38 protein-coding genes are annotated in these 51,306 nt (G+C 50.4%); 22 read left to right on the top strand and 16 right to left on the bottom strand.

Going from position 1 to position 51,306, the window contains the following annotated elements:
* Window positions 1-414 precede the first annotated feature (414 nt).
* Window positions 415-1,404, top strand: coding sequence for a sulfate ABC transporter substrate-binding protein (locus tag AJE_RS01085; protein ID WP_008949280.1), 990 nt, complete (start codon window positions 415-417; stop codon window positions 1,402-1,404).
* Between the two features lie 414 nt (window positions 1,405-1,818).
* Here the strand turns inward: AJE_RS01085 and ansA are convergent, their stop codons facing one another.
* Together ansA and sppA are read right to left on the bottom strand one after the other, a co-directional pair.
* Window positions 1,819-2,832 (bottom strand): asparaginase, encoded by a 1,014-nt coding sequence (gene ansA / locus AJE_RS01080; protein ID WP_008949279.1) that lies wholly within the window; start codon window positions 2,830-2,832, stop codon window positions 1,819-1,821.
* A gap of 60 nt (window positions 2,833-2,892) precedes the next feature.
* Window positions 2,893-4,773: a signal peptide peptidase SppA gene (gene sppA / locus AJE_RS01075; protein ID WP_008949278.1), complete on the bottom strand. Its 1,881-nt coding sequence runs from the start codon at window positions 4,771-4,773 to the stop codon at window positions 2,893-2,895.
* Window positions 4,774-4,911: 138 nt separating this feature from the next.
* Here sppA and AJE_RS01070 point away from each other — a divergent pair, with 138 nt between their 5' ends.
* The 4 genes from AJE_RS01070 to AJE_RS01055 all read left to right on the top strand — a co-directional run bounded on the left by AJE_RS01070 (window position 4,912) and on the right by AJE_RS01055 (window position 10,675).
* Entirely contained in the window at window positions 4,912-6,957 is a 2,046-nt protein-coding gene (locus AJE_RS01070; RefSeq protein ID WP_272941524.1) for an NADPH-dependent 2,4-dienoyl-CoA reductase, read from the top strand.
* Window positions 6,958-7,312: 355 nt separating this feature from the next.
* Window positions 7,313-8,560 carry a glucose-1-phosphate adenylyltransferase gene (gene glgC / locus AJE_RS01065; RefSeq protein ID WP_008949276.1) on the top strand — a complete coding sequence of 416 codons (1,248 nt, stop codon included), beginning with the start codon at window positions 7,313-7,315 and terminating at the stop codon, window positions 8,558-8,560.
* Between the two features lie 29 nt (window positions 8,561-8,589).
* Complete coding sequence (locus AJE_RS01060; protein ID WP_008949275.1) at window positions 8,590-10,020, top strand: glycogen synthase; 1,431 nt, start codon at window positions 8,590-8,592, stop codon at window positions 10,018-10,020.
* A gap of 97 nt (window positions 10,021-10,117) precedes the next feature.
* Window positions 10,118-10,675, top strand: a complete 558-nt coding sequence (locus AJE_RS01055) for an NAD(P)H nitroreductase (RefSeq protein WP_008949274.1) — start codon at window positions 10,118-10,120, stop codon at window positions 10,673-10,675.
* Window positions 10,676-10,834: 159 nt separating this feature from the next.
* Here AJE_RS01055 and asnS read toward each other — a convergent pair whose 3' ends face one another.
* The 4 genes from asnS to bioA all read right to left on the bottom strand — a co-directional run bounded on the left by asnS (window position 10,835) and on the right by bioA (window position 15,081).
* The gene (asnS, locus tag AJE_RS01050) at window positions 10,835-12,235 is read right to left on the bottom strand and encodes an asparagine--tRNA ligase (RefSeq protein WP_008949273.1); all 1,401 of its coding nucleotides are present in this window, start codon (window positions 12,233-12,235) and stop codon (window positions 10,835-10,837) included.
* 149 nt (window positions 12,236-12,384) lie between these two features.
* The gene (locus AJE_RS01045) at window positions 12,385-12,885 is read right to left on the bottom strand and encodes a hypothetical protein (protein ID WP_008608453.1); all 501 of its coding nucleotides are present in this window, start codon (window positions 12,883-12,885) and stop codon (window positions 12,385-12,387) included.
* Window positions 12,885-13,748, bottom strand: a complete 864-nt coding sequence (locus AJE_RS01040; RefSeq protein WP_008949272.1) for an MBL fold metallo-hydrolase — start codon at window positions 13,746-13,748, stop codon at window positions 12,885-12,887. Before AJE_RS01040 ends, AJE_RS01045 begins: the two co-directional genes overlap by 1 nt.
* Window positions 13,749-13,806: 58 nt before the next feature.
* Window positions 13,807-15,081: an adenosylmethionine--8-amino-7-oxononanoate transaminase gene (gene bioA, locus AJE_RS01035; RefSeq protein ID WP_008949271.1), complete on the bottom strand. Its 1,275-nt coding sequence runs from the start codon at window positions 15,079-15,081 to the stop codon at window positions 13,807-13,809.
* Window positions 15,082-15,198: 117 nt separating this feature from the next.
* Here bioA and bioB point away from each other — a divergent pair, with 117 nt between their 5' ends.
* From bioB to htpX, 5 genes are all read left to right on the top strand, one after another.
* Entirely contained in the window at window positions 15,199-16,254 is a 1,056-nt protein-coding gene (gene bioB, locus AJE_RS01030; protein ID WP_008949270.1) for a biotin synthase BioB, read from the top strand.
* Window positions 16,255-16,259: 5 nt separating this feature from the next.
* Complete coding sequence (locus AJE_RS01025; RefSeq protein ID WP_008949269.1) at window positions 16,260-17,465, top strand: aminotransferase class I/II-fold pyridoxal phosphate-dependent enzyme; 1,206 nt, start codon at window positions 16,260-16,262, stop codon at window positions 17,463-17,465.
* Complete coding sequence (locus AJE_RS01020) at window positions 17,465-18,265, top strand: methyltransferase domain-containing protein (RefSeq protein ID WP_008949268.1); 801 nt, start codon at window positions 17,465-17,467, stop codon at window positions 18,263-18,265. Before AJE_RS01025 ends, AJE_RS01020 begins: the two co-directional genes overlap by 1 nt.
* Window positions 18,265-18,960, top strand: coding sequence for a dethiobiotin synthase (gene bioD, locus AJE_RS01015; RefSeq protein ID WP_138984180.1), 696 nt, complete (start codon window positions 18,265-18,267; stop codon window positions 18,958-18,960). Before AJE_RS01020 ends, bioD begins: the two co-directional genes overlap by 1 nt.
* 137 nt (window positions 18,961-19,097) lie before the next feature.
* A complete protein-coding gene (htpX, locus tag AJE_RS01010; protein WP_008608463.1) occupies window positions 19,098-19,958 on the top strand; it encodes a protease HtpX in 861 nt (286 codons plus the stop codon).
* 84 nt (window positions 19,959-20,042) lie between these two features.
* On the opposite strand, the gene AJE_RS01005 is transcribed toward htpX, so the two are convergent.
* Window positions 20,043-20,381, bottom strand: coding sequence for a zinc ribbon domain-containing protein YjdM (locus AJE_RS01005; RefSeq protein ID WP_008608465.1), 339 nt, complete (start codon window positions 20,379-20,381; stop codon window positions 20,043-20,045).
* A 204-nt stretch (window positions 20,382-20,585) separates the two neighbouring features.
* Here AJE_RS01005 and AJE_RS01000 point away from each other — a divergent pair, with 204 nt between their 5' ends.
* The 3 genes from AJE_RS01000 to AJE_RS00990 all read left to right on the top strand — a co-directional run bounded on the left by AJE_RS01000 (window position 20,586) and on the right by AJE_RS00990 (window position 25,461).
* Entirely contained in the window at window positions 20,586-21,716 is a 1,131-nt protein-coding gene (locus AJE_RS01000) for a pyridoxal-phosphate-dependent aminotransferase family protein (protein ID WP_039927851.1), read from the top strand.
* A 155-nt stretch (window positions 21,717-21,871) separates the two neighbouring features.
* A complete protein-coding gene (locus tag AJE_RS00995; protein ID WP_008949265.1) occupies window positions 21,872-25,156 on the top strand; it encodes a S41 family peptidase in 3,285 nt (1,094 codons plus the stop codon).
* A 62-nt stretch (window positions 25,157-25,218) separates the two neighbouring features.
* Window positions 25,219-25,461: a TIGR02647 family protein gene (locus AJE_RS00990; RefSeq protein ID WP_008608470.1), complete on the top strand. Its 243-nt coding sequence runs from the start codon at window positions 25,219-25,221 to the stop codon at window positions 25,459-25,461.
* An 18-nt stretch (window positions 25,462-25,479) separates the two neighbouring features.
* Here AJE_RS00990 and AJE_RS00985 read toward each other — a convergent pair whose 3' ends face one another.
* From AJE_RS00985 to AJE_RS00970, 4 genes are read right to left on the bottom strand one after another with little or no spacing between them, the layout of a single operon-like run.
* The gene (locus AJE_RS00985; protein WP_008949264.1) at window positions 25,480-27,444 is read right to left on the bottom strand and encodes a transglutaminase TgpA family protein; all 1,965 of its coding nucleotides are present in this window, start codon (window positions 27,442-27,444) and stop codon (window positions 25,480-25,482) included.
* Window positions 27,438-28,373 carry a DUF58 domain-containing protein gene (locus tag AJE_RS00980; protein ID WP_008949263.1) on the bottom strand — a complete coding sequence of 312 codons (936 nt, stop codon included), beginning with the start codon at window positions 28,371-28,373 and terminating at the stop codon, window positions 27,438-27,440. Before AJE_RS00980 ends, AJE_RS00985 begins: the two co-directional genes overlap by 7 nt.
* A gap of 16 nt (window positions 28,374-28,389) precedes the next feature.
* A complete protein-coding gene (locus AJE_RS00975; protein WP_008949262.1) occupies window positions 28,390-29,298 on the bottom strand; it encodes an AAA family ATPase in 909 nt (302 codons plus the stop codon).
* A 49-nt stretch (window positions 29,299-29,347) separates the two neighbouring features.
* On the bottom strand, window positions 29,348-29,983 hold the full coding sequence (locus AJE_RS00970) for a response regulator transcription factor (protein ID WP_008608475.1): 636 nt from the start codon (window positions 29,981-29,983) through the stop codon (window positions 29,348-29,350).
* 68 nt (window positions 29,984-30,051) lie between these two features.
* On the opposite strand from AJE_RS00970, the gene AJE_RS00965 reads away from it, so the two are divergent.
* Window positions 30,052-30,543, top strand: coding sequence for a low molecular weight protein-tyrosine-phosphatase (locus tag AJE_RS00965; protein ID WP_008608476.1), 492 nt, complete (start codon window positions 30,052-30,054; stop codon window positions 30,541-30,543).
* Window positions 30,544-30,642: 99 nt separating this feature from the next.
* Window positions 30,643-31,992: a class II 3-deoxy-7-phosphoheptulonate synthase gene (locus tag AJE_RS00960; protein WP_008949260.1), complete on the top strand. Its 1,350-nt coding sequence runs from the start codon at window positions 30,643-30,645 to the stop codon at window positions 31,990-31,992.
* A gap of 64 nt (window positions 31,993-32,056) precedes the next feature.
* Here the strand turns inward: AJE_RS00960 and ppsR are convergent, their stop codons facing one another.
* Complete coding sequence (ppsR, locus tag AJE_RS00955) at window positions 32,057-32,866, bottom strand: posphoenolpyruvate synthetase regulatory kinase/phosphorylase PpsR (protein WP_008949259.1); 810 nt, start codon at window positions 32,864-32,866, stop codon at window positions 32,057-32,059.
* Between the two features lie 133 nt (window positions 32,867-32,999).
* Between ppsR and ppsA the strand changes: the two genes are divergently transcribed.
* The 3 genes from ppsA (at window position 33,000) to AJE_RS00940 (ending at window position 37,927) form a co-directional block, all read left to right on the top strand.
* Window positions 33,000-35,381, top strand: a complete 2,382-nt coding sequence (gene ppsA / locus AJE_RS00950; protein ID WP_008949258.1) for a phosphoenolpyruvate synthase — start codon at window positions 33,000-33,002, stop codon at window positions 35,379-35,381.
* Window positions 35,382-35,558: 177 nt separating this feature from the next.
* The gene (locus AJE_RS00945; RefSeq protein WP_008949257.1) at window positions 35,559-37,070 is read left to right on the top strand and encodes an alanine/glycine:cation symporter family protein; all 1,512 of its coding nucleotides are present in this window, start codon (window positions 35,559-35,561) and stop codon (window positions 37,068-37,070) included.
* A 161-nt stretch (window positions 37,071-37,231) separates the two neighbouring features.
* Window positions 37,232-37,927 carry a glutathione S-transferase family protein gene (locus AJE_RS00940; RefSeq protein ID WP_008949256.1) on the top strand — a complete coding sequence of 232 codons (696 nt, stop codon included), beginning with the start codon at window positions 37,232-37,234 and terminating at the stop codon, window positions 37,925-37,927.
* On the opposite strand, the gene AJE_RS00935 is transcribed toward AJE_RS00940, so the two are convergent.
* Window positions 37,924-39,768, bottom strand: coding sequence for an ABC transporter ATP-binding protein (locus AJE_RS00935; protein WP_008949255.1), 1,845 nt, complete (start codon window positions 39,766-39,768; stop codon window positions 37,924-37,926). The genes AJE_RS00940 and AJE_RS00935 overlap by 4 nt on opposite strands.
* 260 nt (window positions 39,769-40,028) lie before the next feature.
* On the opposite strand from AJE_RS00935, the gene ribA reads away from it, so the two are divergent.
* Both ribA and ydiJ read left to right on the top strand, forming a co-directional pair.
* Window positions 40,029-40,610 (top strand): GTP cyclohydrolase II, encoded by a 582-nt coding sequence (gene ribA, locus AJE_RS00930; RefSeq protein WP_008608483.1) that lies wholly within the window; start codon window positions 40,029-40,031, stop codon window positions 40,608-40,610.
* 91 nt (window positions 40,611-40,701) lie between these two features.
* Complete coding sequence (gene ydiJ / locus AJE_RS00925; RefSeq protein ID WP_008949254.1) at window positions 40,702-43,743, top strand: D-2-hydroxyglutarate dehydrogenase YdiJ; 3,042 nt, start codon at window positions 40,702-40,704, stop codon at window positions 43,741-43,743.
* 206 nt (window positions 43,744-43,949) lie between these two features.
* Here the strand turns inward: ydiJ and AJE_RS00920 are convergent, their stop codons facing one another.
* The 3 genes from AJE_RS00920 to AJE_RS00910 all read right to left on the bottom strand — a co-directional run bounded on the left by AJE_RS00920 (window position 43,950) and on the right by AJE_RS00910 (window position 50,741).
* Window positions 43,950-48,680 (bottom strand): InlB B-repeat-containing protein, encoded by a 4,731-nt coding sequence (locus tag AJE_RS00920; protein ID WP_138984179.1) that lies wholly within the window; start codon window positions 48,678-48,680, stop codon window positions 43,950-43,952.
* Between the two features lie 421 nt (window positions 48,681-49,101).
* Window positions 49,102-50,217, bottom strand: a complete 1,116-nt coding sequence (locus AJE_RS00915; RefSeq protein ID WP_008949252.1) for a helix-turn-helix transcriptional regulator — start codon at window positions 50,215-50,217, stop codon at window positions 49,102-49,104.
* Window positions 50,218-50,351: 134 nt separating this feature from the next.
* Window positions 50,352-50,741 carry a TonB-dependent receptor gene (locus AJE_RS00910; protein ID WP_008949251.1) on the bottom strand — a complete coding sequence of 130 codons (390 nt, stop codon included), beginning with the start codon at window positions 50,739-50,741 and terminating at the stop codon, window positions 50,352-50,354.
* Between AJE_RS00910 and tnpA the strand changes: the two genes are divergently transcribed.
* Window positions 50,740-51,024, top strand: coding sequence for an IS66 family insertion sequence element accessory protein TnpA (tnpA, locus tag AJE_RS00905; protein ID WP_008949250.1), 285 nt, complete (start codon window positions 50,740-50,742; stop codon window positions 51,022-51,024). The genes AJE_RS00910 and tnpA overlap by 2 nt on opposite strands.
* 2 nt (window positions 51,025-51,026) lie before the next feature.
* Window positions 51,027-51,306 (top strand): IS66 family insertion sequence element accessory protein TnpB (gene tnpB / locus AJE_RS00900; protein WP_008949249.1); only part of this gene is annotated, 280 nt, incomplete at its 3' end.

Genomic DNA, 51,306 nt, shown 5'->3' with positions numbered 1-51,306 from the left:
GCACGCCGTACCGGAGTCGGTCCTGCGCTATCAAATAAAGCACCTATCTTAACGCTACACCAAGCCACGACTCCGGTATGCTCGCCGTACCGGAGTCGCTCCTGCGCTATCAAACCAAACACCGATCTTAACGCTACACCAAGCCACGACTCCGCTATGCCCGCCGTACCGGAGCCGCTCCTGCGCTATCAAACCAAACACCGATCTTAACGCTACACCAGTCCACGACTCCGGTATGCGCGTCGTACCGGAGTCGGTCCTGCGTAGTGGGCGCATCAAAGATCGCTCCGACAAGCGATTTTCTCGATACCATCACATATAACCATAAAGAATATAAGAGAGGAATTTGCAATTAGATTTGGCATATAAGGCATGCTAATTTTGCGAAAACTTTAAATAAAAAAGGTGCTTAATATGCGCAAAATACTTATAGCGTTAACGGTTTCAATATTTGCCAATACCGCAATCGCCAAACCGCTCTCCTTACTAAACGTATCCTACGATCCTACCCGCGAGTTTTATCAGGATTTTAATCAGGCCTTTGCCGACCATTGGCAAAGCCAGAATGCGGATCAGCCGCTGCGGCTTAATCAATCTCATGGTGGCTCAGGCAGGCAAGCTATTGCAGTGATCAACGGCATTGAGTCTGATGTGGTGACGTTAGCCCTGGCGCAAGACATTGATGCTATTGCTGAGGCAGGAAAAATCGCAAAGGATTGGCAAACCCGGTTACCACATAATTCGGCACCCTATACCTCCACCATTGTTTTTCTGGTTCGCAAAGGTAATCCGAAAAACATTAAAGATTGGGCGGATCTGACCAAAGAGCATGTCAGCGTTATTACTCCCAATCCCAAAACCTCTGGTGGGGCGCGTTGGAACTATTTGGCAGCCTGGGGTTACGCCTTAGCGAAGAGTGGGAATGACGAAGCTTATGCCAAACAGTTTGTCACAGCACTGTTTCGCAATGTTGCGGTGCTCGATATTGGTGCCAGGGGGGCTGCAACCACTTTCCTGGACCGACAAATAGGCGATGTGTTGATAGCCTGGGAAAATGAAGCCTTACTTGCAATCAAAAAGCTGGGCGCAGATCAGGTTGAAATTGTGGTGCCAAGCATTTCAATCTTAGCCGAGCCTTCTGTCGCCGTAGTCGATCAGGTGGTCGATAAAAAGGGCACCCGCGCTGCAGCAGAGGCCTATCTTGAGTTTCTTTATTCGCCAACCGGGCAGGAAATTGCCGCTAAGCATTTTTACCGGCCTCGCGACACGAATATTGCCGAAGAGTACTCAGCTCAATTCCCGGCATTAAATTTATTTACTATTGAAGACTTTGCCGGCTGGGAAGCAGCACATCAGAAACATTTTGCGCAAGGCGCTATCTTCGATCAAATCTACAGAAGGTAAAAGGCACAGAAAACATCCGCCCTACGTCCCGGTAATCGAAACCTATACCCGTAACCAAAAGCGACACCATACCACGACTCCGGTACCTAACAAAGCAATTAAATTCGCTCCCTGTGTTCGCCGCTTGTTCCGCACGCCGTTTACAGGCGTTACCAACCAACTACGCTCATGCTGCTGCACCGGACAGCTTGCACTGCACTTCGCTAGGCTCCGGCTACCGGTTATTGAGGCGTTCTGCTAACACCTAAAGCGGACTTTAATTTCTGTATAGTGAAATGACCGCTTTTGGCACAAATCAGCATTTCTTCGCACCAAGATTGATTACATATCACGCCGAAGGTTTCTAACCCACTATCGCAGGGTCGACTCCGGTACGCAAGCATACCGGAGTCGTGGAGTGGGGTTGTTTTATGCTTAGAGGGTGAGTTCACCGCGCAGATCTTGCTGCATCTGAGTGCGGATCTGCTCCGGGCTGAGTGGTTTGCTTAGCAGGTAATGCAGCTTGGTCAGGCTTGCTTCCAGCGTCATATCAAAGCCACTGATCACGCCGGCGCGGCGTAAGGCATTACCGGTGGCATAACCATCCATATTGACCTTGCCTTTAAAGCATTGGGTGCAGTTTACTAATACCTGGCCGCTGTTACTGGCATTCTCCAGCACTTTAAGTAGTTCCGGGCGCTGTGGTGCATTACCCACACCAAAAGACTTAATAATTAGCGCCCGTACCGGTGCGGCCAGCATATTGCTGATCACGTCGGTGGTAATGCCGGGATAGAGTGTCACCACACTGATCGGCTGCGGGGTGATCTCAGCAACTTGTAACGGCAGGGCCTCGGCGCTATTGCTCAGCTTGCCGGCTAATAGCTTGATATGGATCCCGGCTTCCAGCAGCGGCGGTAAATTGGGCGAGGCAAAGGCATTAAAGCCGTCGGCATCGGCCTTGGTCGCGCGGTTGCCGCGGAACAGCTGGTTATTAAAGAACAGCGACACTTCCGGGATCGGATAATTGGCCGCCAGATACAGCGCGTTTAACAGGTTAACCTGGCCGTCGGAGCGCAGCTGCGCCAGTGGGATCTGTGAGCCGGTGATAATCACCGGTTTTTGCAGATTCTCCAGCATAAAAGACAGCGCAGAGGCGGTGTAAGCCATGGTATCGGTGCCATGTAGCACCACAAAGCCGTCATAATGCTGATAGTTTGCCTGAATATCTTTGGCAATACTTAACCAGTGCGCCGGCGTCATGTCGGAGGAGTCAATTACCGGATGATACTCATGAATGTCGAACTCGGGCATTTCCGGCCGGTAAAACTCCGGCATCCGTTTTACCGTGTCGGTTAAAAAGCCCGGTACCGGAATAAAGCCACGGCTGGATTGCTGCATACCGATGGTACCGCCGGTATAGGCGACATAAATACGTTTTCTTTGCATGGGAACCTTAAAAAAATGCCCGGTCAGAGCCGGGCATTGTAATCCTTATTGCGTTTGCTGTCAGTGGATCTGGCAGCTCAGGCAGTAGGAGTAGATACCATTAGGGTCATTAAACTGGTTCATTAACAGGAAGTCCTGTTGTACCTGCTGGCTTAACTGACGCAGGGCACGGTTTTGCATCGACTGGCCGAAGCTCGGTACCCAGCCTTTGGCCTGGGCCGCACCAAACATATCAACAAAGAATTGCTCTGTTGGGCTTAACTCTTGCTGGATCACTTTGACATCGTAGTTATCCAGGCCAGCCATTTCCGCAGCACGGGCAATGGCATCGTCGAAGGTACCCAGTTTATCCACCAGGCCAAACTCCTGCGCCATCCGGCCGGTCCAGACGCGGCCTTGGGCAACCTTATCTACCGCTTCCACGCTCATATTGCGGTTTTTACCCACCATGGTCAGGAATTCGGAATAACCGCGCTCGATCAGCAGCTGCATTAAATCTTTCATTGGGTCATTTAACCCTTTAAACAGCGGAACACCGGCAGATAAGCCTGCCAGCTCAGTGGTACCTACGCCATCTACGTTTAAGCCCAGAGTTTGCATCGCATTTTCCAGGGTGTGCATTAAACCGAAGATACCAATAGAGCCGGTGATCGTAGTCGGGGCGGCCCAGATTTCATTGGCAGGCGCGGCAATCCAGTAACCACCTGAGGCAGCAACGGCGCCCATAGAAGCGATAACCGGTTTGCCAGCTTCACGCAGCAGGGTAATTTCCTGACCAATCACTTCTGACGCGAAGGCGCTACCGCCGCCACTGTCAATGCGCAGTACTACGGCTTTAACCTTGTCATCGTGGCGGGCACGACGCAGCAGTGCTGCAGTAGAATCACCGCCAATGGTACCGGCTTTTGCCGTGCCATCGATAATCATACCGCGGGCCACGACAACGGCTACTTTTTCGGTCATTGGGTTATCAAACTGCTTGGCAGGTAACACCAGCTTGCTGTAATCATCGAAGGTGACATGGTTGTAGGTATTTTTGTCGTTCTTACCGACAACGGCAATTAAGCTGCGACGGAACTCTTCGCGGGTTTGGATACTATCAACCAGCTTGTTTTCCAGCGCGTACTTGCTTAAATCGCCCTCGGCGGCAGCCACCTTGGCATACAGACCGGCAAAGGTTTCGTCAAAGTTATCCAGTGCAAAGCCACGACGGCCGGCAACCTGTTCTTTATATTCCTGCCACAGCGCATTTAACCAGGCGATATTGGCTTCTTTGGCTTCAGCAGACATATCATCGCGGGTGTAGGGCTCTACCGCAGATTTATAGGTACCCACGCGGAACACATGGGTGCTGACCTTCAGTTTTTCCAGTGCGCTCTTGTAGAACATCGGATAGCTGCCGTAACCTTCCAGGATCACAGCACCCATTGGCTCCAGGCTGATTTGATCAGCATAGCTGGCCAGAAAATACTGGTTTTGGGCAAAGAAGGCGCCGTAGGCGAATACTTTTTTACCGCCTTGCTTGAAATTCTCAATCGCGCTGCCAACGGCCAGCATCTTGTCCAGTGAAGCACGACCTAAGCCGGATAAATCCAGCACCATGGCCTGAATGCGGTTATCTTTAGCGGCATGATTAATTACCGCAACCAGATCGCTAACCAGGATCTCCGGCGTTTCTTCCTGGCCACCCAGGCTCTGATTCATAATGGCGGCGATAGGATCAACAAAGCGTTTTTCTTCAACCAGATCGCCTCTCAGATTCAGGTAAAGGGCAGAGGTTTTCGCCACTTTGACTTTGTCGCCGCCACCGAAGATGGCGCTGCCAATTAAAATCACAAATAAAATAAAGATGATATTAAGCACGGTGGAGCGAAAGCCCTTATAGACGGCCCAGATCGCGCCAAAGAAGCGCCGGATGATGCCTTTCTTTTTTTCTGCCATGAGATATTCCTGTGTCTCGAACTAATACTATTACGCATTGAGTATGCTAACGGCTTTTGCTGCAAAGTCGAAACCGAATTTGTAAGAAAATGTATATCGCTTGCGAAACGGCGCCAAACTCGCTAGAGTCTGGCATTTATGACAGGTACGACCAGAGAGGTTTATGTGGCTTATCAACAATTATTACAACCGCTCGATCTCGGTTTCACAACATTACGCAACAGAGTGATTATGGGGTCGATGCATACCGGCCTGGAAGAAGAGAAAAATGGTTTTAGTAAACTGGCGGCCTTTTATGCTGAGCGCGCGAAAGGTGGTGTCGGGTTAATTATTACCGGCGGTATCAGCCCGAATTTTCGCGGCAATCTGGTACCTTTTGGTTGTCAGCTAAGTTTCTGGTGGCAGGTTGGCAAGCATAAGCAGGTCACCGAGGCTGTACATCAGCATGGCGCCAAAATCTGCCTGCAACTGTTACATGCCGGTCGCTATGGTTATCATCCGTTTAACGTCGCCCCCAGTAAAATTAAATCACCCATTACTCCGTTCAAGCCGTCAGAGCTGTCTGGCCGTCAGGTGCGTGCCACCATTAAAGACTTTGCCAATGCCGCCAAACTGGCGAAAAAAGCCGGTTACGATGGTGTGGAAATTATGGGCTCGGAAGGCTACCTGATTAATCAGTTTATTTGTCAGCGCACTAACCAGCGTAACGATGAATGGGGCGGTAGCTTTGATAACCGCAGCCGTTTTGCGCTGGAAACGGTACGGGCGGTACGTGAAGCCTGTGGTAAGGACTTTATTATTATTTACCGGCTGTCTATGCTCGATTTGGTAGAAGATGGTAATACCTTTGATGAAGTGGTCGCTTTAGGTAAGGGCGTTGCCAAGGCAGGGGCAACGATGATTAATACCGGCATTGGCTGGCATGAGGCACGGATCCCGACCATTACCACCCGGGTACCGCGGGCTGCCTTTAGCTGGATCACGGAGCGGGTGCGCAAAGAGCTGTCCGTGCCGGTGATTGCCACTAACCGCATTAACGATCCACAGGTAGCGGAAGATATTCTGGCTAACGGCCAGGCCGATCTGGTGTGTATGGCGCGACCTTTCCTGGCTGACGCCGACTTTGTGAATAAAGCGGCTGCTGATCAGGCCGATCTGATTAATACCTGTATTGCCTGTAATCAGGCCTGCCTGGATCATATCTTCCAGCAAAAGCGCGCCAGCTGTTTAGTTAACCCGCGTGCTTGTTACGAGACTGAGCTAAATTTCACCCCGGCTACAACCCGCAAAAAGCTGGCGGTAGTCGGTGCCGGCCCGGCTGGCCTGGCCTTTAGTGTTTATGCTGCGCAGCGTGGCCACGAGGTGCACTTATTTGATAAATCGCACCAAATCGGCGGCCAGTTTAACTACGCCAAACAAATTCCGGGCAAAGAAGAGTTCCACGAAACCCTGCGTTATTACGGCCGGATGCTGGAGCTACATGCGATTAAGCTGCATTTAAATGCCGAGCAAAGCGTGGAGTCGTTAAGCGCTGGTGGCTTTGATGAGATTATTCTGGCCACCGGGATAGTGCCGCGTGATATTGGTTTGCCGGGGCAGGACCATCCGAAAGTACTGAGTTATCTGGATGTGCTGCGCGACCATAAAGCCGTGGGTAAGCATGTGGCTATTATTGGCGCCGGTGGCATTGGCTTTGATGTATCGGAATATCTGACCGAAGAGCATTCACTGACGCTGCAACCGGATGCCTGGTTAAAAGACTGGGGCGTTGATAAGGCGTATCAGGCGCGTGGTGCCTTGCTAAAAGCCGAGCCGGCTGAGCCAGCCAAGCGCAAGATCTATTTGTTGCAGCGCAAGAATACCAAGGTTGGCTCTGGCCTGGGTAAAACCTCGGGCTGGGCACACCGGGCCTCGTTGCAGAAAAAAGGCGTGGAAATGCTGGCCGGCGTAAATTATCTGAAAGTAGATGATGCCGGGCTTTGGATCAGCATTAATAACGAAGAGCGCTGCCTGGCGGTGGATAATGTGGTGATCTGTGCCGGTCAGGAGCCGCTGCGGGCGCTGCAACAAGGTTTAATTGAGCGGGGGCAGAAAGTGCATTTAATAGGCGGTGCGGATGTTGCTGCCGAGCTTGATGCCAAGCGCGCCATTCGTCAGGGCGCGGAGCTGGCGGCACAAATCTAGTCGTTTTTGCCTGGCTCAGGCTAGGTTCCCAACCTTTGACTGGCCGGTTGCACCAAAAAAGTGCGACCGGTCATCTCTTTGTCATCTTTTTGTCCTTTACTTGCCCTATTTTTACGCAGTATTAGCTGCTATCTTTATTAGTAGTTTCATTAACACTAATAAAATGCAAAGCCGCCAAGCAGTAGTCAGATATTGGTATTGCTATTGCATAGCAGGTGAAGGCCAAGCAGTGCAGTGAAAAGCCTGCAGCAATCGCCTGAACCCCGCACAACCAAGACCAACCCCGGGGATAACACAGTATCAATTTCATTATATGGAACCACTGTGCCAGGCACAGTGCTAAAGGGGAGAAACTATGTCAGGTGTATTAACGATGATTCTGGCGGGTGGTGAAGGTACCCGTTTGGCGCCTTTAACCGGCGTGCGGGCGAAACCAGCGGTGCCGTTCGGTGGTAACTACCGGATCATTGACTTTGTCTTAAACAACTTTGTGAACTCAGACTTGCTGCAAATTTTTGTGATTACGCAGTTTAAATCGCACTCTCTAATGAAACACCTAAGCCGCGCCTGGCGGGTCGGCGGCATTACCAACCGTTTTATTGATCCTATCCCAGCCCAGATGCAAACCGGTAAGCACTGGTATTTGGGCACGGCTGATGCCATCTATCAAAACCTGCATTTAATTGAAGGCTTGGATCCGGAGCATATCTGTGTTTTTGGTGGCGACCATATTTATAAGATGGATGTGCGGCAAATGCTGGACTTTCATCGCAAAAAGCAGGCTAAGTTGACGGTGGCTGCCATTCCGGTACCGGTGTCGCAGGCGCATGAGTTTGGCATTATTGAAGTCGATGCCGACGGCCGGATGATCGGTTTTCAGGAAAAACCGAAACAGGATCCGAAAACCATCCCCGGCCGGCCCGATATGGTGTTGGCCTCGATGGGTAACTATATTTTTGAAGCCAAATGTCTGGTTAAGGTGTTAAACGACGATGCCGATAATCCGGACTCCAAACATGATTTTGGCCATAATATTATTCCGGGCCTGGTGCCGGGCGGTGAAGTCTTTGTCTATGATTTCTCGACTAATAAAATCCGTGGTGAATCGGAGAGCAGTTCCGGTTACTGGCGCGATGTTGGTACGCTGGACTCTTATTACGAAGCCAATATGGATCTGATTTCTATTGATCCGCCGTTTGATGTATACAACCGTTACTGGCCACTGCGTAGCTATACGCCACCGATGCCGCCGGCGAAATTTGTGCATGATCAGGCGAACCGTACCGGGCAGGCGATTAGCTCAATGGTCGCAGCGGGTTGTATTGTTAGCGGCTCTATCGTTTATCAGTCGATACTGGGTTACAACGTGCATGTACATAGCCATAGCTATATCGAAAAATGCGTACTGATGGGCAATAACGATATCGGCCGTGGCTGCCGTATTCGCCGTGCCATCATCGACAAAGATGTTAAGATAGCACCCGGCACCGTGATTGGTGAGGATATTGAAGCGGATCGCAAGCGGTTTCATATCTCGCCAGGTGGTGTGGTGGTGATCCCGAAAGGGGCCAAAGTGGGTTTTGATGATGACAGTGGCAGCTAAGGCTGCCCGCTAAAAAAAGGATCTGCCTGGTGCGAGTTCTGTTGTTATGTAGTGAATATGAAGGGCTGATCAAAACCGGTGGGCTGGCAGATGCCTGTCGCGGCATAGCGCAGGGGCTGGTTGATGCTGGCCATCAGGTCACCGTTTTATTGCCGCAATATACCAATCTGTACAGCCGGCCAACCGGGGAATGGCACTCGGTTTATTTTCATTTAGGCGGTCGGCCACTGGGCTGCGCGGTACGGCAGTTGGCGCAAGCCAGTCAGGGTGGGGTGGATATCCGCCTGCTGGAGCATCATGATTTCTTTCATCGTGAGCGGCCCTATGATGATGGTGATCAGGGGTATGCCGACAATCCGCTGCGCTTTGCGTTTTTCTGCAAAGCCGCGCTGGAATGGTGCCGCCAGTATTTACCGGATGTCGATCTGATCCATGGCCATGACTGGCAAACCGCAGTGACAGCGGCCTATTTAAAACAGCATTATGCGCAGGACCCGGTACTTGGCAGGGTCCCCTTTGTGTTTACTATCCATAATGGCGCCTACCAGTTAACGGCCGGTGCAGAGTGGTTTGGTAAGCTGGAACTGGCGCAGCAGCAGGATCACTTTCTGAATATGCTGGAGCAGGGCATTCGCTATGCGGCCAAAGTGAATACGGTCAGCCAGGGCTATCGTGACGAGTTGTTATCGGAGCCAGCGGCCAATGGTTTGGCCCGCTTATATCAACAACGGCAAGCTGATTTTGTCGGTATTCTGAATGGTTGCGATTATCAGCAGTGGGATCCGGCCACCGATTTAACCTTGATTAAAAATTTCGATAGCACCGATCTGAGCGGCAAAGCAGCCTGTAAACAACAGCTAAAAGCCCGGTTTCATTTGCCGGCGGCGGACGTGCCGTTAATGGTAGCGGTAAGCCGGATCACCGGTCAGAAAGGCTATGATTATCTGATCCCGGCACTGCGCCAGTTTTTGCTACAAAGCCCGGTACAGGTGTTTATTGTTGGCAGTGGCGAGCAACATTATTGCCGGCAACTCTATCAGTTACAGGAGGATTTTCCGGCGCAGTTCCGTTTTTTTGAGGGCTTTGATGAGACCCTGGCACACCAGACTGAAGCGGCCGGTGACTTCTTTTTAATGCCGTCGTTATTCGAACCCTGTGGCTTAAATCAGCTGTATAGTCTGAAATATGGCGCTGTGCCTTTGGTGCGGTTAACCGGGGGGTTGCGAGATACCGTTGTCCCATGGCCAGACCAGGCCGCAACGGGCATTGGTTTTAGTGATGTCAGTATCGCCGCTTTACTGTCGGCGTTACAGCAAGCCGAGCAACTTTATCTGCAACAGCCAGCCTATCAGGCGGTGCAATTACGCGGTATGCAGCAGAACTTTAGCTGGCAAAGCTCGGTGCAAAGTTATATTCAGCTTTACCAACAGGCGTTGACTGAGCAGTTTTCGCGGAGTTAATCGCCACTTGCGCAGCTTGCTGCAAAATTGCCGTGAGTCAGACGGTTTTTTTTGATAGCCTGCGCAGCAACAGCTCTCGCTATTTACAGGTAAGTTTATGGATGCATTAACTCTTCTGACCAGCCGTTATTCTTCGCCGCGCCTAACAGAGCCGGCTCCCTCAGCTGAGGCTATGGCACTGATTAAACGTGCCGCGGTGCAGGTGCCGGATCATGGCGCCTTACGTCCGTGGCGTTTTGTGGTAGTGCAGGGTAAAGCAGCGCTAACCCGGCTGGGTGATGTCTTTGCCGAAGCCGCCATTGAAGAAGATCCAACCTTGTCACTGGAGCTGCAGGAGCGCGCCCGGCAATTGCCATTGCGGGCACCGATGGTTATCGTCTGTATCGCCAAAGTTACCGAGCATGCCAAGGTGCCGGCAGCCGAGCAGGTGCAATCAACCGCCTGTGCGGTGATGGCAATGCAGCAAATGGCCTTTGCCTTAGGTTATGGTGGCATTTGGCGCACCGGCGCTTACACTCAGTATGATTATGTTAAGCAGGCGTTTGAGCTGGCAGCGGATGATGAAATTGTTGGCTTTTTATATCTGGGCACGCCAAATGGCGGTGCGCCTAATCGTACGCCGCTGGATGCAGACGCTTTCTTTAGCGAGTTTTAGTCGCTGGCATGCGTAGTGGGACAATCCGGTCCAACGGTTTATTCCTCACCCAAAAAAGAACCCGCAATTGTTGCGGGTTCTTTTTTGCAAGTACCGGGCTTTCCCCGGCACTGTTGATTTCCCGGCAATGCTGATGCCGAAGCCTTGCCCAGTCAGTGTTTAGAACTCTGCATTACCCGGTGTCCGTGGGAACGCAATTACATCGCGCACGTTACCGACACCGGTTACATAAGATACTAAACGCTCAAAACCCAAGCCAAAACCGGCATGCGGTACAGTACCGTAGCGGCGTAAATCGCGATACCAGCCGTAATCTTCTTTGTTCAGGCCCATCTCATCCATACGCTTATCCAGCATTTCGAGGCGCTCTTCACGCTGACTGCCACCGATAATTTCACCAATGCCCGGTGCCAGTACGTCCATTGCTGCCACCGTTTTACCGTCTTCATTTAAGCGCATATAGAAGGCTTTAATGTCTTTCGGGTAGTTTTGCATAATGATGGGGGCACCAATATGCTCTTCGGCCAGATAGCGTTCGTGTTCAGACTGCAGATCGACACCCCATTCCACCGGGTACTCGAATTTCTTACCGCAGTTTTTCAGAATTTCGATGGCATCGGTGTAGTCCATCCGCACAAAGCTGGAGTTCACCACCTTTTCCAGCCGGTTAATTGCATCAGCGTCAATCCGCTCGGCAAAGAAGGCTAAATCATCGGCGCGCTCGGTCAGTACCGCTTTAAACACGTACTTCAGCATATCTTCGGCCAGCTGGGCGATATCTTTTAGCTCAGCAAAGGCGACTTCCGGTTCAATCATCCAAAACTCAGCCAGATGGCGGCTGGTGTTAGAGTTCTCGGCACGGAAGGTCGGGCCAAAGGTATAGATCTTTGACAGCGCACAGGCATAGGCTTCGCCGTTCAGCTGACCTGATACCGTTAAAAAGGTTTCTTTACCAAAGAAGTCCTGGCTAAAATCGACTTTACCCTGGTCGTTACGTGGCAGGTTATGAATATCCAGCGTACTGACGCGGAACATCTCACCGGCCCCTTCGGTATCAGAACCGGTAATAATTGGCGTACTGATCCAGTAATAACCCTGTTCATGGAAAAAGCGATGGATGGCCTGTGCCAGACAATGCCGCACCCGGGTGACGGCACCCATAATATTGGTACGTGGCCGCAGGTGCGCCTGCTCGCGCAGATACTCCATACTGTGGCGTTTGGGGGCCATAGGGTAAGTATCCGGGTTTTCTACCCAGCCTAACACTTCGACGACATCAGCCTGAATTTCATACGCCTGGCCCTGACCTTCAGAGCGGGCAATCACACCTGAAACTGCCACAGAGCAAGAGGTGGTCAGACGCTTTACTTCTGTTTCGTAATTGGCCAGATTGGCCGGAACCACGGCCTGAACCGCATCAAAACAGCTGCCGTCATGCACGGCTAAAAAGGAAATACCGGCTTTTGAATCGCGGCGGGTGCGGATCCAGCCTTTTACCGTGATCTTTTCGCCAACCGCATAGCGACCGGCCAGAACATCTTTAATAACAGCATGCGTCATGCAAACAACTCCAAAGGGACAAGCAGGGGCAGCATCAGCTCTAGCGCCCAGGTTGAATTAAAGCAGTAATGATACTTGGCGCAAGGCTGAATACAAGCAAAAAATTGCGCCAGCAGAAAAGAGTTGGCTCGCCGGAAGAAAGTTGCGTACTAGGGCGTGGCGACCTGACGGACCTGCACCTTTTTCAAATTAGGTAAATAGATAAGCTGTTGACCATCGGCACTTAGGATCACCTCAGCGGTACCCCGAAAGTGCCGGCTTTCGAGTCGATCCGCATCCAGCACCCAAAGCCGGATATTATTTTCCAGCAGCAGTTGCTTGCCATCCTGCTGACTGGCTATCAGTTGCAGCTTATAACCTTGTTGCGCCGGCAGCTGACCATCCTGATAACTCAGATCAAACTGAAAGCCGCCACTTAATGCCTGTACGTTGCCAGTACGTAAGTTACGGCCGCTAATAAGAATAGCGCTACCACGGGCTAAAGCCCGCGGTGCCGTTAAACGCCAGAGACTGCCATCGGTCAGCGCCAGTTGGTTCGTGCTGCTGCCATTTATTTCCGACAACAGATATTGCACTGGCTCACCCGGGGTTTGTGACAAGATAGCGGCGCTGAAAAACAGTGCGCCAAGCAGGCTTAGGCGTTTTAGCATCAGGGTACCGCCTGATAAAGGGTTTTGATCCAGCGCTCTTCGGTAATAAAGTTCCAGTGCCAGGCTTTGAACTCGTCACCCAGACCTTTGGCAATGAGTTCGGCTTCAGAGACGCCTTGCTGTTTGGCGGCAGTCACCAGCGCCAGCGTTTGCTCCATCATAGCCAGTTCTCGCTGTAAGCCGGCTTTATTAGTCAGCTCACCATGGCCCGGAATCACCTGCGTTTGCTCATCAATTTTGCTAATCACATAGCGGGTATTTTCAATATATTGCTGCACATTGCCGCCATTATTGGTATCAACGAACGGAAAGCGGCCCTGAAACATCAGATCGCCCATATGCACAATATTCTGTGCCGGGAACCAAATCAGCAAGTCGCCGTCGGTATGGCTGGCCGGCATCGGCTCCAGCACCAGCTCCACGCCATAATGATTAAGCGTAGTTTTCTCTGTGATGCTGGTTTTCGGTAAGCCCGCCGGATCGAAATTGGCGTTAGCGGCCAGCCGGGTTTTAACATTGGCATGAGCAATAATGTCAGCCCGCGCGGCCAGGGCGGCATTGCCACCAACATGATCGCCATGCATATGGGTATTAATCAACGTTGTGAGTTCAGCCGGGCTTAGCGTTTTTAAGCTGGCGCGAATTTTCTCCGCCAGCTCCGCGTACTGGCTGTCAATCAATAGCACGCCCTGAGGTGCGGCGACCGCAGCCATATTGCCGCCTGCGCCGGTCAGCATATAGACATTATCTTTTAACGGGGTGGCACTAACCTGTACATCGGCAAAGCGGTTGGCCAACGCCACGCTACTACAAAGTAGCAGGGCTGCGCCGGTAAAAAGGCTAAGGGTTTTAGTTAATTTCATTATCGGCTCCAATAGTTTAGGCACAAAAACTACGGCCTGTTTTGCTGTTTAGTTTACTCTAGCACGACGAGGCGACCTCGTACATCGACGAAGTGAGACGGCTTAGCTGTGCACTGCTAATGGTAAAGGGCGGCATAATATAGATCAGGTTATTAAAGGGCCGGATCCAGACGCCGCGCTCGACAAACTGAGCCTGTAATTTCGCCACGTCCACTTTTTGCCGCATTTCCAGCACCCCTATGGCGCCCAGCACCCGCACCTGTTTTACGGCGGCAAGCTTAGCGCAGGGCGCTAACTCCACGGTAAGCTGTTGTTCAATCGACGCTACCTGCTGCTGCCAGTGCCCTTCGGCAATGATGCTGATACTCTCCAGCGCTACCGCACAAGCCAGCGGATTGGCCATAAAAGTCGGGCCATGCATTAACCCGCCGGCCGCACTTAAACTAATACCGCGGGCAATTTCATCGCTACAAAGCGTGGCGGCCAGCGTCAGATAGCCACCACTTAACGCCTTGCCCAGACAGAGGATATCCGGATTAACTGCCGCATGCTCACAGGCAAACAGCTTACCGCTGCGGCCAAAGCCGGTAGCAATTTCATCGGCAATCAGCAGCACCTGATACTGGTCACAGAGCTCGCGTACACCGCGTAAATAATCCGGATGATAAAAGCGCATACCACCATAGCCCTGAACGATCGGCTCCAGAATGATGGCGGCGATGTCATTGGCAGACTGGCGCAGGAGGTCACGTAGCGGCGTCAGATCGTTATCGTCAAAGGGGCCGGCAAAAGCACTCTGTGGTGCCGGCAGGAAATAATGCTGTGGCAGTAACTGGCTAAACATACTATGCATACTGTCATGCGGATCGCAGACCGCCATCGCCGCGAAGGTATCCCCATGGTAGCCTTTGCGCAGACTTATCAGCCGGGTTTTTTGGGCTTGGCCGACACCTTGCCAGTATTGCAGCGCCATTTTCAGCGCCACTTCTACCGCAATAGAGCCGCTGTCGGCCAGGAAAACCTTGCTGAGATTGGCCGGAACCATCTTAAGCAGCTGCTGACAGAGTGCCACCGCCGGCTGATGGGTAATGCCGCCAAACATCACGTGCGCCATCTGGCTAAGTTGGCTGCTGATGGCCTGATTCAGCCGCGGGTGATTATAACCATGCACGGCTGACCACCAGGAAGCGGTACCGTCAATCAGTTTACGGCCGTCTTCCAGCTCCAGTTCGCAGCCATCGGCCCGCACTACCGGATAGACCGGTAGTGGCGTTAACATCGACGTATAGGGGTGCCAGATATGCTGGCGATCAAAATCCAGATTTATGCTCATAAAATAATCAATAGTAAACTTTGATGGCTGGTCTGCGTTGACAAGCCGGGGTTGGTCGCTAGACTAGCGGAAAAACCATTGCGGCTCAATGCTGCTACGCTGATAACAGGGATCCCCATGCAGGCCACATCTTTTCAGGTTACTCCCCGCCATAACTGGACTTTAGCCGAGGTTAATGCGCTGTTCGCCTTACCCTTTAATGATTTATTATTTCAGGCACAGTCGGTGCACCGGGCGCATTTTAATGCCAATGAGGTACAGGTTAGCACCTTGCTGTCGATTAAAACCGGTGCCTGTGCCGAAGATTGTAAATATTGTCCGCAAAGTGGTCATTACAATACCGGCCTTGAGCGTGAGCGGTTGTTAGAGGTAGAAAAGGTGCTGCGCCAGGCCGCAGCCGCGAAAGACAAGGGTGCCAGTCGCTTTTGTATGGGCGCCGCCTGGAGTAACCCTAAGCAGCGCGATATGCCGTATTTAATTGAAATGGTGCGTGGCGTAAAAGCCATGGGTCTGGAAACCTGTATGACACTGGGTAAGCTGGAGCCGGAGCAGGCGCATTCACTGGCCGCAGCAGGCCTGGATTACTACAACCATAATCTGGATACCTCGCCGGAGTTTTACGGTGAAATTATTACCACCCGCAGTTATCAGGATCGACTGGATACGCTGAGCCATGTGCGCGATGCCGGCATGAAAGTCTGTTGTGGTGGCATTGTCGGTATGGGGGAAAGTGCCAATGACCGCTCGGCGTTACTGATGCAAATTGCCAATCTGCCGCTGCATCCGGAGAGCGTGCCAATTAATATGCTGGTCAAGGTAGAAGGCACGCCGCTGGAGAATGTCGCCGATCTGGACGGTTTTGAGTTTATCCGTACCATCGCCGTGGCCCGTATTATGTTGCCAAAAAGTCATGTTCGCTTATCGGCCGGTCGCAGCCGGATGAATGAACAGATGCAGGCGCTGTGCTTTTTCGCCGGCGCCAACTCCATTTTCTACGGTGATAAACTGCTGACCACCGAAAACCCGGCGGCGGATGCGGATATGCAATTATTTGCCAAGCTCGGCATCGTGCCGGAAAAGCGCCAGGATGTGTCGGATGAAGCCCATGCGCTGGCACTGGCCGATGCCATTAAAGAGCAGCAAAATCCGCCGCTATATCATGCTGCAGGCTAAGCGCCATGCAGCTTGCCGCCATGCAACAGGCACTTGCCGAGCGCGAGGCTAAGGCGCTCAGGCGTAGCACCAGGGCACTTGGCGCCGTCTCTGGCCGGTTATTGCATGTCAATGGCCGGCAGTATCTGAATTTTTCCGGTAATGACTATCTGGGGTTGGCCAGCGAGCCCAAAGTCCAGCAAGCGCTGTGTGATGCGGTCAGTCAATATGGGGTAGGCAGTACCGGCTCGCCTTTGGTAACAGGTTTTCATGCCGCGCATCAGGCATTAAGTGCTGAGCTTTGTGACTGGCTTGGTGTTGAGCGGGTCTTGCTGTTTAGCTCGGGCTTTGCCGCTAACCAAAGTATGCTGGAGTGTCTGGCCAGTGCCGATGATCAGCTGCTGCTCGACAAGCTCTGTCATGCCTCCCTGATTAGCGCCGCACAGCAGCATCCTTCACAGGTCAAGCAGCCACTGCGGCGTTTTGCGCATAATGAGTTGGCATCCTTAGAAAAGCTGTTACAAAAAACCGCCAGCGCCAGTCATCAGTTGGTGGTGACTGAAGGTGTGTTTAGTATGGATGGCGACAGTCCGGATCTGCCGGCTATGCTGAGGCTGTGTCAGCAGCATCAGGCCGCGCTGCTACTGGATGATGCGCATGGTATAGGCGTACTGGGGCCAGAGGGGCGCGGTACTGCTGCGGCTCAGGGCATTGCCTGCAGCGAAGTGTTTTGCACTATGGCGAATTTTGGCAAAGCCCTGGGCGCCAGCGGTGCTTTTCTGGCAGCGAACAGCACCGTTATCGAGTATCTGGAACAGTTTGCCAAACATTATATTTACAGCACAGCGCTGCCACCGGCACTTTGCGCGGCAGTGCACTGTGCTATCCGTTTAGTTCGCACTGAGCAGTGGCGACGTGACCAGCTACAGGACAATATCCGCTTGTTCCGACAACTGGCAGCAGAGGCCGGTTTACCGCTGCTGCAAGCAGAACAGGCGACGACCAGTTGGCTGGATAGCAGCCAGCACAGTGCCATTCAGCTGCTGCTATTAGGCGAAGCCAGTCGTGCTTTGGCACTGAGCCAGGCCTTAAAACAGCAGGGGATTTGGCTGACCGCGATCCGGCCACCGACGGTGCCGCCTAATAGTGCCAGGTTACGCATAACGCTGAGCGCCAGCCATCAGCCGGACGATATCCGGTTTTTAATCAATACCTTAAGGCAGTATTTTTAATGCAAGCTGTAATGCAAGCTTCTCAGGGCGCCATCGCTGCCTGTTTTGGTAAAGCCGCGGCCAGTTATCAGCACGCGGCCCGCTTACAGCGCCAGGTCGCCTATCAGGCGTTGGCCGGTTTAACGGCTGCCGGTTCGCTTACAGGCACAACACTGGGCAACACGCTCGATTTGGGCTGCGGCCCGGGTTGGCTGCATCCGGAGTTAGCACCGCATACCGAAACGCTGACTGCGCTGGATTTTAGTGCCGGCATGCTGGCTGCGGCCAAGGCACAGGGGCAGGCGGCGCATTATCTGTTAGCCGATGCGGCGGCGATCCCACTGGCTGATGCCAGTATCAATACCGTATTTTCCAGTTTAATGCTGCAGTGGTGCCCTGAGCCAGCCCAGGTACTGCACGAAATTAGCCGGGTACTGACGCCAGGGGGTCGGGCTGTGGTCACGACCTTAGTTGCCGGCACCCTTAGCGAGTTGCAGACCGCCTTTGCTGCGGTGGATCAGCACCAGCATGTGCAACATTTTTTACCCCTCAATGCACTCAGCACCGCCGCAGAGGCCTCAGGCGCAAGCTGGCAAGTGCATAGCTATCAGCTTGACCTTAGCTACCCGGATATCTTTGCGCTGGCAAAAGAGTTAAAACAATTGGGCGCCAGTTATATTGCCAATCGTGGGCGGCAGGGGTTAACCGGCAAGGGTTACTGGCAACAGGTTGCGGCGGCCTATCCGAATGCCAGTGCTTCAGGTTTAACGGCCAGCTATCAGGTTGCGGTGTTACAGCTTAGCAAGCCATGCAGGGATTAATGATGAACCAACACTGTTTTTTTGTTACCGGCACTGATACCGATGCCGGTAAGACCTATGTCAGTGCCTTGTTGTTACAAGGCTATGCCGCTTTGGGCATTACTGCGCTGGGCGCGAAACCGCTGGCAGCGGGTGCAGAGCAGGCGGCGGATGGCAGCCTGCAAAATAGTGACGCGTTACTGTTGCAGCAGCATTCTGGTATCGCGTTGCCTTATGTGCAGCATAATCCGGTGTGTTTAGCCGAACCAGCCGCACCGCATCTGGTGGCGGCCGCCGCTGGTATCAGGCTGAATGAGCCACAACTGACTGCACATTTGCAGCAGTTACAGCAAACTCAGGCGCCGCGCATTTTAATCGAGGGCGCCGGTGGTTGGTTATTACCTTTATCGGATAAGCGTTATCTGGCGGATTGGGTGCTGGAACAGCAATTGCCGGTGGTGTTAGTGGTAGGCATTAAGCTGGGCTGTTTAAATCATGCCATGCTCACGGTGCGGGAATTAGAGCGCAGTGGTGCCAGGATCCTTGGTTGGGTCGCCAATATTATCAGCCCGGATATGCTGTATCTGGCACAAAATATTGCGGACTTAACGCAGCGTATTCAGGCGCCCTTGCTGGCTACTGTGCCTTATGCCGCTGTCGCTAAGCCGGAAATCGCGCTTCAGTTAGCGGCAGCCTTAGAACAACATCTGACTTAGGCCGTTGTGAGTGCTTATATTTACTTACACGTTTTACCTGACTTTTCATATTTTTTGCCGTAAAACGGCAACCAGAAATTGAATTCATGGTCTATGCCCATATATACAGGTGCAGTAAATCTTAAGAGGGTGTATCGATGAAACGGGTGTTGTTATTTCTGGCAACTAACTTAGCGGTGATTTTAGTTCTGAGCATTGTATTAAATATCGTGTTCAGCTTTCTGGGAATAGACCATAGCAGTATCGGCGGCTTACTGGTGTTTGCCGCGATTTTTGGCTTTGGTGGCTCCTTTATCTCGTTACTGATGTCTAAGTGGATGGCTAAGCGCTCTACCGGCGCTGTGGTGATCACTCAGCCGCGTAATGCTACTGAGCACTGGCTGATGAATACCGTGGCCAAGCAAGCGAAAGCGGCAGGCATTGGTATGCCGGAAGTGGCGGTCTATGACTCGCCAGAAATGAATGCCTTTGCTACCGGGGCTAACCGTAATAATGCGCTGGTCGCCGTATCTACCGGTTTGCTGCGCAATATGAGCGAAGATGAAGTCGAAGCGGTGTTGGCACATGAGGTGTCTCACATCGCCAATGGCGATATGGTGACGCTAACGCTGATCCAGGGCGTGGTGAATACCTTTGTGATTTTCTTAGCGCGTTTAATTGCCGGTGTGATTCGTAACAACAACCAGCAAATGGGCCAGCTGGCGTATTTTGCCATCGTTATCGTACTGGAAATGGTATTTGGTATTCTGGCCAGCATCATTGTGATGTGGTTCTCGCGGCAGCGAGAATACCGGGCTGATGCCGGTGCCGCCCGTTTAGCCGGTGCCGGTAAGATGATTAAAGCGCTGGAGCGGTTAAAGTATAACCATGAAAGCCGCCTGGAAGGCAGTATGATGGCCTTTGGTATTTCCGGTAAGAAAGCCAAATCAGAACTGTTCTTAAGCCATCCACCGCTGGAAAAACGCATTGCTGCGTTGCAAAACAGCCGGCAGTTTTAAGCCTTAACTTAAGTCTGCAATTAAGCCTTAACCGACAGCACCCCGCACTAGCGGGGTGTCTGCTATCTGGTGCGTTACCGCCAGTTAAACCTTACGTACAAACTCCGATTTCAGGCTCATGGCGCCAAAGCCATCAATTTTACAGTCGATATCATGATCGCCTGACACCAGCCGGATATTCTTCACCTTAGTGCCAATTTTCACTACTGCTGAAGAGCCCTTCACTTTTAGATCTTTAATTACGGTAACGGTATCGCCGTCCTGCAGCAGGTTGCCGGCGCTATCGCGGATTTGCAGTCCTTGCTCAGGGGTTGCGTTGTCAGTCGCAGACCATTGATGGCCGCAGGCCGGGCAAAGCAGCAACTCGCCATCCTGATAGGTGTATTCAGCCTGACAACTGGGACAGGCGGGTAGGGTTTGCATAGGGTACTCCCACTGACGAAACCGGCGATTATAGCCGACAACAGCACGGCTGTCGTGCCGCTATTTCGCCGCTTTATCTTCGTTATTCAGCTAAATGCCGCGCCTGCACCGTCTTTGGCCGGATAATTTGCTATGCTGCCAGTTCGCTTTTTTGCCTTGCACGCTGCAGGCTATGTTAAGGAGAGCTTATTTATGACCCTGGCGCTGATCCCCGCACCTATTATCGCGGCTTTTAATCCACCGCGGCGTATTTTAATGGGCCCCGGGCCTTCTGATGTCTATCCGACCGTGCTGGCAGCACAAAGTAAACCTACTGTCGGCCATTTGGATCCGCTGTTTGTCGGCATGATGGATGAACTGAAACAACTGCTGCAATATGCGTTTCAAACCCGCAACGAGATGACGCTGGCCATCTCCGCACCGGGCTCAGCCGGGATGGAAGCCTGTTTTGTCAACCTGGTAGAGCCGGGTGAGAAAGTGATCGTTTGTCGTAACGGCGTGTTTGGCGAACGGATGCGGCAGAATGTCGAACGTTGCGGCGGTATTGCCGTGACGGTCGATCATAGCTGGGGCGAACCGGTCGATCCGGCTAGGGTTGAAGATGCGTTGAAACAGCACCCGGATGCGCGCTTTTTGGCCTTTGTGCATGCGGAAACCTCAACCGGGGCGTTATCAGATGCCAAAACGCTCTGTGCGCTGGCCAGGCAGTATGATTGTCTGAGTATTGTGGATGCTGTCACTTCACTTGGTGGTGTCGAGCTGCGCGTGGATGACTGGGGCATTGATGCCATTTATTCCGGCAGTCAGAAATGTTTGTCTTGCGTACCGGGTTTATCACCGGTGTCTTTCTCGCCGGCTGCGGTGGCAAAAATCAAGGCACGTAAGACGCCGGTGCAAAGCTGGTTCCTCGATCAAAGCCTGGTAATGTCCTATTGGAGTGGTGGTGCGAAACGGGCTTATCACCACACCGCCCCGGTTAACACGCTGTACGCGCTGCATGAGTCGCTACGCTTACTGGCGGCAGAGGGCCTGGAGCAAGCCTGGGCCAGACATCAGGCGATGCATCAGCAATTAAAGCAGGGCTTAGACCAGCTTGGTATCGACTTTGTGGTGGCCGAGCCTTATCGCTTACCGCAGCTTAATGCCATTTATATCCCGGCCGGCGTGGATGATGCCGCTGTGCGTAGCCGTTTGCTGAACGACTATAACCTGGAGATTGGCGCTGGCCTTGGCGATCTGGCCGGTAAAGCCTGGCGCATTGGCCTGATGGGCTTTGGCGCCAGGCGGGAAAATGTGGCGCTGTGTTTACAGGCGCTGAGTGAAGTTCTGCGTTAGTTCGGGTTGATGGTTAGCAACAAGCCAGCGTTTCAGTGCTGGCTTTTTTTATCGTTTTTTCCGGGCATTTGAGCGGCTGTGACTACCCGTGGTAGCGGCATTCTGTTAGTTTCTGGCTATTAGAATAACAATATAACAGCAATGAGGTGTTAACCATGGCTATTGGCCGCCGTTTCCCACTAACCCTACTTTCTCTGTGTTTTGCTAGCTGCTTTAACCCGGCATTGGCCAGCACAGCAAGCGAAGGCTACTATCGTTTTCCGGCTTTGCAGCAACAACAACTGGTGTTTACCGCTGAAGGTGATATCTGGAAGGGCAGCCTTGGTCAGCAACAGGCGCAGCGCCTGACAACCCATCCGGCACTGGAGCGCGATCCCTTGCTCGCCGCTGATGGTCAGACGCTGTACTTTGTCGCCAATTACGAGGGGACGGACGAGGTTTATCAGCTGGCACTGAGCGGTGGCCCGGCCCAACGGCTGACCTTTGAAAATAGCCGGGTGCGTTTGTTACAAAGCCTGAGCGATGGCCGGTTGCTATATGCTACCGATAACGCCAGTGGCCCGGCGAATTTCTGGCAATTGACCTTACTCGATCCAAAAACCGGCCTCAGTACCATTCTGCCGCTGGCCGATGCCAATAGCGGTCAGCTGGATGAGAGCAGTAATACGCTATTTTTTACCCGTTTTGGCCTGCATTTGACCGGGGATAATGCCAAAGTTTACCGCGGCGGCGCCATGGGCGAGCTGTGGCGCTGGACTTTAGGCTCAAGCGTAGAGGCCGAGCGCTTATTGCCGGAACATACTGGCTCTATTAGTCAGCCACAGGTGGCTAATGGCCGGGTTTACTTTGTCAGTGATGCCGATGGCAATAGTAATATCTGGTCAGTCACCTTAGCTGGTCAGGATCTGCAACAGCATACGCAACAGCAAGACTGGCGTATTGGCCGCTTATCGGTCAGTGGCGGTAAGGCGGTGTATCAATTGGGTGCCGATCTGGTGCAGCTGGATCTGCAGACGGGGCAAAGCCAGACGCTACCATTACAACTGGCGTCGGATCGGCTGCAACAACGCGAGCGCTGGCTGGATAAGCCGCTGAGTTACCTCACTGACGTCACGGCTAATGCCAATACCAAACAAGCGGCCTTAACGGTACGAAGCCAGATTATCCTGGTCGGCCAGGACAACAGACGCACAGTTCAGATCGCAACGCCAGAAGGCAGTCGCTCCCGGCAAGCCTTGCTGAGTCATGATGGTAACTGGGTGTACGCTATTAACGATGCCAGTGGCGAAAACGAGATCTGGCGCTTTGCTGCCGATGGCGCTAACCGTGCTGAGCAATTAACCAAAGACGGGTCAACCTTCCGTTGGGGCTTACATCTGTCACCGGATGGCCGCTATCTGGCGCACGATGATAAAAACGGCGATCTCTGGTTACTCGATCTGCAAACTGGCAGTAATCGCAAAATTTATCAGCAAGGCTGGGGACATTCACCCTACGCCGATGTGATCTGGTCAGCAGATAGCCAGCTACTGGCCTTTACGCTGAATCATCAACAGCGACCGCGCAGTCAGGTGGTGCTGTACAGTCTGGCTGAGCAACGCAGCGAAGTACTGACCAGCGATAAATATGAATCCTATGCCCCGGCCTTTAGCCCGGATGGTCTCTGGTTGTACTTTCTCTCTGATCGTCAGTTCCGCGCCACGCCATCAAGCCCCTGGGGCGACCGTAACCTGGGGCCGATGTTTGATAAAAGAGCAGAAATCTTTGCCCTTAGCCTGAAAGCCGACGCCTGTTTCCCCTTTGCGCCGGCGCAAGAGCTGGTTAACTGCGATAACAAGGCTGCCACCGAGACGATGCAGGGCCGTCGCGCGCAGCGTATCGATTGGCAAGGGCTAGCCAGCCGTTTATGGCAGGTGCCTGTCAGCGCCGGCAATTACCGGCAATTAAGTTTGAATAATGAACGGCTTTATCTGCTAAGTCGCGAGCAGGGCGAGCAGGCGTCAGAATTACTGACCGTTAATATTGCCCAGCGTGCGGTGAAAACCAGCAGCGTTAGCAAAGGCGTGGCGCGTTATCAGTTAAGTGCCGATGGCAAAACCCTGTTTATTCAAAAAGCGGCTCAGGATAACAGTGGCGAGCTGTTACTGGTGCCGGCCAGCGATAAGTTACCGGCGGATCTGAGCACGGCCCGGTTAAATACCGCAGCACTGCGCCTCGCGGTGGTGCCACAAACCGAGTGGCGGCAGATGTTTAATGACGCCTGGCTGATGCACCGCGATTTTCTGTTTGACAAAAATATGCGGGGGCTGGATTGGCAAGCGACCCGCAGCAAGTATTTACCGCTCTTGCAGCGCGTTACAGATAGACACGAACTGGACGACCTGTTATCGCAAATGATGGGCGAGCTAAACGCTCTGCATTCGCAGGTGCGCGGAGGAGAATATCGTGACGATCCTACCGCGCCCGGTGCGGCGAGTCTGGGTGCGCGTTTAAACAATCAGCCGGGCGGGGTGCAGGTCGCGCATATTTATCAGACCGATCCGGAACTGCCGGCTCAGGCCTCACCGCTGGCAAGACCAGGGGTTAATATTCAGGCCGGTGATGTGATTATCGCGGTGAATGGTCAGCGCATCAGCAATCTGGCGGAATTGACCACAGCACTGCGCAATCAAGCGGGGCGTCAGGTGTTGCTGGAGCTAAAGCGCGGTAATACCGCACTGAAGCGTATTGTCGAACCTGTGCCGGCGGCGCAGGAATCGATGTTGCGTTATCAGGACTGGGTACAGCGCAATTTGCAGCAGGTCACTGAGGCATCAGCCGGGCGCTTTGGCTATTTGCATCTGAATGCGATGGGGCCGGCAGATATTGCCAATTTTGCCCGTGAGTTTTATGCCCATTTCCAGAAAGAGGGCCTGATTATCGATGTGCGGCGCAACCGTGGCGGCAATATTGACAGCTGGATTATTGAGAAGCTGTTACGCCGGGCCTGGTCGTTCTGGCAGCCAACCCATGGCGCGCCCTACACCAATATGCAGCAAGCCTTCCGCGGCCATTTAGTGGTGCTGGCTGACCCCTTGACTTACTCTGATGGCGAAACCTTCTCCGCCGGCGTGCGGGCGCTGGGCCTGGGCCCGGTGATAGGGCAACGTACCGCTGGTGCCGGTGTCTGGTTATCCGGTCGTAACTTACTGGCCGACCGTGGTGTGGCGCGGGTAGCGGAAACTCCGCAGTTTGCCATGGATGGCCGCTATATCATCGAAGGTTATGGCGTAGAACCGGATATTGAGGTGGTGAATTTGCCTTATGCCAGCTTTAACGGCCAGGATGCCCAGTTGCAGGCGGCACTTAACTATTTAACCACACAGTTAAGCCGCCAGCCGGTACAACCGCTGCGGGCGGCACCGCTGACACCGGCGATAGCTGAGGATATTAAACGCTGATTAAGCTTGCTTTTTTGCTGCCCCGGCGTATCTTGAATAAAAAAGGCAGAGAAGGAGTGACTATGCCATTTAGTGCTGAGCTGATAGAAGAGTTAAGGGTGCTGGCGTTGTTTAATCTGGACAGCATCAATTCCGGGATCAAAGCGCACAAGGTCGCGCAACCTGAAGTGTTGGCGGCTATTAGCCGCCTTTATGCCAAAGGCTTGATCAGCCAACCGGACGGCGGCTATCTGACTGATCTCGGGATCCACTGTGCGGAGCAATTGCAAAGCACTTTGCGCATTTTGGGTGCACATCAGAGTTAAGTGCTGTTGTACGGCATATTACGGGCGCTTTAGCGCCCGTAATTGTTTACGCTCACGCTTGATAAGCTGCTGCAACGGGTAAGCCGCCTGCTGATTACCGGCAAAGATCAGCTGTTCATAGTGCTGGCGCAGCTGCTGCAGTAGCTCAGCCTGACCCGGATTGGCTGTTGCCAGCCGGTTTAGCCAATGACTCAGTGGTTCAGCACTTTGCCCGGGTGGCGGCAACACGGACAATACCTGACGTCGCCAGTGGTCCGGCGCCTGTTGCTGTCGCAGCCGCTGCTGGCGGTAGCGTAGAAGCGTATAAGCCATCAGCAGTGACAGCACTCCGAGTGAGATAGCGACAAGCAGTGGCCAATAGTGCAATAACGCGGCGAGTTGCTGCCACAGCACCGATTGCTGGTTTTGATCAAAGCCTAACACCCACACCGACCACAGATAATCCAGATGTGACCACTGTAATGCCAGTTGTTGCAGCCAACCTGGTTGCCAGCCACTGAGTAACGCGCGCTCCGGTTCACTTAGCGCCTGCGCCAGCCCCTGTAAAATCCGCTCAGGTGCAATGGCCGCAGTGGGGTCAAACAAATGCCAGTAGCCATCCTGCAAATACTCAACCCAGGCATGGGCGTCACGCTGGCGCACAATTAAATACTGCTGACTGGCTTGCCAGTCGCCGCCCTGATAGCCGCCAACCACCCGTGCCGGTACGCCGGCAGCCCTGAGTAACATCGCGCTGGCTGAGGCATAGTGGCTGCAAAAACCGCTGCGGGTTTGAAACAGAAACTGATCAATGGCATCGGCCCCTAGTCTTGGGGGCTCCAGCGTGTAGTAAAAGGCTTGTTCACGAAATAGCGTGGCCAGGGCTGCACTCAGCTGATGACCATCGCTACCATATTGTTGTTGCTGCTGCATGGCCAATTGCTGGCTGCGAGGATTACTGTTGCCGGCTTGTTGCAAGTTAAGCTGCCGCTCAGCGTTTGCCACCAGTGGTAACGGGCTTAACAGGCTGCTGACCTGATAACTAAGACGCTGACTGATCAGTTGCGTACTTTGCAATAGCGCTGCCGGACGCGGCTGCAGGTTTTCGCTCCAGCTCAACGGCAGGCCGAGGCTAAACACATCGCGCTGAAAACTGCTCTCTGCCAGTACCTGATAGTCGAGCCGGTTTTGGCTATTACTGCTTGCCGGGGTGGCCAACGCCGTGAGCTGCTGCTGTCGCCGGTCAAAACGGCTATGCTCCTGCCAGCGGCGGCCATCAAAGTGTTCATAGACTTTAGCACGCCAGTACCAAAGTTCGCGGGCTGGCGGCGGCCCGTTAAAACTGACCCGAAAAGCCAGGGCATCATTTTGCACCAGCCGTTCAATACTGCCGGGATCCAGTTCACTGCCAAGGCCGGTACTGGCTTGTTGCTGATTTGGCATTTGCCACAGCGGTGGTAAGCGCGGGAATAACAGGAAAAGTCCAAGCCAGATCGGCAACGCCAGTGCCACGGTTTTTAATAACGGTTTAAGCTTAAGTTGACTACTATTCGGGGCGAATAACTGAAAATGCAGCATCAAGTTCAGCGCTAACAAGCCAAAAATCAGCAGTGCCATTAGCATTTGCTGATAAAAAATAAAACCGCAACTGAGCGCAAAATACTGCACCCACAGCAGTTGTATCGCATCACGGCGTAATTTCAGGCTAAAGCTGCGTCCTACCGCAGAGAGCAGCAGAATATGAAACATCAGATTCATCGCACCGATACTGCGCGCTTGCCAGAATAGCAGCAGTAACAGCGGTGCGAGCAGCCAGTTGATCTGGCGTGGGCTCAGGGGTTCTGCCTGCTGATAAAGCCGCAGCAGCAACCAGCCAAATAATAACAGGAATAAAGCGCTGCTCCAGAGGGTAAAGGCGTTCTGAAACAGCAACAGAATACTGAACTGCAGCGCCACAGCCAGCTGCTGCCAGCGGCGGCTAAGTTGCAGCTCCTGGGCTAACATAACGCCAACTCCTGTAAGCAACGTTGCAGATGTTGCGCGCCCTGGCCCAGGGCCAAGGTTTTGCCCGGTAATAATAAACCATAACGTGAACCGGCCCCTTCCAGCTGTTGTAAACGGTAACAGGCGTGCTGCAGAGCCAGTTCCAGCGCCGCGCCACTGGCGTTCGGCACCTTAACCCACTGCTCATTTACGGTATTGCCGTCCTGTTGCTGGCGGACTATTGGCTGTTGCGGGTTGGTCGCCAGTTTTTTCCACAGTATGCGTCGGGGTTGGTCACCCGCCTGATACGGTTTTAACCATTCGCTGCCTTCCAGCGGTTGCGTCTGCCCCTGATTATCCGGATCCTCGTCGAGGTTTTGCTGGCCGGTCGGCGCCAGCGCTGCCGGATAGACCCAAAGCTGCGCACTGAGCGCCGGATAACTCCAGCAATTAAACAGTCCGAACGGGAACTGGCTACTGAGTTTAAGCCGCGGTAATTCATAACAGCCACGGCTAAGTTGCGGTAACTGCAACGCGAACGCCAGTTGACCGGAAATGACTGGCACCAATTGTTGCAGCCGTTGCCCCTGTAAACCCAGTTGCAGCATCTGACAATTTGCACTATTAAGCCGTAGCGGCAGAGCAGCAGGCTGATCGGCGAAGGTTTCGGCATCGGCAACCATGCTAAGTTCAAGCCGGTACAGGTTATAAAACGCCAGTAGCATCGTCAGCAACAATAAACTCAGCAGCATAAAGCTGCTTAGCAGGATCAGATTATTCTGATAATTGGTGCCCAGTAAGTACAGAATCAGCACCAACAATGCAAACCAAAGCCCAAGCCGGCTTGGTAAAATATAGATCCGCTTTTGCGTCAGGCAGACGCTGGGTTGCGCCGGTTGGCTACGCGCCAGATAAGCCTGAAACTTTTGCTGCAACAGCCGCTTTAGCATAAATAACAAAGCCTGCTTAAACCGGGCAGGGTGTTTGTTCCAGCAGCTGCTGGCTAAGTGGCGACAAGCCTGCCACGCTTTGCGGGTTTAAGCGGTGCTCGGCTAAGTACGGAAAGACGCTTTGTGCATCTTCGGCGGTGGCATAATCCCGACCTTGTAAAAAGGCCAGGGCTTTTACGGCCCGCACCAGGCTTTTGCCAGCACGCGGCGATAACGGCAGCATACCGCTTTGGCCACGACTGGCCCGGATCAACGCCAGTAAATAGTCCAGCAACGGCTCACTGAGTTTCACCTGTTGCAACTGTTGCTGCATCGCGATCAGTTGCTCCGGTAACAGCGCGCGGCTGATAAAGCTCAGGCGTGATCCCTTGCTGTCGTCACGGAGAAGCTGCTTTTCTGCGGCCGCATCAGGAAACCCCAGCGATAAGCGGAATAAAAACCGGTCCAGCTGCGACTCCGGCAAGGCATTAGTACCGGAGTGAAAATGCGGATTCTGGGTGGCGATCACGAAGAACGGCTCTGGCAAGGGCCGGCTATCGCCATCAATGGAGACCTGACGCTCTTCCATGGCTTCGAGCAGTGCGCTCTGGGTTTTTGGGCTGGCGCGGTTAATTTCATCAGCCAGCAATACCTGACTAAACACCGGGCCCGGTTGAAAATAAAATTGCGCTGACCGGGCATCATAAATATTCATTCCCAACAGATCAGCGGGCAGCAGGTCGTTGGTAAATTGTACCCGCTTGTAGCTTAAGCCGAGCGCGTTGGCTAAGGCATGCGCCAGTGTGGTTTTGCCCATGCCGGGTAAATCCTCCAGTAGCAGGTGGCCTTGCGCCAGTACTGAAGTTAACGCCAGACGGATCTGCAGGCTTTTACCCAGAATGACCTGATTCAGTTGTTGTTCGATATGATGTAGCTCGGCTAACACCCTGACTCCTTAAAAAATTGCTATGGTCAGGGCTGTTACTCCTGAACCCTTAGGTTGATGCTTCCTGTAGCCACCGTACCAGTTCAGTCCGGTTCCGGCTATGGGTTTTTTTAAAGATGGCAGATACATGGACCTTTACGGTATTGGCACTGATTTGGAGCTGTTCGGCAATTTCTTTATTCCGGGCGCCTTCGGCGATCAGCATACTAATGCGTTGCTCCTGATCGGTGAGTAACGACGGCAGTTTAATCCGTTTATTCGACTGTTCACGCAACTGGAACAACGCATCCAGCGCATCAGACATCACCTTGCGGCCGTAATAAAGCTGACCAGACATCAGGGTTTGCAAGGCAATTTTGATAATGTCGGGTTTTTCATCGTTGTAGATCACGCCGCGTAAACCGGCGAACAAAGCGCGGTTTGGATCAATCAACTGGCGCTCGGCCTGAAATAAAAACAAGGGCACCTGCCGGCTGACACTGAGTAATTTAGCGGAAAATCCTTTCTTGACCGAGGTTTCACTGCTGAATTGGTATCCGGCCAGAATACCTTTATACTGGCGCTGCGCTGTGAAAGCGGCGAGGGTGGTTTGCTCGACATCAATGCCAACGGCACGGGCATGACGACACGTACTAAGTTGTTCAGTTTCATCAGTGAGTAATATCAGGCGTGAAAACCTTTCCATAACAGCTACCCTTATCGCGAATACTCTAACTATATAACGTCAGACCACAATTTGAAAAGCAAAGACGCATGAAGAGAATACTTTTTGTTTGTTTAGGTAACATTTGCCGCTCACCAACGGCACATGCTGTGCTGCGACAGTTAGCGGTGCAGCGGGGGCTGGAGTTAGAAGTCGAGTCTGCCGGTACCAGCGCCAGCCATAAGGGGGAGCCACCCGATCCGCGCTCGGTACGGGTTGGTTCGGCGGCCGGCTATGATTTTTCAGCGCTGCGCTCCAGACCAGTAATGGATGCTGACTTTGCCTATTACGATTTGATTCTGGCGATGGATAAGCAAAACCTGCGGGAATTAGCGAGCCGTTGCCCAGAGCCCTATCAGCATAAACTGCGCTTAATGCTAAGCTTTCATCCTGAATATCCGCGCTATCAGGAAGTACCTGATCCTTATTATGGCGGCAGTAAAGGCTTCGAGCTGGTGTTAAGGTTATTGGAAGAAAGCTGTCAGCAGCTGCTGCAACAATTGCCGGCCTTAGCTGAGCCAGAGGGTCAATCAGCGCGATAGCAGGCACTTTGCTGCGAAAAAGTGCCCGCTCAGGATTGAATTTACGTCCAGAAGTCTATAAGTTTAGCGGGTGTGTAACTAACTTACAGGAATAGCATCGTGACCACCTGGACGCCACATAGCTGGCGCAACCTGCCGATCCAGCAGCAACCGCAGTATCGGGATCAGCAACTGTTAACCCAAACAGAACAACAACTGCACAAATACCCGCCTTTGGTTTTTGCTCAGGAAACCCGGGATTTGTTTAGTCAGCTCGGCCAGGTGGCCGAGGGTAATGGGTTTTTACTACAGGGTGGTGATTGCGCCGAAAGTTTTAACGATTTTAATGCGCCGAAGATCCGCGATACCTTTAAAGTATTAATGCAGATGGCGGTAGTGCTGACCTTTGCCGGTGGTTTACCGGTAGTGAAGGTGGCGCGGATGGCCGGGCAATACGCCAAGCCACGCTCCAGCGATCTGGAAACCATTAACGGCGTAAGTTTGCCGAGCTATCGCGGTGATATCGTCAATAGCTTTGAGTTTACCGCCGAAGCGCGGGAGCCGGATCCGGCGCGGCTGATCACGGCTTATCATCACTCTGCGGCAACGCTGAATTTACTGCGTGCCTTTGCGCAGGGTGGTCTGGCCGATTTGCACCAGGTCGCGCGCTGGAATATGGGCTTTGTTGAAAGCAATCCGCTAAAAGAGCGTTATATGAGTGTGGCAAACCGCATTCAGGAAGCGCTGCGCTTTATGGAGATTTGCGGTATTACCGCGCAAAATTCGCCGTCGATCCGCGAAACCCAGCTGTTTACCTCGCATGAAGCTCTGTTACTGAATTACGAAGAAGCCTTGACCCGGCGGGATACCTTAACCGGCAAATGGTATGACTGTTCGGCGCATATGGTATGGATTGGTGAGCGTACCCGGCAACTGGATCATGCGCATATTGAGTTCTTCCGCGGCATCCATAACCCGGTCGGGGTTAAAGTAGGGCCAGGCATGCAGGAGGATGATTTAATTCGTCTGATTGATGCGCTAAATCCGGATAACACCGCGGGCCGTTTGACCCTGATCACCCGGATGGGCGCCGATAAACTGGCCGATAAACTACCGGCCCTGGTTCGCCGTGTGAAGCAGGAAGGCCGTAAAGTGGTCTGGAGCTCAGATCCGATGCACGGTAATACCGTGAAAGCCAGCAATGATTATAAAACGCGGGATTTCGAAGCCATTTTGCGGGAAATTCGCAATTTCTTTGCCGTACATAAGGCTGAAGGTACCCATGCCGGCGGCATTCACCTGGAGATGACCGGTGAGCATGTTACCGAGTGTACCGGTGGCGCCTATGGTCTGAGTGAAAGCGATTTATCCAGTCGTTACTTCACCCAGTGCGATCCGCGCTTAAATGCCGATCAGGTACTGGAACTGGCGTTTTTAATTGCTGACACCTTAAGCGCTGCCCGTAAATAAGCTTAAGCCCTGACTGTTTCTTTGGTCAGGGCTTTTTCTCTGTCCTGCTGCTCCCCCAAGCGCGCTAATACTTCTGCCGTTTTAAGCCGGTCATAGCGATAATTTTCGCCGAAATTTCTTCAATCGATAACTGGGTGGAGTTTAAAAACGGGATCTGCTCGCGCTGATATAGGCGTTCCACCTCTTTTAGCTCCAATGTGCACTGGCGCACCGAGGCGTAACGGCTGTTGGGCCGGCGCTGTTCGCGAATTTGGCTTAAGCGTTCCGGACTGATGGTCAGGCCAAAGAGTTTAGCTTTATGTTGTTTTAGCTCCGGCGGTAATCGCAGAGCCTCCATATCTTCTTCGACAAAGGGGTAGTTCGCTGCTTTGATGCCGTATTGCAGCGCCAGATAGAGACTGGTCGGGGTTTTGCCGGAGCGGCTGACGCCAATCAGAATAATATCGGCCTGACTAAAATTCTTCATATTGGCGCCATCGTCATTGGCCAGCGCAAAATTGACCGCATCAATCCGAAAATCGTAGGTTTTCTCATGCATGCTGTGGGTGCGGTGGGTTTTCGGCACCGGCGCCAGTTGTAGCTCCTGTTGCAGCGGTGCGACAAAGGCATTTAAAAAGTCATAACAGATGCCGTCACTTTGGCTGATCTGTAGCCTGAGTTGCTCGTCAACGAAGGTATGAAACACCAGCGGCTTTAAACCTGTAGTTTTATAACAGTCATTAATGCGTTGTACCACCTGCTGCGCCATGGCGAGTGTTTCGACAAAGGGTATGGTAACGTGCTCGAATTGCGCAGGAAACATCGTCAATAGTGCATGACCAAAGACTTCTGCGGTAATGGCAGTACCATCGGAAATATAAAAAGCAGTGCGCACGTCAGCTCCATTTCTTGTAAAAAAACTACATGAAAATTAAAGATTTTCTTACTTGCAGCCAAAGTGTAAAATCGCTGCGATTGTAACCCTTGCTGTAAGCTTACCTGCTTGGCAACAAAAATTGGAGAGAAAGGTGCAAGAATTCGTCATTTGGTATCAGGACCTTGGCATGCATGATGTTGACCGGGTCGGCGGCAAAAATGCTTCTTTGGGCGAAATGATCAGTAATCTGGCCTCGGCCGGGGTGCAGGTGCCGGGCGGTTTTGCCACCACGGCCTATGCCTTTAATCAGTTTTTAGAGCAAAGCGGCGTCAATGAGCGTATTTATAAACTGCTGGATACGCTGGATGTTGGTGATATTCAGGCGCTGTCAGAAGCCGGCAAGCAGATCCGGCAATGGGTTATCGATACGCCGTTTCAGCCTGAGCTGGAACAGGCGATCCGCGCAGCCTACCAGCAATTACACCCGGACAGCAGCCAGGATGTCTCTTTTGCCGTGCGCTCCTCAGCTACAGCTGAAGATATGCCGGATGCGTCCTTTGCCGGCCAGCAGGAAACCTTTTTAAACGTCCGTGGCTATGATGCGGTCATTACCGCGATTAAACATGTGTTTGCTTCGCTGTTTAATGACCGTGCTATTTCTTACCGGGTACATCAGGGCTATGACCACCGTGGTGTGGCCCTCTCCGCCGGCGTGCAACGGATGGTACGCTCCGATCGGGCCTCATCCGGCGTTATGTTCAGTATTGATACGGAATCCGGCTTTGAAGATGTGGTCTTTATTACCTCGTCTTACGGCCTGGGTGAAATGGTGGTGCAGGGCGCGGTGAATCCGGATGAGTTCTATGTGCACAAACCCACACTGGCAGCCGGCCGGCCGGCGGTGGTAAAACGTAACCTGGGTAGTAAACTGCTGCAGATGGTTTACTCCAGCGAACAGGGGCATGGCAAGCAGGTAAAAATTATTGATGTTGAGCAAAGCGCCAGACGCCAGTTCTCACTAACCGACAACGAAGTCGAGCAACTGGCGGCGCAAGCGGTGATTATTGCCAAACATTACGGCCGGCCGATGGATATCGAATGGGCCAAAGATGGCGTAGATGGCAAGCTCTATATTGTACAGGCACGGCCGGAAACGGTAAAAAGCCGCGAAGATAGCAACAGTATTGAGCGTTACCAGTTACAGGCGAAAAGCGCGGTACTGGTTGAAGGCCGGGCCATCGGGCAACGGATTGGTCGCGGTACCGCCAAGGTGCTAAGTGATATTTCACAGATGGATCAAATTCAGCCGGGCGATGTGCTGGTGACTGATATGACAGATCCGGATTGGGAACCGATTATGAAGCGCGCCTCGGCTATCGTCACTAACCGTGGCGGTCGTACTTGTCATGCTGCCATTATTGCCCGCGAGCTGGGGATCCCGGCCGTCGTTGGCTGCGGTGATGCAACGGCGAAAATTCAGGCTGGGACTGAAGTTACCGTGTCGTGTGCCGAAGGCGATACCGGCTTTGTTTATCAGGGCCTGCTGGACTTTAATGTGGTGACCAGCCAGGTTGATCAGATGCCAAAACTGGATCTGAAAGTGATGATGAACGTCGGTAATCCGGAACGCGCCTTTGCTTTCTCGCGTTTACCGCATGCCGGTATTGGTCTGGCCCGGTTAGAGTTTATTATTAACCGGATGATCGGCGTGCATCCCAAGGCGCTGTTAAATTACGCCAGTCAAAGTGCCGAGTTAAAAGCAACCATCGATGAGATGACAGCCGGTTATGCCGATCCGGTGGAGTTTTATATCGCCAAGCTGACCGAGGGCATCGCCACGCTGGCCTGTGCCTTTGCACCGGAAAAAGTCATAGTACGGATGTCAGACTTTAAATCCAACGAATACGCGAACCTGATTGGTGGTCAGCAGTATGAGCCGCACGAAGAAAACCCGATGATTGGTTTCCGTGGTGCCTCGCGTTATCTGTCAGAGGATTTCCGCGATTGCTTCGCGTTAGAAGTTGAGGCATTAAAGCGGGTTCGTAACCAGATGGGTTTTAGTAACGTCGAAATTATGATCCCCTTTGTGCGCACCCTGGAAGAAGCCGCCGGGGTGATCGACTTGCTGGCCGCACATGGTTTAAAACGCGGCGAAAATGGTCTGCGCGTGATTATGATGTGTGAGCTGCCGTCTAATGCTTTGCTGGCTGAAGAATTCCTCGAATATTTCGATGGTTTCTCGATTGGCTCTAACGATCTGACGCAGCTGACGCTGGGGCTGGATCGCGATAGCGGTTTGATTGCGCATTTGTTTGACGAACGTAATCCGGCTATTAAAAAGCTGCTGTCAATGGCAATTCAGACCTGTAAAGCCAAAGGCAAGTATATCGGCATTTGTGGTCAGGGACCTTCGGACCATGAAGACTTTGCCGCCTGGCTGATGGAGCAGGGCATTGAAAGTGTGTCGTTAAATCCGGACACTGTGGTCGATACCTGGCTGTATCTTGCTGAAAAATATGGCAAGCCTCTATAACAAACGTTAAAGACTATCGGTGTTAAAATCCCGCCTTTTGGCGGGATTTCTTTTATATCAGCATAGCCATAGCGCCGCGCTTATGGCAAATTAAGGGTGTTAGCCTGCCAGGGCGGCACAGAGCTGGGCGCAGATGGCTTTAGCTCGACAACAATAACAACAATTCAGGGGAACGTAATGCAACAATTGGTGAATACCATTAACGGCATAATCTGGAGTGAGGCACTGATTTATCTGTGTCTGGGTGCCGGTTTATTTTACTCCATCATGACCCGCTTTGCGCAGGTGCGGCATTTTAAAGAAATGTGCAAGCTGCTGTTTAACAATACGAGTTCAGATAAAGGCATTTCATCGTTTCAAGCTCTGGCAGTATCGCTATCCGGCCGGGTCGGTGTCGGTAATATTGCCGGTGTTGCTGCCGCCATCGGTTTCGGTGGTCCGGGCGCCGTATTCTGGATGTGGGTGGTGGCCTTTTTAGGCGCCAGTACCGCTTATGCCGAGTCAACGCTGGGTCAGGTATACAAAGTTGAAGAAAATGGTCAGTACCGTGGCGGTCCGGCTTATTATTTCGAGCGTTGCCTGGGCTGGCGCTGGCTGGCAGTGTTATTCGCTGTCTCAGCGATTATCGGTTGTGGTATTTTCTTACCTGGCGTGCAGGCGAATGCGGTCGGCAATGCGGTAACTCAGGTCTTTGGTGATGGCAATATGGTGACCACCAGTTTTGGCGAAGTCGGTACCAATAAACTGGCGGCGTTGGCACTGATCTTAATTGTGCTGGCCTTTATTATCTTTGGTGGTATTAAGCGCATCGCTAACTTTACTCAGATTGTTGTCCCTTTTATGGCGCTGGGCTATATCGTAATGGCGCTGATTATCGTGTTCTTAAACTTAGATAAAGTACCGGGTGTGTTTGGCCTGATTTTATCAGATGCGTTCACTGCACAAGCCGGTTTTGGCGCGGCCATTGGCTGGGGTGTAAAGCGCGGTATTTACTCCAATGAAGCTGGCCAGGGTACAGGGCCACATGCTGCCGCAGCAGCAGAGGTGGAACACCCGGCGCAGCAGGGGTTAGTGCAGGCGTTCTCGGTGTATGTTGATACGCTCTTTGTTTGTACCGCTACGGCGCTGATGATCCTGATCACCCAGCAATATAATGTGGTCGGTGAATTACCAGCCGGAGAGTTTATCGTACAGAATGTGGCCGCGGATACCGTCATTGGCTCTGCCGCCTTTACCCAGATGGCGCTGAATTCAGTGTTTGGTAACTTCGGTCAAATCTTTGTTGGTCTGGCACTGTTTTTCTTCGCCTTTACCACTATCCTGGCCTATTACTACATTACCGAAACCAATGTCGCTTACCTAAACCGTCTGTTTAATAACAAGCTACCATTGATCGTGTTTAAAATTGTGCTGATGGCGATGGTGGCGTACGGCACTGTCAATGCAGCAGGTTATGTCTGGGATATCGGTGATATTGGGGTAGGCTTAATGGCCTGGATCAACGTGCTGGGTATTCTGGTGATTTTCTTCCTGCATAAGCCTGCCATTCTGTGTCTGAAGGACTATGAAGAACAGAAGAAAGCCGGCGGCCCAATCAGCTTTGACCCGGTTAAACTAGGCATTAAAAATGCGACCTTTTGGGAGCAGCGCTTAGCCAAATCTCAGGCGGAGCAAAAAGGCAGCGACTAAGCTTAGCAGCAAAGCTGAATCGCGATGATGTTTGATATATATCAGCCCTGGCCCTTGCCGGGGCTGTTTTTTCGGCTAAGCTGACAACTTACAGAAACACATCATACCAGTTAAGCCCCAAAGCATTGAGGGGTAAACCTAAACAAGTGACGGAGTCTGTTATGCGAGAACTCTATATCGCCAATAAAAACTATTCTTCCTGGTCATTAAGGCCCTGGCTATTGATGAAACAGTTGGATATCGCCTTTACCGAGCAACTGGTTCCCTTTGCCGAACAAGATAGCTTTGCTAAATTCCGTAGTTTCTCACCCAGTGGCAAGGTACCCTGTCTGGTGCAGCACAATACGGTGATCTGGGACTCGCTGGCGATTGCCGAGTATCTGTATGAACATTATCCGACGGTGTGGCCAGCAGATCGTCGGCTAAGGGCCTGGGCGCGCTGCGCAGCGGCAGAAATTCACGCTAATTTTAATGCGTTACGCAGTATTTGCAGTATGAACTGCGGCCTGCGTATTCAGCTGCATGAACAAAGTGCGCCTTTACTACGGGATCTGGCCCGGCTGGATGAGCTGGTTACTGAAGGGCTGCATAAATTTGGCGGCCCCTTTCTGGCCGGCGCACAGTTCACTGCGGCAGATGCCTTTTATGCGCCTGTTGCTTTTCGTCTGCAAAGCTATGGCCTGAGTTTAAGCGAAGAGGTCAATGCCTATTTTGCCCGCTTGCTGCAACTGCCGGCAATGCAGGACTGGTATCAGCAGGCATTGGCTGAACCCTGGTTGGACAAGGCACATGATGCTCTGATCCCAGAGGTCGGCACTATCACTGCCGACCTGCGTACCGGAGTACAGGCGGTTTAATCCAGACCGATAAAACCGCCGGTTTGATGCGCCCAAAGCTGGGCGTAAATACCGCCGGCGGCAACCAGTTCGGCATGCGTACCTTGCTCAACGATCTTACCTTGGTCCAGCACTATTAAGCGATCCATCTGGGCAATAGTCGACAGCCGGTGTGCAATAGCAATTACCGTTTTATTGGTCATTAGTTTATTCAGGCTGGCCTGGATCGCAGCCTCGACTTCAGAGTCCAGCGCAGACGTCGCTTCATCCAGGATCAGGATAGGGGCGTTTTTCAGCAGCACCCGGGCAATGGCAATACGTTGCCGCTGGCCGCCAGAGAGCTTAACGCCGCGTTCACCCACCTGGGCATCCAGTCCGCTATTGCCTTTAGGATCGGTCAGCTCATCAATAAACAGCGAGGCTTCCGCTTGCTCTGCGGCTGTCAGCAGTTCCTGCTCACTGGCATCCGGCTTACCATAGCTGATATTGTCACGTACCGAGCGATGCAACAAAGAGGTGTCCTGCGTGACCATCGCGATTTGCCGGCGCAGACTTTCCTGACTGACCTGACTGATATCCTGGCCGTCAATCAGGATCTGACCGCTTTGGACATCATAAAAACGTAGTAACAGGTTAACCAGCGTCGATTTCCCGGCGCCGGAGCGGCCAACCAGACCAATTTTCTCACCCGGTTTAATCGTCAGGTTCAAGCCATCGATCACCGGCGATTTTGCGGTGTTCAGGGCCTTGCCGTAGTTAAAGCTGACGGCAGCAAAGCGGATCTCGCCCTGACTGACTACCAGCTCACTGGCATTGGGCTTATCCAGCACGCTGGCCGGTTGCGACAGGGTGGTGATGCCATCGGCGACAGTACCGATATTTTCAAACAGGCTACTGACCTCCCACATAATCCACTGTGCCATGCCGTTTAACCGAAGTGCCAGACTAACAGCAATGGCGATGGCACCAACGGTGATGGCACTGCCAGCCCATAAGTACAGCGCCAGGGCGGCGACGGCAAACACCAGCAGATAGTTCAGGCTTTGTACCGACACACTTAAGCCGGTCGCCAGCCGCATTTGCCGGTATACCGGTTTTAAAAATACCTCCATACTCTCGCGGGCATAGTCTTCTTCGCGCCGGGTATGCGAGAACAGTTTAATGGTATTGATATTGGTGTAGCTATCGACAATGCGGCCAGTCATTTCTGAGCGCGCATCAGCCTGTTCCGTTGATACCCGCTTTAAACGCGGTACAAAATACAGTTGTAAACCAATATAGCAGACCAGCCAGATCAGCATCGGGATCATCAGGCGCCAATCGGCATCGGCAACAAAAAACAGCATTGCAGAGAAATACACCAGCACATACACCAGCACATCCAACAGCTTCATTACGGTTTCGCGCACTGCCAGCGACGTTTGCATTACTTTGGTTGCAATGCGGCCGGCAAAGTCGTTTTGATAAAAACCAATACTTTGTCTTAGCAGATAACGGTGAGCCAGCCAGCGGATAGACATTGGATAGTTGCCGAGCAGGGTTTGATGCACCAGCGCGGAATGAAACAGCGTTAACAGCGGCAATAAGACCAGCGTAACTAACGCCATCCAAATCAGGTTAGCCCGTTCTTCGCTAAAGAATGTTTCGGGTTCTTTCGCTACCAGCCAATCGACCAATTGACCCATAAAGCTAAATAACGACACTTCGAGGATCGCTAACAGTGCCGAACTTATCGACATCACCAGCAGCGGTAGCTCCATACCTTTGGTATAGTGGCGGCAAAAGGCCAGCAGGCCCTGTGGCGGTTGCGAGGGTTGTTGTTCTGGAAACGGGCGCGTTAAGCGTTCAAAAAAACCTAGCATGCGAATTAATCCGATAGAGAAAAGCGGGATAGCTAAAAACGAAATAGCCAAACATAAAACAACAAAGTGCCAGATGCGGCATCTTGCTGATTGTAACCGATCCGGCGGGCAAAAGCCTTAACCGTTATTATCGGAATTGTGATAATATAACAATTGCTGCAGGGGCTTTTTTAGCAGAGCGCTGCCGCTAAGACTTGATTCCTGGACTGGGGATCCCAATTTCCGCTACTGTGTCGTCAGCGTTTTATTTGAGAATTTAAATGAGTATTAAACTGGTTACTTCCACCCTGTTACCGACGCCTTTTGCCGAGTTTCGTTTACACGGCTTTGAAGCGGCAAATGGTAAAGAGCATGTCGCGCTGACCCTCGGTGATATTAGCAGCGATGAGCCGGTATTAGCGCGCGTGCACTCTGAATGTTTAACCGGTGATGCGCTCTTTAGCTTGCGCTGTGATTGTGGCCCGCAACTGGAAGCCGCCATGCGGAAAATTGCCGAAACCGGTCGCGGTGTGATTTTATATCTGCGCCAGGAAGGTCGGGGTATTGGTCTGATCAATAAAATCCGCGCCTATGCCGAGCAGGATAAAGGGCTGGATACGGTAGAAGCTAATGAAATTCTGGGCTTTTTGCCGGACCAGCGCGAGTACGGTATTGCCGCCGACATGTTTGCCCAACTGGGTGTAAAACAAATCCGCTTACTGACCAACAACCCGCGCAAGTTAAAAGCACTGCAGGATGCCGGCGTCAATGTGCTGGAGCGGGTACAGCACCGGGTCAAAACCACCGCGCATTCACATCGCTATCTGGCGACTAAGGCCGCAAAACTTGGGCATATGGAGTAAGCAGGAATTTACCACTAAAGTCCGAAGCCCACTTTGGCATAACCTGACGCAATGCTATACTGCGGCCAGTTTAAGCTGAAGTGGCAGAATTATGATTGCGAAGCTGAATCCTGAGCTGGCATTGGACGCCAGCGTGGTTGCCTTTACCAAAGCCCTGCAACATGCCGGCTTTACCGGCGATATCGAAACCAGCTATGGCAGCAGGCTGGCCGTGGCTACCGATAACAGTGTTTATCAAGCCTTGCCACAAGCCGTGTTACTGCCGCGCAGCACCGATGATTTAGTGATTATGACGTCACTGGCGCAAACCTCCAGCTTTAGCCATTTAAAATTCAGCCCACGCGGCGGCGGCACCGGCACTAACGGCCAGGCGCTGACCGAGCATATCGTGGTCGATTTATCGCGCCATATGCGGCAAATTCTGGAACTGAATGTCGAAGAGCGCTGGGTACGGGTGCAGGCCGGGGTGATTAAAGATCAGCTGAATGCCTTTTTAAAGCCCTATGGCTTTTTCTTTGCCCCCGATCTGTCAACGTCCAACCGCGCCACTATCGGCGGCATGATTAATACCGATGCCTCAGGTCAGGGCTCACTGGTCTATGGTAAAACCAGTGACCATGTGTTGGCCCTGAAAACGGTGCTGATCGACGGTAATGTGCTGAATACCCGTAAGATGCCGCTGTTTGAAGCGGAGCACAGAGCCGAGCAACCCAATAGCATCGGCCGCATCTACCGCCAGGTACTGGACAGCTGCCGTAATAAAAGGGCGCTGATCTTAGATAAATTTCCACGTCTGAACCGTTTTTTAACCGGTTATGATTTAGAGCACGTGTTTAACGCCGAGCTGACCGAGTTTGATCTGTCGCGGATTATTACCGGCTCGGAAGGCTCGCTCGGTTTTGTTACCGAGGCCAAGCTGAATATCACGCCGATCGCCAAGTACAAATGCCTGGTCAATATTAAATACGACAGCTTTGAAAGTGCGCTGCGTAACTCGCCTTTCCTGGTCGCAGCGGCCGCCACCTCGGTGGAAACCGTCGACAGTAAGGTGCTGAACCTGGCACGTAGCGATATTGTCTGGCATCAGGTCAAAGATCTGATTACTGATGTGCCCGGCAAGGAGATGCAGGGCCTGAATATTGTTGAATATAACACCGAGTCTGAGCAGGAAATTCACGACAAAATTTCCGCTCTGACTGCGCGTTTAGACGAGGCGATCGAACAGCAGCACGGCGGCATCATTGGCTATCAGCTGACCTATGATGCGGCAGCGATTAATGCGATCTACACCATGCGTAAAAAGGCGGTGGGGCTGCTGGGCAATACCGCCGGCAATCATAAACCGGTGGCCTTTGCCGAAGATACCGCGGTGCCGCCGGAAAATCTGGCTGACTTTATCCTCGAGTTTCGTGCACTGTTAGATGCACATGGCCTGCACTACGGCATGTTTGGTCATGTTGATGCCGGGGTACTGCATGTGCGGCCGGCACTGGATTTATACGATCCGGAACAAGAACGTTTACTCAGAACCATCTCCGATCAGGTGGTTGCGTTAACTGCCAAATATGGCGGTTTGATGTGGGGCGAGCATGGTAAGGGCTATCGCAGTGAATACGGCCCGGCGTTTTTCGGTGAGGAACTCTTTACTGAGCTCAGGAAAATCAAAGCGGCTTTTGATCCGCGCAACCGCGTCAATCCGGGAAAAATCTGTACGCCTTATCAAAGTCACGATGCGCTGGTCAGTGTTGACGGTCAGAAGCGTGCCTGGTTTGACCGGCAAATTCCGGTTGCGGTGCGTGAAAGCTTTGACAGCAGTATGAACTGCAACGGCAATGGCCTGTGCTTTAACTATGAAGAAAGCTCGCCGATGTGTCCGTCCAGTAAGGTTACTAAAGATCGGCGCCATAGTCCGAAAGGCCGCGCCGGCTTAATGCGCGAGTGGCTGCGCTTACAACAGCAGGCTGGCGAAGATATTCTGCAAACGGAACAGCGTTTGCTAAAAGAAGGGCAGAGCATCAGCAGTATCTGGCAGAAAATAAAGAATACGCTGGCTAAACGCCAGGGCGAGGCGGATTTTTCGCATGAGGTGATGGAGGCAATGGAAGGCTGTCTGGCCTGTAAAGCCTGTGCCGGCCAATGTCCGATCAAGGTTGATGTGCCAAGCTTCCGCGCCCGTTTCCTGCAGCTTTACCACAGTCGCTATTTACGGCCGGCGAAAGACTATGTGGTTGCCAATATTGAACGTACCGCGCCCTTACTGGCGAAAGCCCCTAAGCTGGTGAATTTTTTCCTCGGGCAGCGCTGGCTGCAAAAAGGTCTGGAGCATGGTGTTGGCTATGTCGATACGCCACTGTTATCGGTACCCACACTGGCGCAGCGGTTAGAGGGACGTTACAGTTTTTCGTTTGATAAACTAAACGCGTTAACTGCTGAGGAGCGGCAACGCACGGTACTGCTGGTGCAGGATCCTTTTACCAGTTTTTACGAAGCGGAACTGGTGGCCGACGCGCTACAGTTACTGGAAAAACTGGGTTATCAGCCGCTGTTATTGCCATTTTTGCCAAACGGTAAGCCGGAGCACGTCAAAGGCTTTTTAAAGCAATTTGCGGCGACCGCTGCCACGGCGGCAGCCTTTTTCAACCAGCTAAATCAGTATCAACTACCATTGTTAGGCCTGGATGCGTCATTGGTGCTGGTCTATCGCGACGAGTATGTGAAAGCGCTTGGCAAGGCGCGGGGTGAGTTTCAGGTACTGTTATTACAGGAATGGTTAGTGCAGCAAAGCTTGCCTAAGGTGGCGCAGACACAGCAGTTCTCGTTACTGGCGCACTGTACTGAGAAAACCGCCTTACCTGCCAGTGAAAAGCATTGGCAGCAGATCTTTGCCCAGATGGGGCTGGAATTAAAGCCGGTCAGCGTTGGCTGCTGTGGTATGGCCGGTACCTATGGCCATGAAAAGCAGCAACTTGAGAACAGCAAAGCGCTGTTTGAGCTTAGTTGGCGCGCTCCGGTAACCCAGCTGGGTAATGAGCGGATCCTGGTGACCGGTTTCTCCTGTCGCAGCCAGGTAAAACGGCTGGTTGGTGATAAGCCGCGCCATCCGCTGCAGGCGCTGTTACAAGCCTTGGTTTAAAAAAACACAGCTAAATATAGATTTCGGTATATTCTTAGCTTGAAATTAGCAAGTGTTGCCCATGGTTGTAGTAACAAACACTATAGTCAGTGCCACCGCTATTTAAGTGGCACGTACCATGCGTTACAAATTTTAAGTCGGAACATTATGTAACTACGACTTTAAAATCCAATCCCAAAGATTAATCTGGAATTAGATTTTAAAAATTAATCTACATTAATCTTATCCGAAATATTTTCAATAATACCTAATGTAGTGTGAGACAAAATGATGAAGTCACTGTCACCATCTTTGTCCAGATCATAGAATAATATAGATTTTGCAGGAATCGATTGTGAGCCTAAACGAGTCGGAACTCCTTTTTTAAACCCTGCTGAACAATTATTCAGATATAAAAATGAATATATAAATAAATCAACGCATGAATCATTGTTTAAGTCTATGGCTTTTATATCTGTTTTAAAAGCTAGGTTTAGTAAACTATTGGATGAAATTCCGAGTATTACACCCCGAGAGTAATTATTATTGTTATCTTTTTCAAGAATAAATAATGGTGCCTCATCAAGATTCCCTCTGTAAGACAAAAATATAATCTCTGGGACGCCATCATTATTAATATCTTCAACAACCAATCCATCAAGACGATATTCATCTGTTACTGAAAATAATAATTCCCCATCACCACTTAGGTTATCTAAAGTAAAACGTAGTATGCTTACTGCAGTGTTAACATATAAATAATTAATGTCATCATCAGTGGAGATGTAAATTGAAACGTCTGTTTTTGACTTACTGTAATTTGGCCCGCCGTAGTATAAAGGGAATTTATTAAAAACTACAGGGCTAGTAAACCCGCCATTGCCGTCATTTGTTATTTTTTCTAGAAAGTAGTAAGGGTTTCCGAAAAATCCAGATTCTTGATAACCTTCAATTGTTAAAATGATATCTTGAAAGCCGTCATCATTCAGGTCATGAACCAATACTTCTTTGATTTTTGTAAAACCGATCCCGCCATTTATTTCATCTGAATAAACTTCTATTCTTTCAGGTTCAGAGAAATCACAACCGTTATTTTTATATAGCAGCAAAAATGGAATGCCAGAGTATACTGAACTAACAAATAAATCTTGTAAACCTTTATTATTAGTATCTATAAAAGAAAGGGCAGCTAATTGCTCAACGCCATAGTCAAGCAATATAGGATTGCTAATGTTATTAGTAATGTCTTTATATAAGTATATGTGGCCATTGTCGACACTAGTTACAACTAGGTCATTTGAATCATTGCCACAAACATCGCTCAATACCATCCTGTCTCCACCAGCCAAACCTCTATCGTTAATGACAACAACGTGTTTTAAGCCATCAGTGATTAATGGTATTGAGATTAAACTTTTACCTAAAAGGGTCGCAAAAACGCATCTAGCTCCTTCAATATGGCAACTATCTGACAACACTAATTCAGATAGAGCTAAACCGGCTGAACGGTTGCCAAGATTAATTCTTTCATATCCACTGGATGTACTCATATAAGAGAATACATAAGGAAAATTATGTTCATTTAAAGCGACAAAAACAAAGTCACTTATCTGATCATCGTTGGCATCAAAGGTGAAATAATCCTGAATCATTTCATCGTTAATTTCACTGAAAACTTCTATGAATGGGGCTAATGTATAACTTTCCTCATTAAACTCTGTAAAAATAAAGCGCCCAAACTTATCATTATCCCATTTGTAACTCCTGGTAAGAACGCCTTTCTTGCCATTGTGAAGTTCAACTTGTAGGTTTTCTCGCTTTAATCTAACCGAGCTTTTTCCATAGTAGCGTCTTATTATATTGTTTTCTCTATTATCAATTAAAAAACTTGGCGAAGCTTCTATGTCTGATAATGACACATATATATTTCCAGCTTGTTTCATTAATGAGTAACTGGGTGAATAGTCGCATTCTAATGGATCGAGATCGTCACAATTACCTTTAACAGATATAATGTACTTTTCATTATTGACAAGATGCGTAAATATAGGTGTTGAAGCTGTTAGTGGCTCTATGTTTGTGGCTACAGCATTGCCTGAAGAGTTTGCAGTTATTGAAAAAAAACCACCAACTGAGCCAAGACCGTTTGCATCGTAAAGATACCAATCAGCCGGCTCATCAACTGGTTTTGCAATGAATGTAACTTCATTGTTATTAATATTTTCCAGGTCAACGATATCCAGGCTTCCTCGGAAACGATTATAACCATTAATTTCAATAAATGGTGTTCTACCGACACCAAAGAATACATCAAATTGGAAATCTGGTTTATTTTCTGGTTCTGAATTGTAAAAACTTAAAGAATAATAAGGAAAGTCGCTTAGATCTGTGTCTTTGTATTTATCTTTATCACAGAAACCATAGCATTCAACTGTAGTAATTTTTTCATTGCTTAGGTAATCTATTTTGTAAAATGACACAGGCCCTCTGCGTCTGTTGAGTGCCGCGTTAAGATAGAAATTTTCAGTATCATAACTTTGTCCTTCATTTACTTTCAACTCACCAATGCCAGAAGGCTGCACATGCGTATTTCTTAGAATATTCTTTCTTATTACCGCTTCTTTTTCTTCATAAGAACCACATTCATCAACTATCGAGCCATCTATAATATGAAAATTATCGTCCGGATTAAAAATAGAGTATGGAATAGCTTGGAGATAATATGAATAATACACTTCGCTTCCAATTTTTTTCAGATTGTAAATGCTTTCAAAATTATGAACATCAATAGGGTTGTAGTCGAAGTATCCGCAGCCTTTGCTAGTAAACTTAGTTTCCCATGGCGCTTTCAATATAATACTAATTTCATGTTTCGTTCTTTTGTTTGAACTATCTTTAGCTTCAACCTCAAGAGTGTAACCTTGTCTTCCATGCAAGTTTAAACTTTCTGCAATAGGCAAACCAGGGGAGAAAACTATTAGATTATTTCCTTCTAGTCGAATAGTGCCATCGTATTCCTCACTCCCTGAAAATGTTATATTTCTTACTATGATATCAACTATCTCCCCATCAAGATCTTCAGCTTTGAAGTTTATAAAAATGTCATCATACGACATCATTTTCACAATCTCACTAGGCACATCAAAAATCAAAGGCGGTCTATTTTCGACGGTTAGAATGATATTCACGAAATCATATGCGTCATATTCATCATATACTTCTATTCTGTAGCCGAAGTCTTCAGCCCATGAGACAATCGGCGTTTCTATGCTAAAAATAGGTCCAGTTTGGTTTGTTGGTTTAAACTCTCCATTTTTAATCTCATAGAAAACATATCTTAACTTGTCACCAGAAGAGTCTTTCGATTCTGAGGCATCATATAAAACATTTTCCAAGGTAAAAACTTTGCTTGGATAGTCTTTCAAAACAATATTAGGCGAAGCGTTTATTGCAATACTGAAATTAAATTCTTTTCCATTTAAAGTCTCAGAGTAAACTTTTGCTACAAGCTCTAAGTCTTTATTTGCTGTTAGCTTGCCTGGCTCGAATGTCAATATGTAGTTATTTCGCCCATCTGGAAGCATTTCCTGATTTACGTAGAATAAAACTTGCTCATCTTTATGATTGTCAGAGTAAGCGAAACTTGCAGTTTGGCCACTATCTGCAATTATTGATATGGACTGTTGAGGATGTTCGTTACTCGGTTTATCGTTTATGTAATATTTATCTTTTAAGTTGCCAAAACTTAATGGTTTTAATTTTATTTCAGAGTTACAGTCGTGTGTAATTGGGCCATATTTTAGTTCATCACCATTTATTGTTAAGTTATCGCAGCCAGATTCACTATCAATTTTAAATTTTGTGTAGTCAGTTATTAGCCTAAACAATGCAAAATCGCCATGTGCAACGTTTTGTAAATTTGGAGTGATAAATCCGCCCTCATTTATAACAACTGCGGTGACTTTGTGATATGTGACAACAGGTGTATAAACTACGGATATCTCGCAAGCTTGAGTTATGGGTCCTGTCGTATAAGTGTTGCCTGTTAAACTCCCTCCACATCCAGATGCGTTACCAATACTATAATTCTCATCAGGTACTAGGTTGAAAGTTGCTGTTTTTCCGTAATCGACCATTTGACTAGCAGGAGTTACTTTCCCGCCATCACTCGCAACAGCAATGACGGTGAATGATAATGGGTTAAATGCAGCATTTATGCTGCAGCTTTCATTTATTGGGCTGGTAGTATAGATGTTACCATTTATAGATCCGCCACAACCACTCACTGTATTGATGCTGTACCCGGTATTGGGTGTAACGGTAAAACTGGTGGTTGCACCATAACTCACCACTTGGCTAGTAGGAGTTATCGTGCCGCCTTCGCCAGCCGTGGCGGTGATGGTATAGCTAGCTGCATTAAAACTAGCATTGACATTACAAGCTGTGTTGATCGGACCAGTGGTGTAAGTATTGCCAGTTAAAGAACCGCCACAACCACTCACTGTATTGATGCTGTACCCGGTATTGGGTGTAACGGTAAAACTGGTGGTTGCACCATAACTCACCACTTGGCTAGTGGGGGTTATCGTGCCGCCTTCGCCAGCCGTGGCGGAGATAGTAAAGCTAATCGGATTAAAGCTAGCATTTACAGTACAGTTTGCATTTATTACGCCGGTTGTATAAGTATTGCCGGTCAAAGAGCCGCCACAGCCTGTAACAACATTTATAGTAAATCCTGAATCTGCCGTGACTGTAAAAGTTGCAGATTGTCCCTGGTTTACTGTTCTGCTAGCTGGAGTGATCGTACCACCGTTACCTGCAATTGTATTTATTACATATGTTTGTGGGGAATTACCAGTACCGCCAGAGCTGGAATCGCCACCACCGCCGCAACTTGTAAGAAGAATGAGCAAAGTTAACAAAAGAAGCTTATTTGACGGTGTCATTTGGGTGTACATAGTATATTCTCCGAGACTGTAAATAGAATTTAACTATCAATAAGAGGACTACCTTGATATTACTGTTATACAGATCGCATCAATCAGTCTTTATGCGAAACACTTATGCTTTAAAAAGCTTGGTTGTTTTAGCTGGAGTCTCATTTGAGTCAGTGATGCTGATCAGAGTGTTACTTAACATAGGCTGGTGTTCAGCTAGTTTTTAGATGAGGTGTGGGAGCAAAATTTATTCCAGTTTTTTATTTCTATCTATTTCAAACGCATATGACAGTCTTTATATGGAAGGAACAAGAAATTGTACAGAAGTCCGACTACCACATTTGAAGTATATGGCTCGCGCATTCGCCATAAATTCTGATTACCTCTTCAGAGAGCTGAATGTTCTATTTAGGTATAAAGCGACGCCTACAACACCATATCTTCAACTGAATTGGTTTAAAAGCAACATTAGTTCACTTTGTGAATTTATCCTGCACTTTTTAAAAATAGCCCTAAGATGACACCTAAGTGTACTGTAGCTAATCTCAAATTCGGCTGATAAATCCTTCAATTTCTGATTGCTATGCAATGCTATCACTAACTCGAGCTCCCGAGAGGTTAGGTCATACTCCTCCTTTACTCCCTGCCAGCATATATTTTGTTGGTAACTAATGGTAAGTAAAAATAAGCTCTCCTCTGATGAATCGAGCTTTAACCATCGTAATGGAGCGATAGACAATGATAGCTGTATACCTGTTTCAGTGAGCTGTAAATAGAGACGGTCATTGTTCAAAATATCGTTCTGTAAGTATGCTTCAATTAATTGTTGAAATCGCAGGTTTTCAGCAGTATTTTTAAGACGAAACCGGTTACCTGCAATAGAAAAACAAGGCATATTATCTAGTAATGCATCTGCTTTATGATTACTTAACTTGATTTTTCTATTACTATTGATAACAAGCAGTGCTTTATCATTTTGATTTAGCACTACACTTAACATATCGTTCTTGTTAGTAACATCCCGAAACAATGTAAATAAGCGCATTGACTGTTGGATATGCGGCTTAAGCTGTTCGATTAGCTCTTGCTCACGATAACTAAAAGGGTCATCTTCCTCTCCTCGATTCAGAATGAAAAATGCATCATGCTCATGATCCCGTAACAAAAGGGCACCAAGAACATAATGACATCTTAGCGGAGTGAGAACTTTCTTACTGAACTCGCTAGTACTATATTCATTGATATTTATAAAGTCATCTGGTCGAATAGTTTCCCCCTCTGGAAGATATCGAACGTAGTCGAAAAAAAATGGATCATCGAATGGTCTTTGCTGATAATAGACAAGTGCATCGACTGGCATATCAAATTTGGCTGTAATATTCATAAACAAAGGGCTATTCGGATCTGTCTTTTTTAATGATACAAATGCCTTATTTGAATTAGTCGTTTCCATAATCAATTGTAAAAATGGCCGCCAATCGCCGACAACTACACTCCCGTACAGTTGATGAAGTAACTCAGAAAATAGTGGAGATCCGACTAACGATTCCTGTTGCATAAGAGTTTCCATTATCAGTGAATGATTTCGACCTCACTGTATTGAATTTAGCAAAGCGAACTTAATATGCAACTTTAGGCGGAGATATAAAAAAGCCACCTCATGCAGAGATGGCTTTTTAGTGTTTTACCAGCTTAGAAGCGATACACGCCTTTCAGGTAGTAGTAACCACCATTTATACCCATCGGCGAAGTTTCAAAGTACTTGGCACCCAGAATGTCACTCATCCACTGCGGTAAACGTTCTGGTTTGGTATCAAACAGGTTTTGTGCACCGACGGCAACGGTGAAGCTATCATTCCAGTGATAGGCCAGCTCGACATCAAAGGTCACTTTGGATGAGCCCTTACCGGTTAAGTCTGGATCATCAGCATGCACACCCTGGAAACTGCCGTAGTAGTTAGAGCGCACAAACATGTCGATATCCTGCCACTGCTGAGTAAGCGTAACGCCAACCACACATTCCAATCCTAACTGATCAACTTTACCCTGTCTGCCATTATCAACTGCCAGGGTAATCATCATGCACCGCACCAAAGAACAATGGTTGGCTTTATTCGCCGAGCAAGCCCAAAGTGGCCTCACCCAAACTGAATTTGCAAAACGTCAGGGCATCATTCCTACATATTTTAGTTATCGCAAGAGACAATTGTTGGCGTTTCAGGATGATGACGGTGGCTTTATTGAGCTGACGCCACAGGGCTTGCAGCTGAATCAATCCATTTTACTACGCAAGCGTGATGTGGAATTGCAGTTTCCAGCCGGCACCGATGCGCTGTGGTTAGCGGCCTTGCTCAGGGCGCTCTGACCATGAAAATGTTCCTCGATGTGCCTAAGGTCTATTTGCATAAACAGCCGGTCGACTTTCGTAAATCCATTAATGGCTTATCGTTGCTAGTCGAGCAAGAGATGCAGCTCTCGCCTTTTAGTGGCGCACTGTTTGTGTTTTGTAATCAGCAGCGTACCCGGTTAAAAGTGCTGTACTGGGATAGCACCGGCTTTTGCCTGTGGTACAAAAGGCTTGAAAAAGAAAAGTTCCGCTGGCCACGGCAGATGCCAGGCAAAATCCTGTCTATTAGCGAGCAGCAGT

The sequence above is a fragment of the Alishewanella jeotgali KCTC 22429 genome, assembly GCF_000245735.1.
In the GTDB taxonomy this organism is placed as follows: domain Bacteria; phylum Pseudomonadota; class Gammaproteobacteria; order Enterobacterales; family Alteromonadaceae; genus Alishewanella; species Alishewanella jeotgali.
Note: the sequence above shows the minus strand (reverse complement) of the source record. Positions and strands in the feature narration are given on the sequence as shown.

Excerpts from the sequence above, each read along its gene's own strand:
- AJE_RS01085 (WP_008949280.1), top strand. The coding sequence starts at position 415 with ATGCGCAAAATACTTATAGCGTTAACGGTTTCAATATTTGCCAATACC.
- ansA (WP_008949279.1), bottom strand. The coding sequence starts at position 2,832 with ATGCAAAGAAAACGTATTTATGTCGCCTATACCGGCGGTACCATCGGT.
- sppA (WP_008949278.1), bottom strand. The coding sequence starts at position 4,773 with ATGGCAGAAAAAAAGAAAGGCATCATCCGGCGCTTCTTTGGCGCGATC.
- AJE_RS01070 (WP_272941524.1), top strand. The coding sequence starts at position 4,912 with ATGACAGGTACGACCAGAGAGGTTTATGTGGCTTATCAACAATTATTA.
- glgC (WP_008949276.1), top strand. The coding sequence starts at position 7,313 with ATGTCAGGTGTATTAACGATGATTCTGGCGGGTGGTGAAGGTACCCGT.
- AJE_RS01055 (WP_008949274.1), top strand. The coding sequence starts at position 10,118 with ATGGATGCATTAACTCTTCTGACCAGCCGTTATTCTTCGCCGCGCCTA.
- asnS (WP_008949273.1), bottom strand. The coding sequence starts at position 12,235 with ATGACGCATGCTGTTATTAAAGATGTTCTGGCCGGTCGCTATGCGGTT.
- AJE_RS01045 (WP_008608453.1), bottom strand. The coding sequence starts at position 12,885 with ATGCTAAAACGCCTAAGCCTGCTTGGCGCACTGTTTTTCAGCGCCGCT.
- AJE_RS01040 (WP_008949272.1), bottom strand. The coding sequence starts at position 13,748 with ATGAAATTAACTAAAACCCTTAGCCTTTTTACCGGCGCAGCCCTGCTA.
- bioA (WP_008949271.1), bottom strand. The coding sequence starts at position 15,081 with ATGAGCATAAATCTGGATTTTGATCGCCAGCATATCTGGCACCCCTAT.
- bioB (WP_008949270.1), top strand. The coding sequence starts at position 15,199 with ATGCAGGCCACATCTTTTCAGGTTACTCCCCGCCATAACTGGACTTTA.
- AJE_RS01025 (WP_008949269.1), top strand. The coding sequence starts at position 16,260 with ATGCAGCTTGCCGCCATGCAACAGGCACTTGCCGAGCGCGAGGCTAAG.
- AJE_RS01020 (WP_008949268.1), top strand. The coding sequence starts at position 17,465 with ATGCAAGCTGTAATGCAAGCTTCTCAGGGCGCCATCGCTGCCTGTTTT.
- bioD (WP_138984180.1), top strand. The coding sequence starts at position 18,265 with ATGATGAACCAACACTGTTTTTTTGTTACCGGCACTGATACCGATGCC.
- htpX (WP_008608463.1), top strand. The coding sequence starts at position 19,098 with ATGAAACGGGTGTTGTTATTTCTGGCAACTAACTTAGCGGTGATTTTA.
- AJE_RS01005 (WP_008608465.1), bottom strand. The coding sequence starts at position 20,381 with ATGCAAACCCTACCCGCCTGTCCCAGTTGTCAGGCTGAATACACCTAT.
- AJE_RS00995 (WP_008949265.1), top strand. The coding sequence starts at position 21,872 with ATGGCTATTGGCCGCCGTTTCCCACTAACCCTACTTTCTCTGTGTTTT.
- AJE_RS00990 (WP_008608470.1), top strand. The coding sequence starts at position 25,219 with ATGCCATTTAGTGCTGAGCTGATAGAAGAGTTAAGGGTGCTGGCGTTG.
- AJE_RS00985 (WP_008949264.1), bottom strand. The coding sequence starts at position 27,444 with ATGTTAGCCCAGGAGCTGCAACTTAGCCGCCGCTGGCAGCAGCTGGCT.
- AJE_RS00980 (WP_008949263.1), bottom strand. The coding sequence starts at position 28,373 with ATGCTAAAGCGGCTGTTGCAGCAAAAGTTTCAGGCTTATCTGGCGCGT.
- AJE_RS00970 (WP_008608475.1), bottom strand. The coding sequence starts at position 29,983 with ATGGAAAGGTTTTCACGCCTGATATTACTCACTGATGAAACTGAACAA.
- AJE_RS00965 (WP_008608476.1), top strand. The coding sequence starts at position 30,052 with ATGAAGAGAATACTTTTTGTTTGTTTAGGTAACATTTGCCGCTCACCA.
- AJE_RS00945 (WP_008949257.1), top strand. The coding sequence starts at position 35,559 with ATGCAACAATTGGTGAATACCATTAACGGCATAATCTGGAGTGAGGCA.
- AJE_RS00940 (WP_008949256.1), top strand. The coding sequence starts at position 37,232 with ATGCGAGAACTCTATATCGCCAATAAAAACTATTCTTCCTGGTCATTA.
- AJE_RS00935 (WP_008949255.1), bottom strand. The coding sequence starts at position 39,768 with ATGCTAGGTTTTTTTGAACGCTTAACGCGCCCGTTTCCAGAACAACAA.
- ribA (WP_008608483.1), top strand. The coding sequence starts at position 40,029 with ATGAGTATTAAACTGGTTACTTCCACCCTGTTACCGACGCCTTTTGCC.
- ydiJ (WP_008949254.1), top strand. The coding sequence starts at position 40,702 with ATGATTGCGAAGCTGAATCCTGAGCTGGCATTGGACGCCAGCGTGGTT.
- AJE_RS00920 (WP_138984179.1), bottom strand. The coding sequence starts at position 48,680 with ATGTACACCCAAATGACACCGTCAAATAAGCTTCTTTTGTTAACTTTG.
- AJE_RS00915 (WP_008949252.1), bottom strand. The coding sequence starts at position 50,217 with ATGCAACAGGAATCGTTAGTCGGATCTCCACTATTTTCTGAGTTACTT.
- tnpA (WP_008949250.1), top strand. The coding sequence starts at position 50,740 with ATGCACCGCACCAAAGAACAATGGTTGGCTTTATTCGCCGAGCAAGCC.
- AJE_RS00910 (WP_008949251.1), bottom strand. The coding sequence starts at position 50,741 with ATGATGATTACCCTGGCAGTTGATAATGGCAGACAGGGTAAAGTTGAT.